Below are 56240 nucleotides of genomic sequence, written 5' to 3'. Positions count from 1 at the left end.
TGGCGCTGATCCAGCAGATCATCACACTGCGCGCCCAGCTGCATCAGCAGGAAGAAGAGCCCGCCGAAGAAGAGACGCAGGCGCGCCCGGACGCCGACGCGCTGCGCGCCCAGTTGGGCGAACTGCAGCAGCAGCTGAGCGCGCTGCAGGGCGAAGCGCCGCTGATCTTCGCCGCCGTCGACGCCAACATCGTGGCGGCGGTAGTGGCCGACTGGACCGGCATTCCGCTGGGCCGCATGGTGAAAAACGAGATTGAAGCGGTGCTGCAACTCTCCGACACCCTGAACCAGCGCGTCATCGGTCAACGCCATGCGCTGGATCTGATCGCCCGCCGAGTGCGCACCTCACGGGCGCGGCTGGACGATCCGAACAAGCCGGTCGGGGTGTTTCTGCTGGCCGGGCCGTCCGGCGTCGGCAAGACCGAAACCGCGCTGGCGCTGGCGGAAACCCTGTACGGCGGCGAGCAAAACGTCATCACCATCAACATGAGCGAATTCCAGGAGTCGCACACCGTTTCGACGCTGAAAGGTGCGCCGCCCGGCTATGTCGGCTATGGCGAAGGCGGCGTGCTGACCGAAGCGGTGCGCCGTCGCCCTTACAGCGTGGTGCTGTTGGACGAAATCGAAAAGGCACACCCGGACGTGCATGAAATCTTCTTCCAGGTGTTCGACAAGGGCTGGATGGAGGACGGCGAAGGCCGCCATATCGATTTCCGCAACACCATCATCATTCTAACCTCCAACGTCGGCACCGATCTGATCGCCGGGCTGTGCAGCGATCCGGAGCTGCTGCCGGAACCGGAGGCGCTGAGCGGCGCGCTGCGACAGCCGCTGCTGTCGGTGTTCCCGGCCGCCTTGCTCGGCCGCCTGCTGGTGGTGCCGTATTACCCGCTGACCGACGCCACGCTAGGCAACATAGTGCGGCTGCAGTTGGGCCGTATTCAGCGCCGCCTGGCGGAGAATCACGACATCGTCTGCACCTTCGACGACGCGGTCATCGAGCAGATCGTCAGCCGCTGTACCGAGGTGGAGTCCGGCGGCCGCATGGTCGACGCCATCCTGACCAACACCCTGCTGCCGCAGATCAGCCACAGGCTGCTGACCGGCAGCGCCAACGACCAGCGCTATCGCCAGCTGCATATCGCGCTGCAGAACAACGAATTCATTTGTCAATTTCAGGCATAACGCCGCGGCCTCCGAGACGGCGGCCCTTTGAACACAGAGAGTCATCACTATGTCGGGAACCGGGATAACCAAACCGAATTCGAACAGCCTGCCGAGCGGCTATCGATTCAACGAATTCGAGATCCAGGAAGCGATCGGCGAAGGCGGCTTCGGCATCGTCTACCGCGCCTACGATCACCAACTGGAACGCACCATCGCCATCAAGGAGTACATGCCAACCTCGCTGGCGAAACGTAACGACGATCTCAGCATCGGGCTGCGCGGCGAGCGCTTCGGCAAAACCTTCCAGGCCGGGCTGAACAGCTTTATTCAGGAGGCGCGTCTGCTGGCGCGCTTCTCGCACCCCGGCCTGCTGCACGTGCTGCGCTTTTGGGAAGAAAACGGCACCGCCTATATGGGCACCCAGTTCTACAGCGGCACCACGCTGAAAAACCTGCAGGCGCAGCATCCGGAGAAGATTGACGAAGCGTGGATACGCCGGCTGCTGCCGCCGCTGTTCAGCGCCATCAACACCATCCATCAGGAAGGCTACCTGCACCGCGACATTTCGCTGGATAACATCCAGATCCAGGAGAGCCAGCTGCCGGTGCTGCTGGACTTCGGGTCGGCGCGCAAAGAGATCGGCAACCTGTCGGACGAAACGGAGATCATGCTGAAACCGGGCTTTGCGCCGATCGAGCAGTACACCGAAAACAGCGACGGCGAACAGGGGCCATGGACCGATATTTACGCGCTGGGCGCCGTGCTGCACACGCTGATCGTCGGCTCGCCGCCGCCGGTCAGCGTGGTGCGCAGCATCGAAGACAGCTATCAACCGCTGGCCGATCGCCGCCCCGCCGGCTACTCGCCGGAGCTGCTGCGCACCGTCGACCGCGCGCTGGCGCTGAAGCCGGAAGACCGCCCGCAGACCATCGATGAAATGGCCGAGTTGTTGCAGCTGCCGATCGCCGATGAGAACGAAATCATCAGCACCCCGACGGCCGCGCCGGAGAACCTGCTGGTCGCCGCCAACCCGGCAGCCGCCGCTGCGGCCGCGGGCACCGTTACCGCGCGCAGCACCAAACTCACTCGCCCAGTGATGGCCGGCGCCGGCGTCGCGGTGCTGCTGGCGATCGGCGCCGTCGCCTGGCTGAGCGGCGGCAAGGACGACGCTCAGGCCGTCGCCCAAAACACCGAGGCTTCACCGGCGCAGAAGACCCTGACGCAGCAGCCGAGCGCACCGCAAACCACGCCGCCTGCGCCGGTAGAACCTGAAAAAACGGCGCCGCCGCCGCAGCCGGTGGCGCTGGTGTACTTCAAACTGCAGCCGGGTGAGCAGGTTAGCCTCGACGGCAAGCCGCAGCAGGTGACGCCGGGCGAAAATGGCTTCGCCAGCCTGAACCTGGCGCCGGGCCGTTATCAGTTGGAGATCCGCCACAACGATCGGCTCCGCCGCCAGCAGCTCAGCATCGACAACGCCGGCACCTGGCTGGTCAATCCGGCCACCGCCGGCTGATGCCGGATTTGAAGTCCGCCGCGGCGGGTTTCTCCCTATTTCATGAGACTGACGCATGCGTCAATCACAGAGGACGTTCTCATGTTGGATCGCATTATTGCGCACACGCCACTGGGCCAGGAGCAACTGCTGTTCCGCTCGCTGGACGGTATCGAAGCGCTTTCCACTCCTTTCGACTTCTCTATTGAACTGCTGAGCACCGATGCGCGCCTCGATCGCAAAGCGCTGCTCGGCCAACCGCTGACGCTGGAGATCCCAACCCAGGGCTTTCTCAGCGCTCCGCGCTACCTGAACGGCAAGATCACCGCCATCGCCGTCAGCAGCGAAGAGATCGGCGGCACGCGCTACGCGGTGTATAACCTGCACGTGCAACCGGATCTGTGGCCTATGACCAAGGACCGCAACTTCCGCATCTTCCAGGAACAGACGGTGCCGCAGATCGTCAAAACCCTGTTGGCGGAGCATAACGTGCAGCTGGAAGATCAGCTGACCGGCGACTATCGCCTGTGGGGCTACTGCGTGCAGTACAACGAAAGCAGCTTCAACTTCATCAGCCGCCTGATGGAGCTGGAGGGCATCTATTACTATTTCAAGCACGAGATGGGCAAACACACGCTGGTGCTCGGGGATGCGCCCCACCACCACCAGCCTTATCCCGGCTACGAGATGATCCCCTACCACCTGACGCCCTCCGGCGGCAGCACCAGCGAGGAAGGCATCAGCCAGTGGACGCTGTCCGATCGCGTCACGCCGGGCATCTACAGCCTGGACGACTACGATTTCCGCAAGCCGAACGCCTGGCTGTTCCAGGCGCGGCAGAACCCGGTATCGCCGACGCCGGGGCAGATCGACGTTTACGACTGGCCGGGCCGATACACCGAGCATCAGCAGGGCGAGTTCTACGCCCGCGTGCGCCAGGAAGCCTGGCAAGCCGAGCATCAGCAGATTCGGGGCACCGCCACCGCGTTGGGCATCGCCCCCGGCAGCACTTTCACGCTGTATAACGCCCCGCACGCCGACGACAACCGCGAATATCTGACGCTGCAGGCCAACTATCACCTGAAAGAGAACCGCTACGCCAGCGGCGACGATCAGAGCAGCGAACACCGTATCGACTTCATCGTGCTGCCGGCAGACGTGCCCTGGCACCCGCCGCAGCAGGCCAGCTGGCCGAAAACCCACGGGCCGCAGACCGCCCGAGTCGTCGGCCCGGCCGGCGAATCGATCTGGACCGACAAATACGGCCGCATCAAGGTGAAGTTCCACTGGGACCGCTTCGGGCCGAAGGACGACGGCAGCTCCTGCTGGGTGCGCGTTTCCAGCGCCTGGGCCGGCCAGGGTTACGGCGGCGTGCAGATCCCGCGCGTCAACGACGAAGTGGTGGTGGACTTTATCAACGGCGATCCGGATCGGCCGATCGTCACCGGACGCGTCTATAACGAAGCCAGCATGCCGCCCTGGGCGCTGCCGGCCGCCGCTACCCAGATGGGCTTTATGAGCCGCACCAAGGACGGCACCGCCGATAACGCCAACGCCCTGCGCTTCGAAGACAAGGCCGGTGCCGAACAGGTGTGGATCCAGGCGGAACGCAACATGGACACCCAGGTCAAAAACGACGAGAGCCACACCATCGCTAACGACCACACCCACCTGGTAGGCGGCAACCAGATCAATCGGGTGGTGCTCAACCAGGCCAGCGGGGTCAAAGGCGACGCCTCCACGCTGACCGGCAAGACCCGCAGCGACGCGGCGGTCAACGCCTTTACCCTCGGCTCAGGCGAATCGCTGCGGCTGGAATGCGGCGAAAGCGTGATCGAGCTGCTGGCGAACGGCCAAATCAATATCACCGGCACCAGTTTCAATATCACGGTGAAAGAGGACGGGGAGATCAATACCGGCGGCCAGCTGGATCTTAACCAGCCCGGCGGCGCCGCGCGCACCGCCGCACCGGGCGGCGGCCATCAGGCGGCGATCCAGAGCGCCGTCGATCAGCTGTTCCCGGGAGGGAAATAGACCTAAGAATAGAATCGTTCCGAACGGCACGCAAAACGCACCTAAGGGCGTTTTGCGTAGCTCACGCCTTCCTCACCACTTCTTCACCGTCTGGTAAATCTCGAGGTCGAAATAGCCGTCGGCCTCGCAGTCGTTGAGATAGTGTTCATAGCTCGCCCCCTCAACCGGCTGATGGCCGCTGGCCGGCAGCAGCTTCTGATAGAACTCGCCCCACACCCGCTCGAAGTCGCCATCGCTGATGCGTACGCGGTAGACCGCGTACTGCCCGGCGGGCAGCGTCTGTACCGCAACGCCCTCGCTACCCGCCGGCAGCGCGAAATCGTCCGCCACGGTCATCACCACGTCGGCGCGCAGCTTTTCCGGCGCCACTTCCGCCGGGTCGTCCCAATACAACACCAGCCATTTGCCGAACGGCACGCCGTGGTGCCGCCGCCAATCCAGCAGTTGCTGCGAGCCCTGCGGGATGGTCTGGGGATACGGCCCCACTACCCTCACCCCCACCACTTTTTCCGCCGCTTTATCGATAATCCTCACGCTCATCGCCCTTCCCCCTCACAATGTCTCAGGCACCGATTTCGGTACGCACGTCCAGCAACTCGGGGAAAAAGGTCAGATCCAACGCCTTTTTCAGGAAGCTGACGCCGCTGGAGCCGCCGGTGCCCGACTTAAAGCCGATGATCCGCTCCACCGTTTTCATATGGCGGAAACGCCACAGATGGAAACTCTCTTCGATATCCACCAGCTTCTCCGCCATTTCATAGGCTTCCCAGTAAGTTTGCGGGTTGTCGTAGATCACTTTAAACGCCGGCAGCAGATCCGGGTTGCGCTGGTAGGGCTGCGTCCAGTCGCGCTCGAGACACTCCTGCGGGATCGGCAAGCCGTGGCGCGCCAGGTACAGCAAGTATTCGTCGTACAGGCTCGGCGCTTCGAGGATCGCCTTCAGCGCGGCGTGCTTTTCCGCGTCGTTGCTGAACACCGCCAGCATGGCGGCGTTCTTGTTGCCGAGCAGGAATTCGATCGACCGGTACTGGTGCGACTGGAAGCCCGACGAACTGCCCAGCACGTCGCGAAACTCGACGTATTCCGACGGCGTCAGCGTTTCCAGCACCGCCCACTGTTCGAACAGCAGCCGCTGGATCTGTTTGACGCGCGCGAGGATTTTGAAACAGTGGCTGAGTTTGTCCTGCTGCACCAGCCGCAGCGCCGCCTGCAGCTCGTGCAGCATCAGCTTCATCCACAGTTCGGAGGTTTGATGCTGTATCACGAACAGCATTTCGTCATGATGCGGCGGGTTGGAGAGCGGGTGCTGGCAGTCCAGCAGTTGGTCCAGGCACAGGTAGTCGCCATAGCTCATGCGTTTGGAAAAATCGGTGACAATCGCGCTTTCTAATTCCCGTTTGTTCATCTGTGATCTCCGTTGCGCCCAGCGCCCCATCGGCCTGGAACGTGCCGCAAAGAGAAAACAATAGTACAGAACCCGCCGCCCCGAAGGGCGATAAACGAGAGATGCTTCGCAGATCTCACTCATCTGCGTTAACACAGTGCCCCCACCCCCGTTGTTGTTTAGTAAACAACACGGCTGCCGCCTGACGACTCTCACAAATGCGCGATCCCATGCACGCGGCGCCCCGGTTGCAGCTTGCCTGCGGCCGGCTTCCCTTATAGATTGCAGGCTAACGGCAGGCAGCAAGGTAGCGGCAAATGGCAAATATTCGTGATGTGGCGCGGTTGGCCGGCGTGTCCATCAGCAGCGTGTCGAACCTGCTGAATAATCGCAGTCACCAGATGAGCGCGCAGACCCGTGAGCGCATCGAACGAGCGATGGCGACCCTGGGCTACCGGCCGGCTCAATCGGCGACGGCACCCGCACCGCAGGCGAAAATTATCGGCCTGCTGCTGCCGTCGATCGTCAACCCGAGCTTTTCGGCGCTGGCGCACGCCGTCGACGGCGCGGCGCGCACTCATCGCTACCGCGTTCTGCTGGGTAACGCCTACCGCCAGGAGCAGGAAGAGGCCGCGTTTATCGACGATATGTTCCTGCACGGCGTGCGCGGCATCATCGTGGCGGCGAGCGACATCCGCCAGACCCATTTTGTCCGGGCCGCCGAGCGGGGCATGAAGATCGTCAGCTACGACAGCCCATTCGCCGAGCCGATGGCTGCCGATAGCCGGCTATTCGACAGCGTGTCGATGGACAATATCGCCGCCGGGCGCCTGGCCGCGCAGCACCTGCTTGAGCGCGGCTGCCGGCATATCGTGTTCGCCACCGAGGCGACGCTGACCGTGGGGCGCAGCCACAAAATAGACGGTTTCCTCAGCGCGCTGGGCCAGCATGCTTTGAACGAACGGCAGCGGGTGATCGAAGGCAAGGCCAGCAGTGCCTATGGTGACACGGAGATGTTCGAACTGGGATTGACGCTGGCGCCGCGCGTGCTCGCGTTGGTGCCGCGCCCGGACGGCATCGTGGCGATTAACGACGCGCTGGGCATCGGGCTGATGGTGGGCCTGCGCGCCGCCGGCGTCCAGGTGCCCGCAGACATCTCGGTGATCGGCATCGACAATATCGCGCTCGCCGGCCTGGCCGAGCCGGGGTTGACGTCCGTCAGGCCGCCGCTGGCGGAGATGGCGCAACTGATGGTCGAACGCCTGATCGGCCGCATCAACAATGATTCGCAACCGCCCGGCGAGTTTCTCTTCCCGCCGACGGTCATCAGCCGGCGCTCCGTCAAAACCGCCGGTTAATACGGTAAAAACGGCTTACCCAGACGATGCGCAGCCGGCATCGTCCGGATCGGCGCAGCCAAAATCAGAGAAATAGAATCGTCGCAATAAATAAACGGCGCGACGCTTTATGCACGCAACGTCGTTATTCAGCACTCCGCTCATGACTTTGGGCCGGGCCGCTATTATTCCGATTAACCACATGGGGAAAAACCATGATGAAAAAAACAATGCCAAAGGATATTGAACGCAGCGCCATCAGGAAATTGACGCTGCATATTGTCCCCCTCATGATCTTGTTGTATTTCCTGGCCTTTCTCGACCGCAACAATATGGCCTACGCCGCCAAAGCGTTGGAAGATAATCTGGGATTGACCGCCTCGGCCTTCGGCTTCGCCTCCGGAATTTTCTTTATCGGCTATTTTCTGTTTGAAATACCCAGCAACGCCGGCACCATAAAATTCGGCCCGCGCATCTGGTTCGCCAGAATATTAATTTCCTGGGGCATCTTCGCGACCCTGCTCGGTTTTGTGCGCACGCCGATGGAGCTGTATATTTGCCGTTTTATGCTGGGCGTGTGCGAAGCCGGTTTCTTTCCCTCGGTGGTGTATTACTTCACGGTGTTCTTCCCGGAAAAGTACCGCACTAAAATTCTCGGCATGTTCATCATCGTCCAGCCGCTGTCCAACGCGGTCGGCTCGCCGATTTCCGGCTTTATTCTCAATATTCAGCACGATTGGTTCGGGTTCGCCCCCTGGCAACTGCTGTTCATTCTCGAAGGGCTGCCGCCGATCGTCATCGGCCTGCTGATTCCGTTCCTGATCAAGAATTCGCCCAAGGATGTCGGCTATCTGAACGTGGAGGAAAAAGCCTGGCTGATGAGCAACACCGGCCGCTCCAAATCCGGCTCTAAAATCACGCTGGGCGACTTCCTCAAGGGCATTAAAAACAAGAAATACCTGCTCTACGCGCTGCTCAACTTCGGCATGGTGTGCGGCATTTACGGCTTCGGCACCTGGCTGCCGTCGATCATCAGCGCCATTTCCGGCGGCGATATCTTCCGCGTCAGCCTGCTGGCGCTCATTCCCTACGGCCTGGCCGCGCTGCTGGTCTATCCGTGGAGTCTGTGGGCCAGCAAAACCAAAAAACTCGGCGTGTTCGCCGGCCTCAGCATGGTGATCGCCGCCATCGGCCTGATGGGCGCGGTGACATTTTTTAAATACGACCCGTTCGTCGCGCTGTCATTCCTGTGCATCGCCGCCATCGGCATCTATACCGCCGTGCCGCCGTTCCTATCCATGCCCGCCAACATATCCACCGGCGCGGCCGCAGCAGCCGGGCTGGCGGTGGTGAGCTGCATCGGCAATATCGGCGGTTTCGTCGCTCCCTATGCGGTGGGCGTGCTGAACGATCTGACCGGCAGCAGCGCGCCGGGGCTGTTTTTCCTGGCTTCGTGCCTGCTGGCCACCGGGTTGATCTGCATTTTCTACTGCGCCAAACAGCGTGAAGGCGTCATCAATTCTTAACGAACCAATAAGGAGTCAATCATGGGCGATCTTGCGGGCAAAAAGGTCTTTATCACCGGGGCGGAACAGGGCATCGGCCGCGCCACCGCGGAGCGGCTGATCAAGGCCGGTTGCGACATCTATTTTCACTATCACAGCGACGAAAGCGGCCCCAAAGCGCTGGTGGCGCTGGCCCATTCATTGGGGCAAAAGGCCGCCTACGGCTACGCCGATCTCATCGATACCGACGAAACGCTGCGCTGCGTCTCGGCCGGCGCCGAGTTGCTCGGCGGCATCGATATCCTGATCAATAACGTCGGCGGCATCGTCGGGCGCAAATGGCTGGGCGAGATCGACCGCGCCTTCTGGCAAACCGTGATCGACGTGAACATGACCACCATGCTGAACGTCACCCAGAGCGCGCTGCCGCACCTGAAAGCGGCGCCGGACGGCGCCAGCATCGTTAACCTGGCCTCACAGGCGGGCCGCGCCGGCGGGCACGCCGGCTCGCTGGTCTATTCCGCCACCAAGGGCGCGGTACTCACCTGGACGCGCTCGCTGGCGGCGGAGCTCGGCGAGCACGGCATCCGGGTGAATGCGGTGGCGCCCGGCCTGATCCTCGGCACCCGTTTCCACAATCGCCACACCACCCAGGCATCGGCGGAGGAAACCGTTCGCGCCATCCCGCTGGGCCGCGCAGGCACACCGGACGACGTGGCGCGCGCCATCGCCTTCCTGGCGGCGGAATACGACGGCTTTATCTCCGGCGCGACTCTCGACATCAACGGCGGCATCTATCGCATGTAATTCAGCTGCGGGCGGCGCGCTTGCCGCCCGCCCATTCAGGAATCGCTTTATGATCAAATCCGCCATCATTCACCCGCCGCTGCTCGCCGCACTGGCGCAATGCGGGCATAAAACCCAGGTGTTGATCGCCGACGGCAACTACGCCTGCATGACGCATGCGCCGAAAGACGCCACCGTGGTCTATCTGAACCTGGCGCCCGGCACGCTCGCCGCCCCGCCGATCCTGGAAAAACTGCTGGCCTGCATCAACGTGGAAAGTGCGGCGCTGATGGCCTGCCCGCCGGACTTCACCAACACCATCGAAACCGAATACCGGCAGCTGCTGCCGGCACATTGCCCGGTCGAACACCTGCCGCGCGAGGCGTTTTACGCCGCGGTCAAATCGGATCGAACGCTGCTGGTGATCGCCTCCGGCGAACAGCGCCGTTTCGCCAATCTACTGCTGACGGTGGCGCCGGTGGTGTGAAAGAGGTAGAAGGTGTGAGGGGTAAAATGAGGGGGCCAGCCCCCTCATGCCGTTACAGGTCAGCGACCCACTTCTCCAGCTCCCCCGCACGTTCCGCATCGATATAGCTGGTGGCCCAGCCAAACAGGTAAGCGAAGGCGAAAATGCCCACCGTCGACGACACCAGCGTCGGCGCGAAAAACGCGGCGATAGCGGAAAGCGTATACCCTGCGCCGATCGACAACCCGAGCGCTTCGAGCTGGTTGCGGAACGCTTTCCAGTTGCCGGTTGAGAAACCTTCAATCGCGGCGTTTACCAGATCCGCGCCTTTGATCGCCCAATCCACCCCGGTGAAGACCTTGCCCAATACCCGCGCATTGCGGGCATACTGTTCCGCATCGATCATTTTCAGCCAGGTGACAATCGCCGCTTTGTCCTGCGCCTTAAGCTTTTTGTTCAGGCCCTTCGTCAATTGCTCGTAGGTTTTCTCCGCATCTTGCACGTTGCGGATATATTTTCCTTGTATTCCCGCCTCCAAATCCTTGGCGAGTTTGGCGTATTTCGCGCCGATCTTTTCCGCGATATCTTTATTGATACCTGCGGCCAGGCTGACGCCATCCTTGATGGCTTTTAATTCCGCATTTTGATATTCGACGAATTCCTTAACGATCGTTTTTACCGAGCCGGGCGATTTTACTGGTTTGCCGTTGGCATATTTCACCTCCATGGCATTCAGGTTATCCCCTCTCACCACGGCGATAAACGCGGGCCGGTTCTTATTGGCCTTATAGTAGAGGTTGTAGGTCGCCACTCCGTCTTGCTTTTCCACCTTCAAATGATGAAAACCGTAGTAACTCCCGGTCGTGCGGGTCGTCGAGAATTCGCCGGTTTTGCCGTTGCCATGCCAGCCGCTGACGGGCCGATCGCGATGCGAGTCTGTCACGAAACTGCCTAACGAAGAGGCGCCGATCTGCCCGGCATTCAGGCCATTGTTGCCGCCTTTGCTAGGAGTTGAGGGCTTGCGCGCATGGCCGGTTTCGATATCCCCGATCGCCACTGTCACCCCCTTGGCGTTGACCCCCATCACCAGCCCCCCCAGGCCAATGTGCTTCGCCTGCTCGGCCGTCAAACCGGTGGCGGAAAGGCTCAGCGTGCCGGATGGGCTGACGCTTTCAATATGCAATTTCGCATCCGGGTTAATTCTGCGCGCCGCCTTAATCACCGCCTCCAGCTTCATGCGCAGCGCCGGATCGTTTTGGATCGCCGCTATCTGTTGCTGTTCCGGGCTGTTGCCAACGCCGGCGCCGCCGCGATCGCGATCGCCGGAATGGCCTTTATCGCCGCCCCCCGGCTCAGGGCCCGTACCGCGTTCAGAACTCCAGTTAGTCCCATCTCCTTTACCGCCATAATTAAATCCAGGCATATGCTTTCATCCTTATTTCGTTTTATTTTTAAGATGCCGATATTCTCGTTTAACGCGGATTGACACGCGCATTATCCCTATCGGCAAACCGTTTTTAGCTGCCCGTCATTTATAAAAAACTGCAGAAATAAGGACAACGGATGGCGGCTGTCTGGTCGGTGAAACAAATAGGATCGCGTCTGCAGAACCTGAATATATCGCCGCGGGACACACCTGGATGGCTGCGACCTGTTCAGAAGTCATTGGCACACGCCATGAATTGCAATTACAATCATCGCACTTGCAACTTAAAGAGAATGCTCCGCATGTCGCCTCAACGTATAACACTGCCCGCCGCCTCGGCCAGAACCCAAACCCTGGCCGAAGCCTGTATCCGCAAGATGACCTCCGCCAGCCAAAAAGCCGGCGCTTCGCGCCCTTCTGCCAGCGCCTGGACGGCGCAAACTCTGGGCGAACTCAACGCCAGCGGCGACATCTGGCTTATCGACGGCAGAAGGCGCGCCGAGCCGCCGATTTCCCGCTACGCCACCGCCTGGCCGCTCTGGTTTGGCCATCAATCAGAGCGTTATGAGAAGCCGCTGTTTTACTTCGTCAACACGCCCTCGGTGGACATGCTCCGCGGGCTTGAGCCGGAAACCAATCGCAAGGGGATTTTCATCAGCGATGCAGATACCGGCAGTGCCGATTTGCCGAAAGGCGTTCAGGCCTGGTTCCCGCTTCAGCTCACGGCCATGCCGGGCTGGTTGCCTTTCGATCCGGCCAATGCCAGAGAAACCGGCGCGATACTCCATCACGCCCTGCGCGCGCTCTATCTGGAAGGAACGAGGAAAATGGTGTATCTCGCGACCAACGCAGACAATGGCCCCCTCTCTTCAGGGGAGCCGTTTGTCGCAGAACAGGCGTTCAAGGGAATGTATCGCGTCGCCACCGCGGCAGACTCACCGTTGCAGGTTCGTCTGTGCGGCGCCGGCCGTGCGCTCGCCCGCGTTCAGCAGGCGGCCGAGGTATTGAAAAACTGGGGGATTGCGTCTGAAATCTGGAGCTGCCCCAGCTACACGCGGTTGGCGCAGGACGCCGAACTCGCCGACATGCAGCGCCAGGACAGCGGCGGCAAATGCCATCTGAAAACGTGCCTAGGTGCCGGGAATGCCCCCGTCGTCGCCGTCACCGACTACTCGCACCTGATTGCCAATCAGCTCAAGCGATTCATTCCCGCACGCTTTGCCGCGGTGGGCTCAGATTCACGGGTGCGCGGCGAAATCCACTACCCGCAGGCGGAATGGATTGCGCTCTGCGCCCTCAAACTGCTGGCCGACGAGCAGAAAATCCCTTCGGCGCTGATCGCCGATGCGCTGCGCGTTCTGCACATCACACCCGATGCCTGATCACTCTCTGGCCAGCTGCATCGCGTTGTCCAACGCGTCGGAGAAGCGTGCGATCTCTTCTTCGCTGAACTGGTTGAGAAAATGGGTGTTGACCACCGTGCGGTAGATCTCCCACATCTTTTTCCGCAGGGCCTTGCCTTCCTCGGTGATAGTCGCGAAGGAGGCCCGGCGATCGTCATCCGATCGAAAACGCGTGACCAGCCGCTCTTTTTCCAGGCGATCCATCAGGCGGGTCAGGTTGTAACGCTCAATCACCAACACGTCCGCCAGCTCATGCATGCGGCGTGTGCCGTTTTCCCCGCTTTCCAATCCCCATAACACGTCATACCAGGCGTAAACCGGCAGCCCCGCCTCCGACAACTTCGCCTCTATCTTTCTGATCATCGCCCGATGCGCGCGCACAAAGGAGAACCACAGGTCGGGTTGTTTATCTGTCATGTCATTTTTCTCGTCAAAAGCGGTGAGTTGCAATTGCAATTGTAAAGGGATAGAGTGGCTTTCGCCATTATTGCATTTGCAACTCTTGCACTTGCAATTCAATAAATCCCTGTATCGCTCAGCGCCTTATCAGGTAAGTACATTTGGAGCTTTTATGAACCAACCCGTGGTTAAAGCAGATCTTGACCCGCAAGAGACGGCTGAATGGCTTGAGGCATTTGAAGGCGTCACCGATATCGACGGCCGTGAGCGCGCGCATTTTTTACTGGAGAAAATGGCCGAAGCCGATCAGCGAAAACACGGCGATTTCTTCAGCATGGTCACCACGCCCTACGTGAACACCATTCCGGCTTATAAGCAGCCGACGTATCCCGGCGATCTGGCCGCTGAAGCGCGCATCAATGCGTTTATTCGCTGGAACGCCATGGCGATGGTGCTGCGCGCCGGCAAACATTCCAACGTTGGCGGGCATATCGCCACCTACCAGTCGGCCGCAGTGCTTTACGATGTGGGATTCACGCACTTCTTCCGTGGGCGCACCGATGATTTCGCCGGCGACATGGTGTATATCCAGGGCCACTCCGCCCCCGGTATTTATGGCCGCGCCTATCTCGAAGGCCGCATCGACGAGGAGCTGCTCGACAACTTTCGTCGCGAATCCGCGCGCCGTGGCCTCTCCTCCTACCCGCACCCGCGGCTGATGCCGGATTTCTGGCAATATCCCACCGTTTCGATGGGGCTGGGGCCGCTGACCGCCGCCTACCAGGCGCGCTACATGCGTTATCTGGAATACCGCGAGCTGAAACCTCACCAGGGAAGAAAGGTGTGGGCGTTCCTCGGCGACGGCGAGATGGATCAACCGGAATCGCTGGCGGCGATTGCGCTGGGCGGACGAGAAAAACTCGATAACCTGATCTTCGTCGTGAACTGTAACCTGCAGCGGCTGGATGGCCCCGTGCGCGGCAACGGCAAGATCATTCAGGAACTGGAGGGCACCTTCAAAGCCGCCGGCTGGCAGGTAATCAAGGTGATCTGGGGCAGCGGCTGGGACAAACTGCTGCAAAAAGACCGCTCCGGACTGCTGATGCAGCGGATGATGGAGTGCGTCGACGGCGATTACCAGACCTTCAAATCGCAAAGCGGCGCCTATGTGCGGGAGCATTTCTTCGGCAAGTACCCGGAATTGCTCGAGCTGGTCGCCGACCTGAGCGACGATGAGATCTGGGCGCTGCACCGTGGCGGCCACGATCCGCAAAAGGTGTACGCCGCCTACCATCAGGCGGTGCATACCACGGGCAGACCGACGGTGGTGCTGGCCAAAACCGTCAAAGGGTTTGGCATGGGGGAAGCCGGTGAAGGGCAGAACATCAACCACCAGCTGAAAAAAATGAGCCAGGATGCGGTGAAAGCCTTCCGCGACCGTTTAGGGCTGACAATCTCCGACGCCCAACTGGCAGAGATCCCTTACCTGAAGCCTGAACCCGACAGCGCGGCGGCGAAGTACATCACCGCGACGCGCACTGCGCTGGGCGGCTACATCCCTGCCCGCTTCGGCCAATCCGCTCCGCTGGCGATACCGGAACTATCGCGCTTCGACGGCCTGCTGAAGGGCAGCGGCGAACGCAACATGTCGACCACCATGGCTTTCGTCAATATCCTCGGCACGCTGCTCAAAGACGCCAACATCGGCAAACTGATTGTGCCCATCGTGCCGGACGAATCGCGCACGTTCGGCATGGAAGGCCTGTTCCGCCAGATTGGCATCCATTCCTGGCTCGGCCAGCTGTATACCCCGCAAGACGCCGGGCAGCTCAGCTACTACAAAGAGGCCAAAGACGGCCAGATTTTGCAGGAAGGCATCAACGAATCCGGCGCGATATCGACCTGGATCGCCGCCGGCACCGCCTACAGCAACCACGATGTCGCGACAATCCCGTTCTATATCTTTTACTCCATGTTCGGGCTGCAGCGGGTGGGCGATCTCGCCTGGGCAGCGGCAGACGCGCGCACCAAGGGCTTCCTGCTCGGCGCCACCTCCGGCAGAACCACCCTGATGGGCGAAGGCTTGCAGCATGACGACGGCCACAGCCACGTGCTGTCTTCCGTCATTCCCAGCTGCGTCTCCTACGATCCGACCTATGCCTATGAACTCGCAGTGATCGTTCAGAGCGGCATGCGCAGGATGTTCGTTGAACAAGAGGATATTTACTACTACATCACCTTGCTCAACGAAGGATACCCGCAGCCGCCGATGCCGGCGGGCGTGGAGGACGGGATTATCCAGGGCGCCTATTTGCTCAAACAGAACGAAACGGCAAACCAAGAGAGCCCGCGCGCTCAGCTGGTCGCCAGCGGCGCCATCATGCGCGAGGCGCTGGCGGCGGCGGCGCTGTTGGCCGAGGACTTTGGCGTCGCCAGCGATATCTGGAGTGCCACCAGCCTGAGCGAACTGCGCCGTAACGGCATGGCGGCCGAACGCTGGAACCTGCTGCACCCGGAAGACCCGCCGAAAGTCCCTTATATACAGAGTCTGCTGGCGGCGCATCCTGGCCCGGTGGTGGTGGCGACGGACTATATGAAGATCGTCGGCGATCAGATCAAACCGTTCTTGCCGGACCGCGCCTTTATCACCTTGGGCACCGATGGCTTTGGCCGCTCGGACACCCGCGAGGCGCTACGTGAGTTCTTCGAGGTCAACCGCCATTTCATCGCGCTCGCCGCGTTGAAACTGCTGGCTGACGAAGGCCGTATCGCCCGCAGCGAGGTCAACCGCGCCATGGTGCTGTATGGCATCGCCCCCGATAAGCCGGATCCGGCAGCGGTGAAGTAACGCATAGCCTACCCACGCCGCCGGCTGTCACCCGCGGCGTTTTTCCGCCTTCGGCTCGGCATCACGCGGCGCCCGCTCCCCCAGCCGCACCACCGGGATATCCGCCAGCCGGGTGGTGTAGGCCGGCGACAGCATTTCGCGCTTCATTTGCCACGGCTTGACGATCCCCTGCCCGGCGAACCACACACGCCCGCGCCCCTCCTGATTCAGACGATCGATGGTCGCCATCAGCTGACTGCCGTTGCGGCGCGGCGGACAGTCGTCGAACAGGTCGATCTGCGCCATGGCGGCGGCGCTGAAATCCCCCAGCACCACGCCGCCCTTCAGGTAGCGTCGCCCTTCCTGCCAGATGCTCTCCAGCGCGCGCACCGCCATGGCGATAATGTCGCGGCTGTCGTTGCTCGGCGTTTGCAGCCGGGCGGTGCCCATATTGCTGTAATACCCTTCGCCCGCCGAATGCGGGCTGGTTTTGATAAACACCGACACATTGCGACAGTAGCGCTTTTCCTGCCGCAGCTTCTCGGCGGCGCGTTCGGCGTAGCTGCAGATCGCCTCGCGCATGTGCGGGTAATGCGTCAGGCGCTGGCCGAACGAACGGGAACAGATGATCTGCTCTTTGGCCGCCGCTTCATCCTCCCATTGCAGGCATGACTCGCCGCGCAGCTCTCGTATCGTGCGCTCCAGCACCACGCTGAAGGTTTTACGCGCCAGCCGGGTATCGCAGTCCGCCAGCTGCAGCGCGGTGTGAATGCCCATCGCCTGCAGCTGACGGGTCAGGCGGCGGCCCACGCCCCACACCTCCTCCACCGGGATTAACGCCAGCAGCTTGCGCTGGCGCGCCGGATCGGACAAGTCCACCACGCCGCCGGTCCCCCGCCATTTCTTGGAGGCAAAGTTAGCCAACTTGGCCAGCGTTTTACTCGGTGCAATGCCGACCCCGACCGTCAAATGCAGCTCGCGCCGGATGCGATCGCGCACCCGATGACCGAACGGTTCCAGCGCCTCGCAGTGCACCACGCCGTCCAGCCGCAGAAAGGCTTCGTCCAGCGAATAAATCTCCACCGCCGGCGCCATCTCCTCCAGCGTGTCCATCACCCGGCGGGACATATCGGCGTACAGCGCGTAGTTGGAGGAGAACACCGCGACGTTGCGGCGACGCATCTCCTCTTTGATCTTGAAATAAGGCGCGCCCATCGGCACGCCCAGCGCCTTCGCCTCGGCGTTGCGGGCGATCACACAGCCGTCGTTGTTGGACAGTACGATCACCGGCCGCCCTTGCAGGTCGGGTCGGAAGATGGTTTCGCAGGAAGCGTAGAAGCTGTTGACGTCTACCAGGGCGAACATGGCTACAGTGCCGCGTAGACGATAAAGGTCACCACGCCGAAGATCTCCAGCTGCGCTTCGTCGTCAAACACGATAGGCGCGTAGGCGGGATTCATCGGCAACAGCCGCACGTCGGGCCGGCGCTGCAGTTTTTTGACGGTGAATTCGCCGTCCACCGCGGCGATCACGATATTGCCGTGCTCTGGCGTCAGGGCGCTGTCGACGATCAGCAGATCGCCATCCCGAATATTGCCGTCGATCATCGATTCGCCGCTGGCGCGCACGAAATAGGTGGCGTTAGGATGGCGCACCAGCAGCTTGCCGATATCCAGCCGGCTCTCGACATAGTCCTGCGCCGGTGAAGGGAAGCCGCAGGCCACACGATCGGCAAACAGCGGTAACGTCAGGGGCTCACCTGGTGAAAAAGCATACAACCTTGAAGTGCTCAGCATATTCATAACCAAACTGTATATTTATACAGTAAAGCATAAACAAAACGCGAACGCGTGCAACCCCTAATTCCCCGGCGGATCGCACTTTGCCGTGTAATATAATAATTTTCTGAGTGATTTTTCCTGCAACTTTTGGCGTTCTTCACGTGTGTTTGCACACATGATACCCACCAAAACTGTGGATAATGCAGCACTCAGACCGTTGGCGTATCGATGGGCAGGATGAGTGAGGGATTGTCATTGCGAACGGCGCCGACGGCGGGCGATACCGGTTGCCAGACGAAATCCTCTGCCTGCAGGCTGTACACGTCAGCCTGCATTTGACCAGAGGGCGGGACTAAGCGGGTGTCGAGCCAGTCGCGCGCGGCCGTCGGTCTCTGCTGCGTACAGCGCCGCAAAGAACAGCGGCAGGCCTTGCCTCAGCAAGAGCCCACGGGAGGAACGGCGGACGGCCTTACAAAATGACGCCAATAAAATTGCGACTGGCAATGGCATCAATGGGACGGCCAGAGACGAAAGTCAGTACGTTATGCCAGGAGCTTGGGATAACCCGACAAACGCTGTACCGCCACATTTCCCCTGATGGTCCACTGCGAGCTGACGGTATAAAGCTGCTCAACCGGGGATAATTTCAGCGGACGGAAAAATCTGGGGTTCCGGCGTAGAACCCCGAATAAGGAATAATCCTTAATTCATTTCAGGATTATTAATTCCATCTAAAACCTCTTGGCAATATTCTTTTTTATAGGCTTCATCATTACTTAATGACTTAACCAAAAAATCAGCATTTTTCCAACCATTATCCCAATGTGTATCGAATCCTGACTGTTCATACTTTAATGTTCTAGTTAATGAGTCTTTTATTTGTTTTTTATATTTATCAATTTTCTCATTGGTTGCCCCACAAACATCATGTGCAACACGAGCATTTGAGCCAGAAAAACCTATTGCTGAAATTGCCATCGCTTCATTTGATTTGTCGAAATCATTCGCATATGCCACAGCATTAGATAAAGCGAATATGACAAGAGCAGGTATGGTTTTTTTGTATGAAATCATCTTTCACCTCTAACTCATTGATTGTTCATGGGGTCAGTTTGGATATAGAAAATTATTGTACATTAAGGCTGCTTTTTAATCAGTCTCAACTTCTTTATAGAAGGCCTGAATGCGACAAACTTGGGAAGTACTGTAGCCTGTCGCGTCTGCTGTTTCTCGGATGCTCAGTTTCTTAATCTGTCGGTAGTGCCTGATCCATCCTGCTCGCTCCATCTCACCGCTGGCGCGCACGAAATAAGTGGCATTAGGATGGCGCACCAGCAGCTTGCCGATATCCAGCCGGCTCTCGACATAGTCCTGCGCCGGTGAAGGAAAACCGCAGGCCACACGATCGGCAAACAGCGGTAACGTCAGGGGCTCACCTGGTGAAAAAGCATACAACCTTGAAGTGCTCAGCATATTCATAACCAAACTGTATATTTATACAGTAAAGCATAAACAAAACGCGAACGCGTGAAACCCCCTATCCCCCGTCAGAACACAGTTTGACGCGTAATATAATAATTTTCTGAGCGATTTTTTTTTACGCCTGCTAACGGTTTCACTCTGCCTTGCACACACGTTATCCACTAAAACTGTGGATAACATGCTGAGCTGCAGTGGCGTCTTCAGAACATGCGCCGTCGCCTCACCGCTCCGCCGCGGCCAGGCAAAAACGATGCACCGCTTCAACCATCTGATCGAGGCCCGGCTGCTCGAGGGGATAATGCCCGGCGTTCTCGAGCATCACGGTGGTCACCGGCACCCGCCGAATGCGCCGCAGAAACAGTTCACTCAGGTGCAACGGCGTCCAGCGATCCTGCGCCGGTTGCGTCAACAGAACCGGGCAAACGTCGAACGCTTCCGGTTCAATGGCGGGTGCATACTCCGCGTACGAGGCCAAAAACCGCATCGTCACCCAGGCTCCCGCCGAGGTGTTGTCCGCCAGGCACGCCTTGAGCGCCGCCTTGTCATTGACCAGCGCATGCATCTTGCTCGCCAGCGCCATCGGCATCGCCATACCCGCCAGCGGCGTGGCGGCCGTCAGCCGCGCCAACGGAATGCCCAGGCGGCTCATCAACAGATTCAATGCCGTCTCGTCGCGCACCTGCTGTTCACGCTGATCGAGAAACGTCATGCCGACAATGCCTTTCACCTGCCGGTTCAACGCCGCCACGTGGTAAGTCTCCATCCCGCCGGCGCTCAGGCCGTACAGCACAATCGGCCGCGCATCCTTCGCCCGTTCCGCGTCGATCAGATCGCTGCCGATCTGCACCCAGTCGTCGTAACGCACGCGCCGCCGTTGGCCGCCCATCTGCGTCATTCCGTACCCCGGCATGTCGACGGCGATCGTCTCTATCCCCCGGCGCGCCAGCGGCGCTCCCAGGATGGTCGACATCTGTCGGCCGTTGGTGCCGACCCCATGAAACAGGATCACTTTCACCGGCGCCTCCGGGCGGCGATAGCAGTCCAGATGAATACGGTGCTGCCGCCAGGGCCACCACACCTCGGTCGGTTCTTCCCCCGGCCGCAGCCGAAAATTTTCCGGCAGGAATCGTTGAATCTCCTGCCAGTGAGATTGATTGGCGTAATTCTCCATACGAAACCTCTGGTGTTATGGCGCTTGGTTGACGGGTTCAATTTCAGTATAATCCAACAAATGTCGGATTATTAAAATACAACTTATGTCGGAAAAAGCGATGCCGCAAGCAAAAAAAAATGTGCGCGTGCCGGTTCAGGAACGCGCGGCGGCGCGCATGGCCAAAGTGCTGAGCGCCGCCGAACAGATGCTCGCCACCCTCGGGCCGGAAAAAACCTCCATTCCCGCTCTGGCGGAAGCGGCCGATGTGCCGCGCGCCGCGATCTACCCGTTCTTCCCGGACAAATACGCGCTGTTTTCACACCTGGCTCAGAGCCATATGGCGCAACTGGCGCAGGCGCTGCGTGAAGCGGAGCTCGAGAGCGCCGGCACTCTGCACGACTGGGTGAATGCCGCCGTGGCGGCCACCGCCCGCTACTACAACGCGCATCCGGCGGCGAGCGTCCTGCTGCTGAGCGGCGCGTTCACTGAACCGGAGCAAGAGGCGCACGCCGCCAAGAACCTGACGATCGGCGAGATGTTCCGTGCCAAAGTGCGCGAGCTGCCCGAACTTGATGCGCTGCCGTCAGATCCCGACGTCGTCTTGATCGCCATAGAATTGGCGTTCGCCTGCATGAAATACGGCTATGCGCGGGAAGGCACCGTTTCGCCGGCCATTTGCCGCGAGGCGACGCGGGCGGTCACGAGCTATCTCGGGCAGTGGCGCGCCGCGCCGTAAGGCGGTGGCAAAGACGCCCCGTTTCGCCCTGTTCAAGCACGCCATCTATGATAAAATCGGCTATCACTCATCAGACTCTATCTGACGCCGGCGCTGTATCCGCCGGCGCCGCGAAACCATCATGAACAAGCATTTGATTCTCGACGAACCCGGCGATGCCGACTCGGCCTGCCTGTCGCGCCACGCAGTCTGGCAGCGCAACGATCTGGCTCAGGCGCAACAAGACTGGCTGGCGGAAGAAGTGCCGGTCGCCCTGGTGTACAACGGCATTTCCCACGTAGTGATGATGGCGACGCCGAAAGACCTGGCGGCCTTCGCCATCGGTTTTTCGCTGTCCGAAGGCATCATCGCCTCCCCCGACGATATCTACGACATTCGTCAACAACCGGCCTGCAACGGCATCGAAGTGCATGTGGAGCTCTCGAGCCGCCGCTTTATGCAGCTGAAAGAGAAGCGCCGCAGCCTGGCCGGCCGCACCGGCTGCGGCGTCTGCGGGGTGGAACAGCTGCAGGAGGTCGCTCAACCCATCGCGCCGCTGCCCTTCACGCAACGCTTCGATTTGGCCCTGCTCGACCGGGCGTTGGCGCAGCTGCAAGGGGTGCAAACGGTAGGGAAACTGACCGGCTGCACCCATGCGGCGGCCTGGATCCAACCGGACGGCGCGCTCAGCGGCGGATGCGAAGACGTCGGCCGCCACGTGGCGCTCGACAAGCTGCTGGGCTACCGCAGCCAACAGGCGTGGTGGCAAGGCGCAGCGCTGGTCTCGAGCCGCGCCAGCTATGAAATGGTGCAAAAATCCGCCATGTGCGGCGTCGAGATCCTGTTCGCCGTTTCCGCTGCCACCCGCCTGGCGGTGGAGGTGGCCGAACGCAGCAACCTGACGCTGGTGGGGTTCAGCAAGCCGGGACGCGCCACCGTCTATACGCATCCGCAGCGGCTCTGGCAATCGACGACGGCGGCATAACGCCGCCGGATAAGAATCGACTATTCTCAATAGCAGGACACCAGGAAGCGCCAACGTCATGATAATTCGCCCGAACCAGAACTGGTTTTTTCGCCTGTTCGCCTGGCACGGTTCCGTGCTGTCAAAGATCACCTTTCGCCTGTCGCTGAACGTGCTGATGTCGATAGTGGCGGTGATCAGCTACCAATGGTACGAGCAGCTCGGCGTGCATTTAACCATCGCACCGTTCAGCCTGCTGGGTATCGCCATCGCCATCTTTCTCGGCTTTCGCAATAACGCCGGCTATAGCCGCTTTGTCGAAGCGCGCAACCTGTGGGGTTCGCTGCTGATTACCGAGCGCTCCCTGCTGCGTCAGATCAAAAGCCTGCTGCCGGATGAACCGGCGGTGCAGCAAAAGGTCGCCAAGCTGCTGATCGCTTTCAGCTGGAGCCTGAAACATCAGCTGCGCGCCACCGACCCGACCGCCGATCTGTACCACAATCTCAGCAGCAAGGAGCTGGCCGAAGTGATCGCCAGCCCGATGCCGACCAACCGCATTCTGCTGATGCTGGGTCAGGAGATCGGCAAACTGCGCCATCAGGGCCTGCTGAGCGACATCACCTTCGAGCTGCTCGACAACAAGCTGAGCGAGCTGTCCCACGCCCTCGGCGGCTGTGAACGGCTCGCGAGCACCCCGGTGCCGTTCGCCTATACGCTAATCCTGCAGCGCACCGTTTACCTGTTCTGCAGCCTGCTGCCTTTCGCCCTGGTAACCGACCTGCATTACATGACACCATTTGTTTCGGTGTTCATTTCCTATACCTTCTTATCCTGGGACTCACTGGCCGAAGAGCTGGAAGATCCGTTCGGCGTGTCGGCCAACCATCTGCCGTTAAACGCCATCTGTAATACCATCGAGCGCAACCTGCTGGAAATGAACGACCAAAGCCCGCTGCCGCCGCCGATGAAACCCGACGAGCACTTTAATTTGATCTGATCTCTTTCACCCGAACACACTGGAGCCGAATGCAATGAATGCAAATAACACTTCGCCGCAAGCCGTATTCACGCCGGTAACGCGCCATGCCATCTTCATCGTCGCCACCCTGTCGCCGGTTCCCGCCCAGCTGGCGGCGGTGCGCGCCTGGTGCGGCGATATCGCCGCCGTAGTGCGTTCGGTCGGCAAACGCGCGCCGGCGGGCAATCTCACCTGCGTCTGCGGCTTCGGCTCCGAAGCCTGGGATACGCTGTTCGGCGCGCCGCGCCCTCGCCAGCTGCACCCGTTCAGCCCGATCGGCAGCGGGGAGCGCGTCGCGGTCGCCACGCCCGGCGACATCCTGCTGCATATCCGCGCCGATGAAATGGATCTGTGTTTCGAACTGGCCTCTCAGCTGATCGGCAAGCTCGGCGACGCCGTAACGGTAATCGAGGAGGTGCACGGCTTCCGTTACTTCGATCAGCGCGCCATGATCGGCTTCGTCGACGGCACGGAAAACCCGGAGGGGCACGAGGCCTTCGACTACACGGTGATCGGCGACGAAGACGCGGCGTTCAGCGGCGGCAGCTATGTACTGGTGCAAAAATACCTGCATGACATGCAGGGCTGGAACTCGCTCAGCGTGGAGACGCAGGAGAAGATCATCGGCCGCCACAAACAATCCAACATCGAGCTGGATGAAGCGGTCAAACCGTCGTCGTCGCACAGTTCTCTGACCACCATCACTGACGAGCAAGGCAACGAGGTGAAGATCCTGCGCGACAACATGCCGTTCGGCCGCCCCGGCCTGCGCGAATTCGGCACCTACTTTATCGGCTACGCGCGCTCTCCGCAGCCGATCGAGCAGATGCTGGAAAACATGTTCATCGGCCGCCCGGCCGGCAACTACGATCGGCTGCTCGATTTCAGCCACGCGGTGACCGGCACTCTGTTCTTCGTGCCTTCCGCCCCGCTGTTGGAAACGCTGGCCGACCGCAGCGGCGCCGAACTGCACTAATCCGCTTGCCCTACAGCAGCAGCGCCAGCTCCATCGCCGTGCGCTGCAGCTGCGGCAGCACTCGTTCGCGCAGCTCCGCCGCCGAGATCTGCGACGCATTGACGCCAACGTTCATCGCCGCAACAACCCCGCCTTTACGTGAATGCATCGGCACCGCAATGGAACGCAGGCCGATCTCCAGCTGTTGATCGTTGATGGCATACCCCTGCCTGCGTACCCTGGCCAACTGTTCCTGCAGCTGCTCCGCACTGGTGACGGTAAACTCGGTCAGCGGTTCGAAAGTGACCCGCGACAGATAATCCTCCAGTTCTCCCTCGTCCAGCGCGCTGAGCAACACCAGCCCCATCGACGTCGCATAAGCCGGCAGACGGCTGCCGCGCCCCAGATCGATAGTCATGATGCGTTTAACCGAGGCGCGGGCGATATACAAAATGTTATCGCCGTCCAGCGTCGCCACCGAGCAGGATTCATTAAGCAATTTGCTGAGATAGTCCAGCGAGTTTTGCGCCGCCTTCGCCAGCTCGGAGGAGGAAAGATAAGCGTGGCCAATAGTCAACACGCGCGGCAGCAAGCGATAGTGGCGCCCATCGGGACAATGCACGAATCCCAGCGCTCTTAGGGTATACAAACAACGGCGCACCGCCGCGCGCGGAATGCCGGTTTGTTGACTGATCTCGGACACCGACATCTGCGAATATTGCGGCTTGAAGGCCTGCAACACCTCCAGCCCTCTGGCCAGCGAGGCCATAAAATTAGGGTCGCCCTTGTACTGGTCGTTGCTTAAATCACCGATCTCCTGCAGGCGACGCAGTTCTTCAGTGCCAAATTCAGGAACTTCACTCATTCAGGCCTCCCATTAGTATCTGCACTCAATTTACACGCTCAATACGGCAGTAAAGCCCTGCGTATCGCATCCGATGCCGATTTAGCTGCCTGCATCACAAAATGCAGACCTAAACCCTCAATGTATCGATAATCGCACAATGTTCTGATATTCGCACTTGATGATGTTTTTTTCATCCTCTAGGTTAATTTCAAACCCGCTATTTGTTGGCGCAACGTCCTAACCGAGCCTTGAGGAGAACTGATGATCGATAAAAGCATGGCGTCCGCAGACGCCGCCGTCGCAGATATTCCGGATGGCGCCACCCTTATGGTTGGGGGATTCGGCCCGGCCGGGCAACCCTACGCACTGTTGGATGCTCTGATCCGTCACCGGCCACGCGCGCTTACGCTGATCAGCAACAATGCCGGCAACGGCGATTTTGGTCTGGCGGCTCTGCTGAAGGCCGGCTGTGTGCGCAAAGTAGTGTGTTCTTTTCCGCGGCAGGCTGATTCTTGGGTGTTTGACGACCTCTACCGCCGTGGCGAGTTGGAGCTGGAGCTGGTTCCGCAAGGCAATCTGGCGGCGCGCATCCAGGCCGCCGGCGCCGGGCTCGGCGGTTTCTATACCCCAACCGGCTATGGCACCCAATTGGCGGAAGGGAAGGAAACCCGCGAGATCGACGGCCGCCGATATGTTTTCGAACTGCCGCTGAAGGCCGACTTCGCGCTGATCAAGGCAGAACAAGCCGACCGTTGGGGCAACCTCCGCTATGACAAAACCGGACGCAACTTCGGGCCGATTATGGCGATGGCCGCCAACTGCACCATCGTCGAAGTCAACCATATGGTGCCGTTGGGCGAACTGGATCCGGAGAACATCATCACGCCCGGCATCTTCGTACAACGCCTGGTGCCCTCTTCTCCCCGTGCAGCACGGCTTTCGGCTTAAGGAGCGCATCATGAGCAAACTGACCCATCAACAGCTGGCTGAGCGCATCGCGCGCGATATTCCCGAAGGCGCCTACGTCAATCTGGGCATCGGCATACCTACTCAGATCGCCAACTACCTGCCCGCCGATAAAGAGATCTTCCTGCACAGCGAAAACGGCATTCTCGGCATGGGCCCGGCGCCGACGCCGGGCGAAGAGGACCCGGAATTGATCAATGCCGGCAAACAACCGGTTACGCTGCTGAAAGGCGGCTGCTTTTTCCACCACGGCGACTCTTTCGCCATGATGCGCGGCGGCCATCTGGATATTTGCGTGCTGGGCGCCTATCAGGTCTCCGAACGCGGCGATTTGGCGAACTGGAGCACTGGCGCACCGGGGGCGATTCCGGCGGTCGGCGGCGCGATGGATCTGGCGATCGGCGCACGCCAGGTATTTGTGATGACCGAACACCTGACCAAAACGGGTGAATGCAAAATCGTCCGCCAATGCAGCTATCCGTTGACCGGCGTCGGCTGCATCGACCGCATTTACAGCGATCTGGCGGTGATGGATGTCACCCCCCAGGGACTGGTGGTGCGCGAAATATTTGCCGGCCTGACTCCGCAACAGCTGCAGGACGTCACCCCGGTCGCACTGACTTTCACCCTTCAACACGGGGAACCGCGCCATGAATCCAGCTTATCTGTGTGACGCCGTCCGCACGCCCTTCGGTCGCCTCAACGGCAGCCTGGCCGGCATACGCGCCGACGATTTGGCCGCTCTGCCGCTGAAAGCCCTGCAGGCACGTCATCCGATGCTCGACTGGAGCCAGGTGGATGACGTGCTGCTCGGCTGCGCCAATCAGGCGGGGGAAGACAACCGCAACGTCGCGCGCATGGCGCTTCTGCTCGCCGGTCTGCCGGTGCAGGTGCCCGGCTGCACCATCAATCGCCTGTGCGGCTCCAGCCTGGATGCGGTGGCGGCTGCGGCGCGCGCCATCAAAACCGGCGAGAGCGGGCTGATGATCGCCGGCGGCGTGGAAAGCATGTCGCGGGCGCCGTATGTGATGGGCAAGGCGGAAAGCGCCTTCAGCCGCGCGATGAAGATTGAAGATACCACCATGGGCTGGCGTTTTATCAACCCGCAAATGCAGGCGCTGTATGGCGTGGACACGATGCCACAGACCGCCGAAAACGTGGCGTCGCAATTCGACATCAGCCGTCGCGATCAGGACGCCTTCGCCCTGCGCAGCCAGCAACGCACCGCCACCGCGCAGGAAAGCGGCTTTTACAGCGACCAACTGATCGAGGTGCTTATCCCGCAGAAGAAGGGCGAGCCGTTGACCTTCAGCCAGGACGAACATCCGCGCGCCACCACCTTAGCCGCACTGGAAAAACTCAGGCCGGTGGTCGCCCCGCAGGGCAGCATCACGGCCGGCAACGCATCCGGCCTGAACGACGGTGCCTGTGCGCTGCTGCTGGCCGGGGAGCGCAGCATGGCGCGCCATGGCCTGCAGCCCATGGCGCGCATCGTGGCCAGCGCTGTCACCGGCATCGAACCGGCGATCATGGGATTTGCCCCGGCGGCGGCGGTGCGCAAAGTGTTGCATATTGCCGGCCTGACCCTCGAACAGATGGACGTGATCGAACTGAACGAAGCCTTCGCCGCGCAAGCGCTGGCGGTGACCCGCGAGCTGGGACTGCGCGACGATGCGCCGCAGGTGAACCCGAACGGCGGCGCGATTGCGCTCGGCCATCCTTTGGGCGCCTCCGGTGGCAGGCTGGTGATGAACGCCGCCTGGCAATTGAGGAAAACGCGCGGGCGCTACGGGCTGTGCACCATGTGCATCGGCGTCGGTCAGGGCATTGCGCTGATTATCGAACGGGTATGAGGTCAATCATGGATATTGAATATCGTCTCGACGGCCCGGCCGACGCACCGCTGCTGGTGCTGTCCAACTCGCTGGGCACCACTTTCGAGATGTGGCAACCGCAGTTGGCGGCGCTGACCGAACGCTTTCGCCTATTGCGTTACAACCAGCGCGGCCACGGAGCCACCCCGTTGGCGAAAGCGCCACTGCAACTGCAGCAGTTGGCTGAAGACGTCATCACCCTGCTCGACCATTTGGATGCGCCGAACGCCCATTTTTGCGGCATTTCGATGGGAGGATTGACCGGGCTCTGGCTCAGTCGTTATCACCCCGAGCGCATCGGCCGGCTGGTGGTCGCCAATACCGCCGCCCGCATCGGCGACGCCGAAGGCTGGCGACAACGCGCGCAGCAGGTACGGGAACACGGGTTGGCGCCGATCGCCGCCGCCTCCCCCGCGCGCTGGTTCTGCGTGGCATTCGCGCAACGCCACCCCGAGCAGGTGGCGGCGCTGGTGGCGGCGCTGGCAGCCGGTAATCCACAGGGATACGCCGCCTGCTGCGAGGCGCTGGCGCGGGCCGACCTGCGCGCCGAGGTCGCCTCGATGACGCGGCCGATGCGGGTGATTGCCGGTGAGCAAGATCCGGTCACGACGGTGGCGGACGCCGAGTTTTTAGTCGCCAATGCGCCACTCGCCGACCTGCGGCGGTTGCCGGCATCGCATATTTCCAACATCGCCTGTCCGGATCTCTTCAACCGCTGCGTTGTCGAGTTTCTTACTGAAAAGGAATGAAACATGGAACTTCGCATTGAACGCATCGACAGCTGGCTGGTGGATATCCCCACTATTCGGCCACACAAATTGTCGATGGCCACTATGGGCTGCCAAACGCTGACGCTGGTGCGCATGACCTGCGCCGACGGCCTGATCGGCTGGGGGGAAGCCACCACTATCGGCGGGCTGAGCTACGGCCCGCAAAGCCCGGAGGGGATCAAGTCGGCGATCGACGGCTACCTCGCGCCGCTGCTGAGCGGCAAAAGCTTCAGCGGTCTGGCGCCGCTGGTTGCGTTGATGAATGGCCAGGTCCAGGGCAATACCTTTGCCAAGTCGGCACTGGAAACCGCCTTTCTCGATGCCCAGGGCAAACGCCTCGGCCTACCGGTCAGCACCCTGCTCGGCGGCGCGCTCAGCAACACTCTGCCGGTGCTGTGGACGCTGGCCAGCGGCGATACGCAGCAAGACATCATCGAAGGGCAACGCCTGTTGGCGGAAGACCGTCATCGCGCCTTCAAGTTGAAGATCGGCGCCCGGCCGCTGGAGGAAGATCTGCACCACACCCTGGCGATCAAGCAAGCGCTGGGACCGGAGATCAGCATTCGCGTCGATGTTAACCAGGCCTGGGATGCCGCCACCGCCGTACGCGGAATGGCGGCGCTGCAGCAGATCGGCATCGATCTGGTCGAACAGCCGGTGCCGCAATGGGATCGCACGGCGTTAATCCGCCTCAGTCAGCGCTTCACTCTGCCGATCCTGGCCGACGAGGCGGTGGCCGACGCTCACGACGGTTATGCATTGGCTGCGGGCGGCTTTACCGGCGCCTACGCGCTGAAGATAGCCAAGGCCGGCGGCCCGGCGCAGGCGCTGAAACTGGCGCAGGTCGCACAGGCCGCCGGAGTCGGCGTCTATGGCGGCACCATGCTGGAAGGCACGCTGGGCACCGTCGCCTCGCTGCACGCCTGGTCGACGCTGAAGCTGGATTGGGGCAGCGAGATGTTCGGCCCGCTGTTGCTGAAAGACGACGTGGTCACCACGCCGCTGCGTTTCGCCAACGGTCACGTCAGTCTACCGTCAGGCCCTGGCCTGGGGCTCGATATCGATGAAGACAAACTGCGCTTTTACCGCCGCAAATAACCACGAGGTACTACGCCATGCTGTTCAAAGTTGAAATGGTCGTGAAATTACCGCTCGATATGCCTAAAGCGCTCGCCGACGAAATAAAAGCGCGCGAAAAAGCGTATTCGCAAACCCTGCAGGCGAGCGGAAAATGGCGACATCTTTGGCGCGTAGCCGGTAGCTACGCCAACGTCAGCATTTTCGATGTGGAAAGCAATGCCGAGCTGCACGAGCTGTTATTCGCCCTGCCGCTTTACCCTTATATGAAAATTTGCGTAACGGCGTTATGCCGACACCCGTCATCGATCCGCGACGATGACAAATAAAACACCGGGATAATAACCCGCAAGGTTAGCTGTTAATTCCTGTTCTCTGTATAACCTACATTATAAGCAATGAGGAATTCACAATGTCTATTTCCTTCAATCAACGTCAAGACATTATCAAACTGCTGGAAATCAGCAGCGGTTTTACTAATGACAATGGTGATCCGCGTTTCAAAAAAATCATGCATCATCTGCTGGGCGATATTTGTCAGCTCATCGATCGCTATGATATTTCCCCTGAGGAATTCTGGCAGGCGATCAACTATCTGCACGTCTTGGGCGAACACCAAGAGGCGGCGCTCCTGGCCGCCGGCTTGGGGCTGGAACACTACCTCGATCTGCGCGACGACGAGCGCGAACGTCAACAAGGGCTGAGCGGCGGTACGCCACGCACCATCGAGGGGCCGCTGTATGTGGCCAATGCGCCACTGAGCGCCGGCTTCGCGCGGATGGACGACGGCGACGACGACGGCGAGGTGATGTGGCTGCACGGCCAGGTCAAAGGCGCCGACGGCAAGCCGCTGGCGGGGGCGGTGGTCGATATTTGGCACGCCAACACGTTGGGCAACTACTCTTTCTTCGATAAATCGCAGAGCGGCTTCAACCTGCGCCGGCGGATAACCACCGACGCCGATGGCCGCTACGCGGCGCGCAGCATCGTGCCGTCGGGCTACGGCTGCCCGCCCGATGGGCCCACTCAGGCTTTGCTTAATCGACTGGGGCGCCACGGCAACCGCCCTGCACATATTCATTTCTTCGTCTCCGCACCGGCGCATAAACACCTGACGACGCAAATCAACCTCAATGGCGACCGCTATCTGTGGGATGACTTTGCTTTCGCTACCCGCGATGAGCTGATCGCCACCCCGGTGAAAATCACCGATTCGGCGCTGGCGGCAAAACGCGATCTGCCCGGCCCGCATACCGAAGTGCAGTTTGATTTCACGCTTTATGCCGCTGCGGACCGCATCGAACAAAACAGAATAAACCGTCCCCGCGCGCTGCAAGATTAATCTTTTTCGCACGAGAGAATAGCGACGCCAATAACGGGCAATCGGCTATTGATTGCCCGTCAATCCCTTTTATATGAGGCCATGAATATGCACTCATTATTGAACCCGACAATATCCAAGCTGAAAGAAAAAATAAATCATGCTTTAATCATTGATAAAGAAAATGGCATATATCAGTGCAACCGCGGTATTTTTACCGATGAGGCGCTGTTTGAATTGGAAATGAAAGCCATTTTCGAAGGCAATTGGATTTATCTGGCGCATGAAAGCCAAATCGCCGACTCAGGCGATTATTACACGCTCACCGTTGGGCGTCAGCCGGTGATGATCACGCGCGACAAAGACATGCAGCTGCATGCCATGATCAATAGCTGCTCGCATCGGGGCGCAATGTTGGCCAGCCGCAAGGCCGGCAATAAAAGTACCTTCACCTGCCCCTTCCACGGCTGGACCTTCAATAACGCCGGCAACCTGCTGAAAGCCAAGGACGAGAAAACCGGCGCCTATCCCCCCTGTTTCAAGCGGGACGGCTCACACGATTTGAAACAGCTGCCGCGTTTTGAATCTTATCGCGGATTTCTGTTCGGCAGCCTGAGCGATGAGGTGCAACCGCTGGAGGACTATCTGGGTGAAACGCGACAGATCCTCGATCTCATCGTCGATCAGGCTGAGAGCGGGCTGGAAGTTCTGCGTGGCTCATCCTCCTACACCTTCGACGGCAACTGGAAGCTGCAGATGGAGAATGGTGCGGACGGTTACCACGTCAGCGTGGTGCACTGGAACTATGTCTCCACCATGGCGCATCGGGATGCCGCCAGCGGCACCCAAACCATGGACGCCAACTGCTGGTCGTCAAAAAACGACGGTGGCGCCTACGGCTTCAAGAATGGTCATCTGCTGTTGTGGACCCGGGTGCTGAACCCGGAGTCCCGCCCCATTTATCGGCACTTCACCCGTTTGAACGACGCCTTCGGCGCACACCGTGCCGACCTGATGGTGAACCAAACCCGCAACCTGTGCCTTTACCCCAATCTGTACATCATGGACCAGCTTTCCAGCCAGTTGCGCGTAGTGCGCCCGATTGCCGTCAATAAAACCGAAGTGACCGTATTCTGCTTTGCGCCGAAGGGCGAAAACGCCGACGAGCGAGCCTTGCGCATTCGCCAGTATGAGGATTTCTTCAACGTCAGCGGCATGGGTACGCCGGACGATCTGGAGGAATTCCGCGCCTGCCAGCTCGGGTTCAACGCCGGCAACATGCCCTGGAGCGATCTGAGCCGCGGCGCTACCCGCTGGCTGGAGGGCCAGGCTGACGACAATGCCAAAGCGCTGGGGATCGTACCTGACATGACCGGTCCGCGCCCGGAAGATGAGGCCCTGTATCTCAGCCAGCATCATCATTGGCAAAACATTCTGCTGCTCCAGCTGGAGCGCCAGCAACGACACGACGAGGTGGCGCAATGAGCACATTTAACCTGCAACAGCGGGTGGAACAGTTCCTGTACCGCGAAGCACGCCTGCTGGATGACCGGCAGTGGGATGACTGGCTGGCCTGTTACCATCCGCAGGTCGAATATTGGATGCCGGCCTGGGCTGACGACGATCGCCAGACGACGGACCCTCACAGCGAGATTTCGCTGATTTATTACGCCAATCGCGAAGGCCTGGAAGACCGCGTTTACCGCATAAAAACCGAACGCTCAGCCGCCAGCAGCATGCCGGAGCCGCGCACGGTGCATCTTATCAGCAACGTGGAGCTGTTATCGTCCGGTGCGGAACAGGCCGAGGTGAACTACCACTGGGCCACCTTCTATCACCGCTACAACCACACGGACACCTATTTCGGCTCAACCCGACTGTGGATAGATCTTAGCGGGGAGGCGCTACAAATTAAGCGCAAGAAAATTCGTCTGGATAATGACTATATCAATCATGTAATTGATATTTATCATCTTTAATGCAGGAGGTGAGGTATGTCTTTTACCGTTGCCCTTAATTTTGAAGACGGCGTCAGCCGCTTTATTCAATGCAACCCGAATGAAAAAGTACTCGACGCCGCCTACCGACAAAAGATCAATCTGCCGATGGACTGCTCGGACGGCGTATGCGGCACCTGTAAATGCCACTGTGAACAGGGAGAATACCAGTTGGGCGATGACTATCTGGACGAAGCGCTGTCAGAGCAGGAAGCCGCACAGCGGCGGGTGTTGACCTGTCAGATGGTGCCGCTCTCGGACTGCGTCATCGAGGTGCCGATGCCTTCGACGATGTGTAAAACCGCCAGCGAAATGTTTACCGCCACCGTCACCTCCGCCACCGCCCTGTCGGACAGCGCCATCGAGTTCTGCCTGACGCTGGATGATGAACGCGGCATCGCGTTCCTGCCGGGGCAATATGTGAATATCGACGTTCCCGGCAGTGCGGCCAGCCGCGCCTATTCGTTCAGTTCGCCGCCCGGCAGCCGGCAGCTCTCTTTTCTGCTGCGCAACGTGCCCGGCGGCATGATGAGCCGTTATCTGACCGAACGGGCGAGCCCCGGCGACGCGATCCGTCTGCGCGGCCCGCAGGGCAGTTTCTATCTGCGTGCGCCGGTGCGGCCGATGTTATTTTTGGCCGGCGGCACCGGGCTGGCGCCGTTCCTTTCCATGCTGGAATATCTGGCGCTCGGCGGCAGCGAACAGCCGGTGCATCTGATCTACGGCGTCACCCATGACCACGATCTGGTCAAGCTGGAACAGCTGGAGGCGTATCGCCAGCGTCTGGCGAATTTCAGCTATCTGACCTGCGTGGCCAGTGAAACGTCGTTTTCGACGCATAAAGGGTATGTCACCCAGCATCTCGACGAAAGCCTGCTTAATAACGGTGAGCTGGATGTGTATCTGTGCGGGCCGCCGCCGATGGTGGAAGCGGTGCTTGGCGATTTTCAGCGACGCGCCTTTATCCCGCATAGCTTCCATTATGAGAAGTTCGCCCCCAGCCAGGCCGATGGGAGGAGTTGACCATGGATAAATCACGTTTCAGCGGCCAGGTGATGGTAATAACCGGCGCCGCTCAAGGCATCGGCAAAGCGGTGGCCGAACGCGCGGCTCGGGAAGGGGCCCGTTTGGCGCTGATCGATCGCTCCCCCTATCTGGAAGAGGTCGTGGCCGTTTTACGCGAACGCGGCGCCGATATCATCGCCCTGCAGGCCGACTTGGAGCATTGGGAAGCAGCGCGCGATGCGCTGGATCAGGTGCAACAGCACTTTGGACGCGTGGATATTATGGTGAACAACGTGGGCGGCACCATCTGGGCACGACCGTTTGCCGACTATGCGCCGCAACAGATTGAGGCGGAGATTCGGCGCTCGCTGTTCCCGACGCTATGGGGTTGCCGCGCCGCGTTGCCGTATATGCTGGCGCAGGGGAGCGGAGTGATCGTCAACGTCTCTTCGGTCGCCACGCGCGGCGTCAATCGCGTTCCCTATTCCGCAGCCAAAGGCGGCGTCAACGCCCTGACCCAATCACTGGCCTTTGAATATGCCGGCGCCGGCATTCGCATCAACGCCACGGCGCCGGGCGGCACCGAAGCGCCGCCGCGGCTGACGCCACGCAATCGCGAATCCCCGACGCAACAGGAGGAAAGTTGGTATCGGCAGGTGGTTGAGCAAACGCTCGACAGCAGTCTGATGCACCGCTACGGCAGCGTTGATGAACAAGCCGCCGCTATTCTGTTCCTCGCCAGCGCCGAAGCCAGTTACATTAACGGAACGGTGCTGCCGGTCGCCGGCGGCGATTTGGGGTAAAACAGGCGCCGGGGGATCAACGTATGATCCGCCGGCCCTGCGCATCGATCACCGGCTCCCCGTCCTCTTTGCTGAAGGCGCCGCGCTGCGGATCCGGCAGAATATCCAAAACCACCTCCGATGGGCGACACAGACGCGTGCCGAGCGGCGTCACTACGATAGGGCGATTGATCAGGAGCGGCCGTTGCAGCATAAAGTCGATCAGTTGTTCATCGCTCCAGGCGCTGTCGTCCAGATGCAGCTCGGCGTAGGGCTCGACGTTTTTGCGCAGCAAGGCGCGCGGCGTCATGCCCATCTCGGCCAGCAGCGCTGTCAAACGTTCGCGGCTGGGCGGCGTTTCCAGATACAAAATCACCTCCGGCTCAGCGCCGCTGTTGCGGATCAGCGCCAGCGTGTTGCGCGACGTGCCGCAGGCGGGATTGTGATAAATTTTGATGTCGCTCATGTCAGTTGCTCCGGTTATGGCAAAACGGACAGCCGCAGCGCCAGCGCGGCCAGGGTGACGAACAGGATCGGCAGCGTCATCATCACGCCTACGCGAAAATAATAGCCCCAGGTAATGACGATGTTCTTCCTTGCCAACACATGCAGCCACAGCAGCGTAGCCAGGCTGCCGATCGGGGTGATTTTGGGGCCGAGATCGCTGCCGATAACGTTAGCGTAAATCATCGCCTGCTTGATGACGCCTTCCGCGCTGCTGCCGTCGATCGACAGCGCCCCCACCAGCACCGTCGGCATGTTATTCATGACGGAGGAGAGAAACGCGCTCAGGAAACCGGTGCCGAGCGTCGCCGCCCACAGCCCCTGCCGCGCCAACGCATCCAGTACGCCGGACAGCAAATCGGTCAAGCCGGCATTGCGCAGCCCGTAGACCACCAGATACATGCCCAGCGAGAAAATCACAATCTGCCAAGGCGCCCCGCGCAGCACTTTGCCGGTATCGATCGCCCGCCCGCGTTTCGCCACCGCCAGCAGCACCAGCGCACCGCAGGCGGCGACCAAACTCACCGGTACGCCGAGCGGCTCCAGGCCGAAGAAGCCGATCAGCAACAGCGCCAATACGGCCCAGCCGGTCCTAAACGTCGCGCGATCGCGGATCGCTTCCTGCGGTACCGGTAAGCGCGCCAACGCGTAGCGCAGGGGAATATCTTTGCGGAAGAACAGATGCAACATCACCAGCGTCGCCGCCACGGCGACGAGGTTGACCGGCACCATCACCGCCGCATACTCCGTAAAGCCCAAGTGGAAGAAATCCGCCGAAACGATATTCACCAAATTGGACACCACCAGCGGCAGGCTGGCGGTATCAGCGATAAAGCCTGCCGCCATCACGAAAGCCAGCACCGCCGCAGGGCGAAAGCCGAGCGCCGACAGCATGGCGATCACGATCGGCGTCAGGATCAGCGCGGCGCCGTCGTTCGCAAACAGCGCCGCCACCACCGCGCCCAACAACAGCATGTAGGTAAACAGCCAGCGCCCTTTACCGTTGCCCCAACGGGCGACATGCAAGGCGGTCCAGGCGAAAAAACCGCTCTCATCCAGCAACAGGCTGATAATGATGACGGCGATGAAGGTCGCGGTCGCATTCCAGACTATCTGCCACACCACGGGAATATCGCCGACGTGCACCACGCCGCTCAGCAATGCCAACCCCGCCCCGATTGACGCGCTCCAGCCAATACCCAGCCCTTTCGGTTGCCAGATAACCAAGATCAACGTCAGAATAAAGATCGTCCCCGCTACTATCATCGCTGCCTCACTGCTCTCTCAAGCTTACATATATGTTTTTTCGAATATATAACGGCAAATTTTTTTACCGTTACGAGCAGCCTTTCGCCACGCGTTGCCCCAACGCCGCCACCTGCTCTGGACGGCACAGATAAGCCTGCTCAATAATCGCCGCCGCCCAGGCCGGCATATGCGGCGACAGGCGATAATGTATCCATTTGCCGTCGCGCCGATCGAGCAACAGCCCGCTTTCGCGCAGCATCGCCAGATGCCTTGAGATTTTGGGTTGCGGCAGCGCCAGAGCACCCGACAGCTCGCACACGCACAGCTCGCCGGCGTGGCGCAGCAACAGCACCAGCGTCAGACGCGTATCGTCCGACAAGTTTTTAAACAGCTTCAGCGGCGTCAATGACGACATAATGCGCTCCTGGTATTCTTTGCCCCACTATAATCCAGCGCTGGAACATTTCAAAATCATATTCGTTTAAACGAATATAAATTCACGCGACATGTCATCGCGCACGCCCGGCTATCGGCGAGTTAAGTTTCAGCTATCGATTCCATACGCCAAAGCCGCTGTTCATTATGTGCTCTTTCGCTACAATCGTGAGCACTGACATTCACCGTATCGAGGACACCATGTACAACTTCTCCCGCTATCAGGCAAAAGAACTGGCGCTGGCTTACATGAGCGGCAAAAAACACGATCTGTCGCCACAGGAGTTTTTGCAGCAGTTGAAAAGCAGCGAAAGATCGTTTGAACACCTGCTGAAACACGGCAGCGAAATGCCGCGTGAAGTGCTGGTCAAAAGCTTCTGAACGGCCGGTTGCCGGCCCCTTTTCCTCTACATCGCCGGTGGCGAGCCTGACGGGCCCGCGCATTCCCGGCTATCCATCCCCCTCACCTCACTGCAGAATTTCGCCCCCATAGGCGAAAAGTTGATAAATTCGCACCAAAAAGCGAATTATTGACTTATTCGCATCCAGATGCGAATTTATAGTCTTCCTTCTACCAACAACGGATCACGCCATGCCGACGCCAATCAGCGTAATCAGCGGCGATCTGGTCGATTCTCGCCGGTCAGACACCGTCAACTATCTTAACGGGCTGCACAGCCTGCTCGAACGGCTGCAGCGCGATGGGCGGCTGCATCAGGTGGAGATTTTCCGTGGTGACGCCTTCCAGGCGCAGGCCGCCCCCGAGGACGGACTGTTTCTGGCGGTGTACGTTCGCCTTGCCCTGCGGGCGATGGGCGCCGTGCACTGGGATGCGCGCATCGCCGTCGGGCTGGGCAGCCAGCGGCCCGACGCCATCGGTTACGGCAGCGCCTTTATCAATTCCGGCAGCGCGCTGGACGCCATGGCGAAAAATTGCCGGCTGGCTCTGAAAACCGACAACGATCGGACAAACGCCATTGTCAGCGATCTGCTGCCGATGTTAGATCATGTGATTAGCCGCCTGTCACAGACCGAAGCGCGCATCGTCCAGGCAAGAATGTTCGCCGACAGCGGCGCGGCCGTGGCGGGCCAACTGCAAAAAGCCGCCTCCACGGTCTCCGCCGCGCTGAAACGCGCGGCCTACGAGGAAATCATGCGGTTTATTCACGCCATTAACAGGATCGTCTGACTATGGATCTGACCTATACGCCCTTGCTGGCCTGGCTGTTGCTCGCCCACTTGCTGGCGGATTTTCCGCTGCAGCCGCGGAGTTGGGTGGAAGATAAAATCCAACATCGCGCGCGCTCGCGTTTTCTGCTGTTGCACGCCTTGCTGCACGGGGTGCTGGCCGCCTGGGTGGTGGCCGGTTTCGGCCTGCTGCACGGCGGGCTCTCTTCACGCCAGGTGCTGGCCAGCCTGCTGGTCATCGCCCTCAGCCACTACCTGATCGATTGGCTGAAAGTCACCGCCATGGCCCGCCTGAGCCCGGCCCGCAGTTTCCTGCTCGATCAGGGATTGCATCTGGCGGTGATCGCCTTGCTGTGGCTAGGGCTGACGCCGAATGCCGCTGAACTGCTCGCCGCGCTGGGGCGGCAACTGGGGAGCTGGCAAACCGGTCTGGTGCTGGTGGCCTACAGCCTGATTTATCTGCCGATGAGTCTGCTGATCGGGCAACTGCTGGCGCGCTGGACGCCGCAAATGCCGCCTTCGGCCAAGGCCGACAACGACTCGCTGCTGCGCGCAGGCAAACAGATTGGCTACTTGGAGAGAACGTTGATCCTGACCTTTGTGCTGCTGGGGCAGATCCCGGCGATCGGTTTTTTGCTGGCGGCCAAATCCATCTTCCGTTTCGGCGATCTGCGCCAGAGCGACGATAAGATGCGTACCGAGTATGTGCTGCTCGGCACGCTGTTTTCCTTCACGCTGACCATCATGCTCGGCCTGTTGGTCAACAAACTGCTGTAGCGGTGAGGGGGCGAAGCATTTCGCCCCCGAAGTGAACGCCGAGGCGGCTTACAGCCACTCGCCGAAGCGGCGAATGTAGAAACGCTTCATCATCTGCGCAACCACGCAGTAACTGACCAACGTCGCGGCCAGCCACGGGAAGTATTCCCACGGCAGCGGCTGCAGGCCAACCAGGGCACCGAGCGGCGAGAACGGAATGTAGATGCCGAGCGCCATCACCAACCCGGTGGTCAGCAACACCGGCAGCGCCGCGGTGCTCTGAATGAACGGGATCTTCTGGGTGCGCAGCATATGTACCACCAGCGTTTGCGACAGCAGCCCCTCGATGAACCAACCAGACTGGAACAGCGCCTGGTGTTCCACGCTGTTGGCGGCGAACACGTACCACATCAGCGCATAGGTCGTAATATCGAAGATCGACGAGGTCGGCCCAATCCACAGCATAAAGCGCCCGATGTTTTTGGAATCCCACTTGCGCGGCTTGCGCAGGAACTCTTTGTCCATCTTGTCCCACGGCAGCGACAGCTGAGAAATGTCGTACATCAGGTTCTGAATCAACAGGTGGATCGCCAGCATCGGCAGGAACGGAATGAAGGCGCTGGCCACCAGCACCGAGAACACGTTGCCGAAGTTGGAGCTGGCAGTCATGTTCAGGTACTTGATGATATTGCCGAAGGTCTCGCGCCCCTTGATCACCCCCTCTTCCAGCACCATCAGGTTCTTTTCCAACAGAATGATGTCCGCCGACTCCTTGGCGATGTCGGTGCCGGTATCGACCGAAATGCCGACGTCGGCGTCGCGCAGCGCCGGGGCATCGTTGATGCCGTCGCCGAGGAAACCGACGGTATGGCCGTTGGCCTGCAGCATTTTCAGCACCCGCGATTTTTGCAGCGGCGTCAGCTTGGTGAACACCGTGCGCAGCTCCACTTCGCGCGCCAGCTCTTCGTCATCCATCTGTTCAATCTGCAGCCCGGAGAGCGGCTCGCCCGGCTCCAACCCGACGTCGCGGCAAATCTTGCAGGTGATCACCGGGTTGTCGCCGGTCAGCACCTTCACCGTCACGCCGTTTTCCTGCAGTGCGGCGATCGCCTGCTGCGCGCTCTCCTTCGGCGGATCGAGGAAGGTCAGCAGCCCCTGCACCACCATGTCGCGCTCATCGGCCACGCTCAGCGGTTCGGCCGAGCGTTGCGCATCCAGCTCGCGCGTCGCCAGCACCAGCACGCGGAAGCCATCTTCGTTATACTCGCGAGCCAGCGCCTGCAGCGCCGCACGACGCGTTTCATCCAGTTCCAGCGTCTTGTCGCCTTCGCGCACGTGGGTGGCGATCTCCAGCATCTCCTCCACCGCGCCCTTACAGATCAGCTGCTGTCTGCCATGCTCATCCGCCACCACGATCGACAGACGGCGGCGCACGAAATCGAACGGCAGCTCATCCACCTTGCTGAAACGTCCCAGGGCTTCGATCCCCGGTTTGCCGCGCCCGAAGCGGATCACCGCCTGGTCCATCAGGTTCTTCATGCCGCTCTGGTGGAAGCTGTTCAGCCAGGCCAGGTGCAGCACCTCGTTATCCCTGGCGCCATTGACGTCGATGTGGTGCTCGAGAATGATGCGATCCTGCGTCAGCGTACCGGTCTTGTCGGTACAGAGCACGTCCATGGCGCCGAAGTTCTGAATGGCGTTCAGGCGTTTCACCACCACCTTGCGGCGCGACATGGCGATCGCCCCTTTCGCCAGGTTGGAGCTGACGATCATCGGCAGCATTTCCGGCGTCAGACCGACCGCCACCGCCAGCGCGAACAGCGCCGCTTCGCTCCAGTCGCCTTTGGTGAAACCGTTGATCAGCAACACCACCGGCACCATCACCAGCATGAAGCGAATCAACAGCCAGCTGACGCTGTTCACCCCGCGATCGAACGCGGTTTGCGCCCGCGAACCGACGATCGACTTGGCGAGCGAGCCGAAGTAGGTGCGCCCGCCGGTCGCCACCACCACTGCCGTCGCGGTACCGCTGGCGACGTTGGTGCCCATCAGGCAGATGTTGGACAGCTCAAGCAGCGCGTTCTCGCTGGAGACCTCCCCTTCGCTCGACTTCTGCGCCACGTTGCCCATCGCATCGTATTTCTCGATAGGGATCGCTTCACCGGTCAAAATCGCCTGGCTGATGAACAGATCGCGCGAAGCGATAAGGCGCACGTCGGCCGGCACCATGTCGCCGGCGGAGAGCTGAATGATATCCCCCGGAACCAGTTCGCGGATCGGCACCTCCAGCGTCAGCGGATGCGCGCTGTAGCTGCTGCGGCGCAGCACCGTAGCGGTGGTACGCACCATCGATTTCAGCGCTTCCGCCGCCTTATTGGTGCGATATTCCTGCCAGAAACGCAACAGCCCGCTCAACGTGACCATGGTCAGGATGATGATGACGCCGGTGAGTTCAGTTTCTTCACCGCTCTGGAGCGGCAGCCAATAATCGGTAAAGAAACTGATCGCAGCCAGCACCATCAGCACGAAGATAAACGGGTTATTGAAGGCCTTGATCAGCTGGATCAGGGCGTGCGGTGCCTTGTCGTGGGCGACCTGGTTAGCGCCGAACTGTTCCAGCCGTTCATCGGCGTCGTCCTGGGTCAAGCCGTTGCGGTTGCACTTCAGGTTCGCCAGCGTCTGGGCGATGCTGTTGGTCGCCTCTTGCGCAATGGCGTAGCTCACCGCGTCTTTATCACGGCGGTGCGTTCTTTCATTAATCTGAGTCATAACGCTATTCTCTTATTTTAGTTCTGCGCACAGGGTTCTCCCGCCCGATAAACAGGTGACTATGCACAGCTTGGAATTTGTTTAATTAGCGCGACTGAATGGCGAGATCACCCGGCCAGCCACGCAAGAATTATTTCCCTTCCGGGGTCATCGTCCATAACGCCTCCTTAATGCCCAACGTTATTCACGGCGTGCCTGAATAAACCCGAACATGCAATCAAGTTAATAAATATTTATATGATTAATCAGACCGGTAATTCGGACGCAACGCGCCAGCGAACGGCGCTCACACTTTTTTCCAGGCTGATGCGGCAGACAATACCCTCAATTTCTTTTTGCGCGGCCGGCGTGGCGTTAATTTCCGCGCACACTTCCAATTGCCCAGGGCTGGCAATATCGGCGCTGCGCAAGGATTGCAACCGCAAGGCCACGCCGTTCAACGCCTGCAATATCAGGGTGCGCACCAGAATTTCATCCTGCTCGCCGCAGGTCACCTGAATGCGATAGCACAGTTCGAGATCGGTCGCCTGCTGTTGCGGCTGCAGGTTGATGCGCTGCGCGGCTTCGCGCAGCAGGATATTGGCGCACAGGATCACCAGCGTGGCGACCACCGCATCCCAATGCTGGCCCAGGCCACACAGCACGCCGATGCCCGCCGAACACCACAGCGTGGCGGCGGTGTTGAGGCCGCGAATGTTCAGCCCTTCACGCATGATTACGCCGGCGCCGAGGAAGCCGATGCCGGATACGATCTGCGCGGCCACGCGACCGGCGCTGGCCGGATCGGTGGACATAGAGCTGAGAATGAAGACCGCTGCGCCGGTCGCCACCAGCGCATTGGTGCGCAGGCCGGCCATGCGTTGGCGCCACTGGCGCTCGGCGCCAATCACCGCGCCCAGGCACATCGCCAGCAATAAATTTAAAACGAAAGGAGTCATAGCCATGACTTTCCCCTTAATTAACGACAGGAGATAAAATCATGTGCTGTTTAGCACACGCGAAAACGCGCTGAAAATAAATCAGCGAATCAGCGTGTCATGCCTGGAGGGAAAAGGCTGTGGCTGCAGAATACCATAATAACGTCCAACTCAATTCACCTGAAGCCACCTGGCATCAGGAAACGTTTTCTTATTCGGGTATGCACAGCTCAGAAATAACTGGAGAGGGGTGCTGCCCGCCGCTAGCGGCAAGCAACAAATCAGAAGAGAATTGGTCAGCTTGCCTTATTTATTTTATTACAACTGCAACTGTCCAATTGGGTTTCTCCACCGAAATTTTGGCTGAGTATAGTGACGTCGGATAATGAAGTAAAGGCTAATTTATTAAACGAAAAATAAACTGAAATACCGCACTGATATTTCGATGTCACAAATAGGGCGCGGCAACGTTGGGTAGCGGTGCGCTTATCGGTAAACTGCCCTCCTTCATCTTTCAAGGACGCCTCCGATGAAACAACGGTTTTCCCCGCTCGCGCTTGCGCTGCTCGTCAGCTTTTCCGCCGATGCCTTGCTGCTGCGGCAAGGCGACGTGCAGTTTGAACTCGATCCCGCCACGCTGCGCATCGCCGCAGGTGCGGTGCCGGTCAACTTGGCTCAGCCCACGCAACAGGTGGCGGATCTCACCGCGTCGCCACAGCGCGCCAGCTGGCGATGGCCGCAAAGCGCGGTCAGCGTGAGCGCCCGCCTGGAAGACGGCGATCTGCGCCTGAGCTTCCGCAGCGACCGGCCGCAAACCCTGAGCTGGTATCGTCTGCCTCCGCAGACGGCGGCGCTATTGCTGCCGATCGGCGAAGGCAGCCGCATTCCGCTCGACAACCCGGTCTGGCGCAACTACCTGACGACGGAAATGACGCCGCTGGATACCAACTGGGATCTGAAACTGCCGCTGTGGAGCCAGCAACATCAGGACAAGGTCTACAGCTGGCTGATGTTGACGCCGTTCAGCAACCGTCTCACCTTCGCTTCGGAACAGGAAAAGCTGGCGATGCGCGCCGAGCATCAGTTCAACCGCTTCAATCAACAACAGGCATTCGAGGTGCTGCTGCACGTGGGGAACACGCCGCTGTCCGGCGCCCGCCGTTACCGCGAGATTCTGCAACAAAGCGGCCAGTTCAGCAGCCTGCGCGAAAAGATGAAACAGGCGCCCGAAGGCGAAAAGCTGATCGGCGCAACCCATATCTACCTGTGGGGCGACCAGCTGCTGGCGGCGGAAGATGTCAAAGATTGGCCGGGCTTGCTGCACTACCTCGCCTCTCCCGCCGCCGAAACGCTGCGGCAGCAGATGGATGCCGAGAGCAGGAAGTCCTTGCGGCAATTGGCGGGTAAAACGCCGGAAGGCTGGCAACAACAGTCCCTGATAGACGGCATCAACCAGGCGCTGACGGCGCAGTTCGCGCTGGGCGCGACGCCGGATGACGCCGATTTCCTGCAGGCGCAGCAGCACCAGGCCACCGCAGTGCGTGAGCGGGCGCAGCAAGAGCTGGGGCGCTGGTTAACCCCAGCGGACGGTTGGGGGCAAGGGCTGGCCAAACCGCTGATCGATGCGCTGCGCCAGGCCGGTTTGCCGCGCCTGTGGTTGGGTACCGACAACTGGACCGCCGCCTTCCTGCACCCGCAAGCGGTGGCCGCCGCCAAAGCGGCCGGTTATCTGATCGCCAGCTACGACTCCTATGATACTGCCATTGCGCGCGGCGTGAACGACAGCTGGCTCACCGCGCAACTGCCGACGGCGCTGCGCGAAACCTGCGCCATCGTGCGCGCCGACGGCAGCAAGAAACCCGGCTTCGGCAAACAGGGTTACTACCTTAATCCGGGCTGCGTCCTGCCCTATTCTCAACAGCGCATGCGCGAGCTGGTGCAACTGGCCGGGTTGAACAGCCTGTTTCTCGACGTGGACGGCACCGGCATGGTGTCCGATGACTATCAGCCCGACCACCCGACCGGCGCAGCGCAGATGGCCGAGGCGCGCAACGCCCGGCTGGCCTGGTTCAGCGCCACCCTTAAGTTGCCGCTCGGCTCGGAGGACGGCAACGCGGTGACCGCCCGCAGCCTGATGTTCGCCCACGGCATGGAAACCTGGGGATTCGGCTGGGGCGATAAACAGATGAATCAGGATAAGTCCTCGCCCTATTATCTCGGCGCCTGGTGGCCCAACGCCCAACCGGCGTTTTTCTTCCGCCCCGCCAGAGTGAAACAGCCCTACCGCACGGTCGAATTCGATCCGCGTTATCGCCTGCCGCTCTACCAGGCCGTTTTCCACGATGCGATCGTCAGCAGCCACCATTGGAATTACGACAATCTGAAGTTCAGCGACGTTCAGACCAGCCGCAGCCTGCTCAGCCAGCTGTATAACACTGCGCCGATGTTCCATCTGAGCCGCGCCACCCTGGCGGCACGCTTGCCGGCGATCAAACGCGCCGATGCCGCTTTCCGGCCGCTGCATCAGGCTCTGTGGGACAAAGCGCTGACCGACTTCCGCTGGCTCGATCGGGAAGGCTGGGTGCAACAGACGACCTTCAGCGACGGCTCGACGCTGACCTCCAACTTTGGCGAGCGGCCTTTCGCCGGCATAGCGGCCCACAGTCTGCGTGCCAAACTGGCCGACGGCCGCACGCTCGACGTTGCCCCTTAGCAAGGTCGCCGGTGGTGGGCTACGCTAGGCTATATTTCCGACGACACGCAAGGAGCGGCCGATGACGCCTCTTATTCACACTCTGCTCGACGACATTTGGCAAAGCCTGGGGCAATGCCCCGCGCCCGTCGACCGGCTCACCGTCAGCGGCGCCGGCGCATTGCCTTCGGCGTTTCCCGTCACCGAATTGGCCACCGCCGCCTGGGGCGCCGCCGGATTGGCCTGCGGCGAATTGCTGCGCCGTGAGGCTGCCGACGCACCGCAGGCCTGGATCGATCAACGCCTGGCCTCATTCTGGTTCGCCTGGACGCTGCGTCCGTTGGGTTGGACGCTGCCTGCGGCGTGGGACGCGCTGGCCGGCGACTATGCCACGGCGGATGGCTGGATACGCCTGCATACCAATGCGCCGCACCATCGGCGAGCGGTGGAACAGGTGCTGGGCGCGGCATCGGATAAAGGCTCGCTGGCGGCGCGCGTGCTGAGCTGGAAAAAAAGCGAACTGGAACAGGCGGTCATCGAGGCCGGCGGCTGCGCGGCCCAAATGCGTTCGGCGGCCGACTGGCGCCAGCATATTCAGGGCAAGAGCGTGGCGCTCGAACCGTTGATCCACACCTCGCTGCAGCCGGAAGCGCCGCCGCCGGGTTGGGCGCTGCCCGCCGCCCGGCCGCTGCACGGCGTACGGGTGCTGGATCTGACGCGCATTCTCGCCGGGCCAATCGCCACGCGTTTTCTCGCCGGTTTGGGCGCCGACGTGCTGCGCATCGATCCTTACGGTTGGGATGAACCCGGCGTCGAGCATGAGGTGATGCTGGGCAAGCGCAGCGCGCGCCTCAACCTGGGCAATGCGCACGATCGCCATACGTTTGAACACCTGCTGAAGAACGCCGACGTGATTGTGCACGGCTACCGCGCCGGTGCGCTGGAGAAGCTGGGCTATGGCACGGAGGAAAGGCGCGCGCTGGCGCCGGGCCTGATCGACGTCTGCCTGAATGCCTACGGCTGGAGCGGGCCGTGGCGCACCCGGCGCGGTTTCGACAGTCTGGTGCAGATGAGCTGCGGGCTGGCGGAGGCAGGCATGGTTTGGCGCAGCGCCAGTATGCCGGTGCCGCTGCCGGTACAGGCTCTGGACCACGCCACCGGCTATTTGATGGCGGCAGCGGTATTGACCGGTATGGCGCAGCGCATGAAAAACGGTGCCGGCTACCACGCCCGGTTGTCGCTGGCGCGCACGGCGCAACTGCTGTTGGCGCATCCGCATCCGACGCATTATCGGCCGGAACCGCTGGCGCCTGCCGGCCCCGCCGACGAGAATCCGGAAACGGAACTGACTTACTGGGGCGCCGCGCAACGCCTGCGCGCGCCGTTAAGCCTGCAGGGCACCGCACTGCAATGGGCGCTGCCGGCGACCACGCTCGGCGCCTCGCAGCCGGAGTGGCTGCGCCGTTAAACCGCCGCCAGCTGCTGCTGCAGCCACTGCAGCAAACGTGTCACCGCCGGGGTCAGCCCGGCGGTCTGCGGCCACGCCAGATAAACGTCGTCATCGCTCAGGCGGCATGGCGCGGCCAGCGCCACCAGCCTCCCCGCGTCGATCGCGTCCTGTACCAGCAGCTTTTTCGCCAGCGCGATGCCGAATCCTTGTTCCGCTGCGCGAATCAATAATCCGGCATCGTTGAACAGCGCCTGTTGCCGCCCGCACAACGAGCGCCCCTGAGCGTTGAACCAATCGCGCCAGGGGCTGACGTCGTGCTCCAGCAACGGTATATCCCCGCCGCTCTCGAATGCCTCCCGCCACTGCCGCGCCATGTCCGGTGAAGCGACCGGCAGCACATCACCCGCCGCGATGCGCTGCGCCTGCAGCCCCGGCCAATGCCCGCCGCCGATGCGGATCGCCGCATCGAAGCCGCGCTGCGACAGATCCTGTAGCGTCAATGAGGCATCGATATCGAGCGCAATATCGGCGCAGGCCTGATTAAAGGCCGGCAAACGCGGCAACAGCCAGTAATGGGCAAAAGACGGCAACACGCTGATGCGCAGTGTCTGGCTTGCCGCCGCACGTCGGGCGCGGGCCACGCCCTGCTGCAGCGCCTGCAGCGCCGGTTCCACCGCCGCCAGCAACTCTCGCCCGGCCGCATTCAAACGCAGCCCGCGCCCGCGCCGTTCAAACAGCGGGTAGCCGACCGCCTGCTCCAGCTGCTGAATTTGCTGGCTCACCGCCCCATGCGTCAAATGCACCTGCTGCGCCGTGGCACGCAAATTTTCCAACCGGGCGGCGATCGCAAAAGTCGGCAAGACATGCAGGGGAAGACGTTCATTCATCATTGGTTAACCAGGCTATCCAAAAAGGGTATTTTTTATCGATTTTGGCCGACAGGCAAATGTTCTATGTTTACCTGACCATTCCTGACGCTTTCGGAGCCGCCATGCACCCACGTTTACAACAGGATCTCGCTCAGTTTCCGCAGATCCTCGACCACACCCGCCAGCTGGCGGAGGACTTTCTGGCTGGGCTGCAACAGCGCTCGGTCTGCCCGCCGCTCGCGCACCAGCAGCTGCAGCCGGGTGATGACCGATTAGCAGAAAACGGCGCCGGCGCCCTGGCGGCGCTGGATGACTTCTGGCAGAAGTATCAGGCCGGCATTTCCGCCAGCGCCGGCCCGCGTTATTTCGGCTTCGTCACCGGCGGCGGTACCCCGGCGGCGGTCGCCGCGGACTGGCTGGTTAGTGTGACAGACCAAAATAGCCTACTCAGCCATGATACCATCGCAGCCACGATTGAACTGGCGGCCGTGACGCAGTTGAAATCCCTGCTGGGCCTGCCGGAAGCGTTCAACGGCAGCCTGGTCAGCGGCGCCACCATGGCCAATTTCGCCGGGCTGGCCATTGGCCGACAGTGGCTGGGCCAACGACACGGTGTCGATGTCGCCCAACAGGGCCTGGCGGCACTGGGCCCCATCCGGGTATTGGCGGCAAATCCACACTCCAGCAGCGTGAAGGCGCTCAGCATGCTCGGCATCGGCCGCGAAGCGTTGACGACCGTCGCCAGCCTGCCGGAGTCTGAAGCCATGGATATGGAAGCACTGGAGCGGCAGCTCGCCGCTGGCGAAGGCCGGCCCACGTTGGTGCTCGCGAGCGCCGGCACGGTCAACACCGTGGCTTTCGACGATCTGCCGCGTCTGCTGGCGCTGCGGGAGCGTTATCCGTTTTGGCTGCATGTCGATGCGGCCTTCGGCGGCGTGGCGGCCTGCTCGCCGCTATACGCCCCAAGGCTCGAGGGCTGGCAACATGCGGATTCCATCACCGTCGATGCCCACAAATGGCTGAACGTGCCTTACGACAGCGCGATCCAATTTACCCGCCATCTGGATCTACAGATGCAGGTGTTTCAGAACCATTCGGCCTACCTGGAGGCGCCGACGCTGCGGCCGGACAACTACCTGCATCTGACGCCGGAAAACTCGCGCCGCTTTCGCGCCCTGCCGCTCTGGCTGACGCTGAAAGCCTATGGCCGCAGCGGTATCCGGGATATCGTCGAGCGCAACGTCCAACTGGCGCAGGCGCTGGGGGCGGCGTTAGCGGCAGACGAGGGGTTCCACCTGCTGGCACCGGTGAATTTGAACGTGGTGTGCTTTGCGCTCAGCCATCCGCAAGGTGAGCGCGAGGCGGCGCGCGATCGCTTTCTCGAGCGCCTTAATCGGCATGGCGTAGTACGCTGCACCCCGACCACCTATAACCATCAGCCAGGGATCCGCGCCGCGTTAGTCAACTGGATGACGCAGGAGCAGGACATCCAATTGGCGCTGGATTCGTTGCGCCATTGCCTGGCGGAGACGGCTTAGGCGCCCGGCAGGTCACCGAGGTGAAAGGTCTGCAAACGCCGCTCTTGCCGCCCGTCATCGCCGATATTGCCCGGCGACAGCCAGGCGGTAAACGCCGCGCGCAGCGGCGGCCACTCTCCGTCGATGATCGACAGCCAGTCGGTGTCGCGCGTGCGCCCTTTGACGACAATCGCCTGGCGGAAAGTGCCCTCGTAACGAAAGCCAAAACGCTCGGCGGCCTGGCGTGAAGGCAGATTGAGGTTATCGCACTTCCATTCGCAGCGCCGGTAGCCAAGATCGTCGAACAGATGCCGCAGCATCAGGAAGATCGCTTCGCTGCCGAGGGCGCTGCGTTTCATCAACGGCGACCAGTTGATGGTTCCCAGCTCTGCCACACCGTTGGCGGGATCGACGCGCAAAAAGGCGCAGGTTCCCACCGCGCTCCCGTTCTCCTGCGCGATCACCACCATCGTGTTTCTGTCGGCGCTGGTTGCCTGGGCCTGGAGATAGCGCTGGAAATCCTCGCGCGTCTGCGGCCGCTCCCAGAACAGATAGGTCCAGTCGCTATCGTCTTCGGCGGTTTGATAAGCGCGATAGAGCTCATCGCCCCAGCGATCGATGTTCAGCGGTTCCAGACGGCAAAACCGTCCTTGCAGTAACGTCTGTCCGGGCATGCCTGCCGGCTGCCAATGGGGAAGAGCGTCGCCTATCGGCTGCCCGTACGGATTCCGTCTCATCGCGGCGTCCTGTTTTTGAAAGGGAAAAAGCAAGTTAAAACCAACTCAGGCCAGAGACAACTCCGACCTGCTTTTTGGCGCAGGTTTGCCAGAAAGCGGCGCAACTGTTTAGAGAAATAACTCAATTCCCGTTTAGCATTCACGGAAATGATTTCAGCTGAAATAAATATCCATATAACTCATTGTAAAACGGTGATTTATGGCAACAATTAAGCTACACATTTCAGCAATAACGTTAACTTTTGTTTGCCGTTATGATACAAAATGAAGTGATTGTCATTCTCAAAAATACTGTCACACTAGATAATTGATTGATTTTAAACCATAAAAAACCAACTGCGCAAAGTGAGTTGTTTTTGAGCGTTCAAAAAGCCCGCTGAAAAGCTTCAAAAAAACAACACATGAATTTTTTTTAAGACTTTTCCTAGCAAACTAAAATTTTGTTTCGTGACATGATGGGCAGAATCCCGGCGAGAGATGCCGCCAGGCACGGGCGCCAAGTACAAATCAGGCCTATCATATTGAAGCGGAACCGTCAGTGGAACGCTCTGACTTAAGCTAAACTTATAGATTCATGTGATTAATAAGTTTAGTATGAAAATATCATTGAGTGCCGTCGCGTTTATTGATAGAACACTCGCTACACTGAATTATTGTTTCATTTTGCCTTTCGGCTTTTTAGGCTTTTTCTCATATTACCGCAGTAAAACGGATTTAAGTGGGGGTGCGATATGCCAACGATCATCATGGATTCATGTAGCTATACCAGATTGGGATTAACCGACTATCTGACTTCGCACGGCGTGAAGAAACGCCATATTAATGCCATTGAGGATATTGACAGCCTGCATGAAAAATGCAGTAAGTTGAATCCCAGTTTGGTGTTTATTAACGAGGACTGCTTCATCCACGAAGCAAACGCCACCGAGCGAATAAAACGGGTGATATCACTGCACCCGGATACGTTATTCTTTATCTTTATGGCCATTACCAACGTACATTTCGACGATTACTTATATGTTCGCAAGAATGTCATCATATCGTCAAAATCCATCAAACCAGAGACTATGAATCAGCTACTTAGTCACTATCTCGAGAAAAAGTCCCTTCGGGTGGAGAAGTCCTCCCTGGATCAAACGCCGGTCACGTTGAGCCAGACCGAATCGAACATGTTACGCATGTGGATGTCCGGTCAAGGTACCATCCAGATATCAGACCAGATGCAAATAAAAGCTAAAACGGTCTCTTCACACAAGGGAAACATCAAGCGGAAAATAAAAACGCACAACAAGCAAATCATATACCACGTTGTTCGTTTGACTGACACGCTGACCAGTGGAATATTTGTCAATAGCCGTTAAACATACAGAGAATGCCCCCCACTCTGTTTTGGCCGTCGTTAAATATCCGGTGATAATGTAATCCGGGTGTCAAGCGTCGGAAACGCCAAAAGAATACCTGCTGCGTTATCCCCCGCTAGCGCAACGGGTATTTTTTTACATAGATAAAATAAATCCTACCGTAACGAAATAGTCTCAAAATAGACTATTTCACAAGTTGATTAATGAGATTACCCGAAGTCACTGCCCGCGTTCGCGGTGCGGCTCCACAAAGGTGCCGTCGCGGCTATCTATTTCATTAAAGAACCACACGCCCGCCGGATAATCCTCAAGGGAAACCAGATACATGGTGCCCTCGTTGAACACCTCTACGGCCAGGATGACGCCTTCCCGCCGTGGGCCGCCGTCTGTTTTTACCGTCACGCGATCGTTAACCTGCATACCTTTCCCCATTATTTGCGATTGGCGTCAGTGTATTACAAAACGCAGGGAGAACACACCGCCCTGTCCTGCCACACTCTGCTATCAGCGTAGCAGCCATCAGGATTTTTCACTTCCTTAACATTTTGGCCGCAGAATCTTAAGCCGGCCCCGCGTAACCTGTCCGTAGGCGTTTCCCCCCCAGAGAAGCGCTCGCAAATGAAGAAGTAACAAGGAACTTTTGCCCGCTGACTTGCGGGCTTTTTTTTGCCCTGCGCCAAATTACAGGCATAAAAAAACCCGCCGCAGCGGGTTCTTTTCAATCAGCGGTAAACGCCAATTAGATAGCGGTAACGTTAGCCGCAGATGGACCTTTCGCACCGTTCTCGATAGAGAACTGTACGTTCTGGCCTTCAGCCAGGGTCTTGAAGCCTTGATCCTGGATAGCAGAGAAGTGTACGAATACGTCTTTGCTGCCGTCTGCTGGGGTGATGAAACCAAAACCTTTAGCTTCGTTGAACCACTTCACTTGACCTTTGATCATGTTGGACATGTCTAATTTCCTTCAATAATAATGTAAGCCGCCATGGGCGAGATAGCCGGTCATCAGTTACTTATGGAGGCACTGGAAAGGAAATTCGTCAGAGAAGGGCTATCCGGGATAACGCTTTAAATTTGAACTACTTTACTCAAAATGTCGTGCATAAATAGGTCTGTACCACAGGCCGACATCATTAACTCATGAGCGAGCAGCAATAGCAACCTTTTTCGCCGTGATGAGACGCTAATCGCGGCTAAGCGCACAGGATTTGACCCTGCTTGCCGATGGAATCGCCGTCTGGCGTATCCGTAACACCCTGCTCAAATGATAGTAATTCTCGTTCTGCTGTTCTATAGTTGCCTGGCGAAATCATCCAGGGAGACTCACCATGCCGAGATGGCTCACATTACCGACCGCCTGCCGCGCCGCGCTGCTGGCCTTTGCCACTTGCAGCGCCCCGCTTGGCGCGCTGGAGTTGAATTATCAGCCTCCAGAGCCCAGTGCTGCCCCTGCCCCTAAACCGGTGGCGCCGCCAGGGCCGGCCCCCAAGGCGGCGAAATCGCCGATTACCTGGGTGGAAGCGCGAGATAAAAGCGGCTTTCGCGTCGATATCGAGTGCGATCATCCGGGTTGCAGCAAGCCGCGCACCAAACCTTACCCCGCGTATGAAGGCCCGGTGAAGAAAACCGATCGCCGCCGCCAATCCGATCCTTATTCCACCAACCAGGATCCCGATTACAACATTCAGTTAGGTTATGAATGGTAATAGCGCTTTCGGAGTAATGCCTATACACCCCGCTATCACGGCCGCTTAGAATAGCGTCAGTTCACCACTCCTCCTGGTGTTGAACCTAACAAGCTGTGTTGCAAATCTTTATGCGCCTCCCTATAGGCGCTTTTTTTTTTTGCCTCTCGTCATCGCGCTTTGCCGATTACAGATTGGTCTCATTGCCCGACTAAGTGATGAATGTCACAAATACGCCTCTTTGCCATTCTTATTTCGGAGGTGATGTTCATGGCCACAGGATCCCTTGCTCTCTTGGCCGTCTTGGCCGGCATTGCGGGCTATGCGCTCTACAAGCATTTCAAATCTCAGAAGAAAAGCGCATTGGTTCGCCCGTACGATCGGTAACCGGCAACGCATTTTCACCGCAAAGGCGCGGCTCACCGCACGCCGCGCCTTCGCTGATTGTCATCCTTTCATCACAAAAATGTCACAATATGGCCATATCATGATTGGCGATTATCCGCTCTGGCTTAACACCAAGGATTTCGCCCATGACCCTAATTAAAGCTGCAAACCACCAGGAAGCAGAAAAGCTCATCCGCGCCGGCACGGCCAAGAAAATCGAACTGGCCTACGATATCGACAGCGACGATTTCTTCCAGCTTGCCAGCCTGTGGTGCGATAAAGGCGCCAAGATCTCCAAAGGAAAAGAACACTTTATCGTCTCGTTAAAAGGATTCCGCATCCCGCCTAACGATTGATCGCCTGCCGCCCATCGCGGCGGCTTCGCCCCTTCCTCGCAAAACCGCTCTATTCGACCACGCGCACCTCATTCGATTTCGCTAAGCTAACGGCAGACTTTATTGCGGGCGTTCCGCCTGATAGCCGCGTCCACCACGATGAGGAGAGTGACCATGTCAACAAATGCAGCGCTGCCCGGCAAGATGAAAGCGATTGAGATCAGCCAGCCAGGCGCCCCCGAGGTTCTGGTCGTCACCGAGCGCCCGGTACCCGTCCCGCAAGCGGGCGAACTGCTGGTGAAAATTGCCGCCGCCGGCGTTAACCGCCCCGACGTGTTGCAGCGCCAGGGAAACTATGCGCCACCGCCGGGCGCTTCGGATATCCCCGGTCTGGAAATCGCCGGCGAAGTGGTGGCCCTCGGCGAAGGCGTAACCCATTTCGCTCTTGGCGATCGGGTTTGCGCCCTCATCGCCGGCGGCGGCTATGCGGAATACTGCACCGTACATGAAAGCAATGCGCTGCCGGTGCCGGCGGGTCTGAGCCTGACCGAGGCCGCCGCACTGCCGGAAACCTTCTTTACCGTCTGGGTCAACGTGTTCCAACGCGGCCACCTCAAAGCCGGCGAAACCGTGTTGATCCACGGCGGCACTTCCGGTATCGGCACAGTCGCCACCATGCTGGCGAAAGCCTTCTGTGCACAGGTGATCACCACCGTCGGCTCCGAAGATAAACGCCAGGCCAGTCTGGCGCTGGGCGCCGACGTGGCGATTAATTACCGCAACGAAGACTTTGTCACGCGCACCAAAGAGGTCACCGGCGGCAAAGGCGCCGACGTAATCGTCGATCTGATCGCCGGCGACTATGTCGCCAAGAACTATCAGGCAGCGGCGATGGAAGGCCGCATCGTGCAAATCGGCACGCAACATGGCGTGGTGAAAGAGTTAAACCTGATGCCGCTACTGTTGAAACGCCTGACCCATACCGGTTCGACATTGCGCTCGCGCAGCGTCGCGGACAAGGCGCAGATTGCCGCCGAGCTGCAAGAGAAGGTTTGGCCGCTGCTGGAACGCGGCGTGCTGAAACCGCAGATCTTTAAAACCTTCCCGCTTGAGCAGGCCGCCGCAGCGCATACGCTGATGGAGTCCAGCGAGCATATCGGCAAAATCATGCTGACGTTCTAAGACCGTTCCCCGCCGCCTCGCGGCGGGGAAGCCAATACGCCACTCAGGGAATGATGCCGCGACGGCGGAACTCATCAAACAGCGTGATAAACATGGTTTCGGTTTCAATAAACTGATGGAAACCCAAACGCCGCGCCTTGCTGCCGTCCGCGAACATGTCATAGTCCCAGGAAAAGACGAAATCGGCGAAACGCCAGCCAGCCACCGCGCGATAATCAGCCTCGGTCAAAGAGTGCCGCTGCGCCAGCTCCCGCCACAGCGGCGCTTTGTCGGCCATCATGCTCTCCAGCGTCATCGGCAACGGTGGCGCACATTCCAGCCCGAAGTACGCGGCGATTTTCGGCCACATTTCGCTCCAGCGAAACAGATCGCCGTTGTTGATGTTAAACGCCTGATTGGCCGCCGCAGGTTCGGTCGCCGCCCACAGCGTAGCGCGCGCCAACAGCCCGGCGTCGGTCATTTCCAACAGGCTGTGGTAAGCGCCCGGCTTACCGGGAAAGCGCAGCGGCAGCCCGAGCGCTTTACTGATGGAGGCGTAAACCGCGATGCTTAACGCCAGATTCATCGGGTTGCCGAGCGAGAAGCCCCCCACCACGCTCGGGCGAATGGCGCTCCAGCGCCAGCGCTTGCCTGCCTGACGCTGCGCCAAATACTGCTGCTGCGCCATGTTAAACTCCGGCGGCATATGCCCCGCGTCGCTTTCGCGCGCCGGCGTTTTAAACGGCCCCAAATGCGCGCCATAGACCTTATAGCCCTGCATCAGGCTGATATGCTCCAACGCCGGCGCGATCGGCTCCAGTCCTTCGACAACGTGTTGCAACATCTGCAGGTTCGGCGCCACCAGTCCCGCCCAGTCCGGCGCATCCTGATAGGCGGCATAGAAAACGTGACTAATCGCGCTCAGCGGTCGCAGCGCGTCACGCGTCGCCGCCGCATCCAGCAGGTCAACCTGCAGATGGCTCACCCCTGGCGCCGGTTGCCCACCCCGCCGCGAAACGCCCACCACTGGCCAACCCAGGCCGGTCAGCTCCTCAATCAATCGGCGCCCAATCACGCCATTGGCGCCGATCACCAGCGCCTGTCGCATTGCGTTCATCTTGCCACTCCTCGGGTTATCGATGCCCAGAGTGTTATTGATTAGCAATACTTGTGGTAGAAGAGACTTTCTACTAACACTAATAAGAAAAATCTATAGGCAAGCACATCATGGATAAGCTGAACGCGATGAAAACCTTTCTGCGGGTAGCGGAGCTGGGCAGCCTGTCGGCCGCCGCTC

Annotated in this window: 56 protein-coding genes and 2 pseudogenes (2 of these 58 running past the window's edge); 37 read left to right on the top strand and 21 right to left on the bottom strand. The window is 59.9% G+C overall.

Annotated elements, in window-relative coordinates; all coding sequences use genetic code 11:
• The 3 genes from tssH to ACRAWE_RS04435 form a co-directional block, all read left to right on the top strand.
• On the top strand, window positions 1-1184 hold the 3' end of the coding sequence (tssH, locus tag ACRAWE_RS04445; protein WP_019453005.1) for a type VI secretion system ATPase TssH. Its footprint begins 1471 nt before the window's first position; the window shows 1184 of its 2655 coding nt (coding positions 1472-2655); the start codon falls outside the window, past its left edge; it ends in the stop codon at window positions 1182-1184.
• Between the two features lie 49 nt (window positions 1185-1233).
• Window positions 1234-2679 (top strand): serine/threonine protein kinase, encoded by a 1446-nt coding sequence (locus tag ACRAWE_RS04440; protein ID WP_063918566.1) that lies wholly within the window; start codon window positions 1234-1236, stop codon window positions 2677-2679.
• Window positions 2680-2760: 81 nt separating this feature from the next.
• On the top strand, window positions 2761-4692 hold the full coding sequence (locus tag ACRAWE_RS04435) for a type VI secretion system Vgr family protein (protein WP_154746413.1): 1932 nt from the start codon (window positions 2761-2763) through the stop codon (window positions 4690-4692).
• Between the two features lie 72 nt (window positions 4693-4764).
• On the opposite strand, the gene sbmC is transcribed toward ACRAWE_RS04435, so the two are convergent.
• Together sbmC and kynA are read right to left on the bottom strand one after the other, a co-directional pair.
• The gene (sbmC, locus tag ACRAWE_RS04430) at window positions 4765-5232 is read right to left on the bottom strand and encodes a DNA gyrase inhibitor SbmC (protein WP_019453008.1); all 468 of its coding nucleotides are present in this window, start codon (window positions 5230-5232) and stop codon (window positions 4765-4767) included.
• Window positions 5233-5254: 22 nt separating this feature from the next.
• Window positions 5255-6097, bottom strand: coding sequence for a tryptophan 2,3-dioxygenase (gene kynA / locus ACRAWE_RS04425; RefSeq protein ID WP_015378298.1), 843 nt, complete (start codon window positions 6095-6097; stop codon window positions 5255-5257).
• A 296-nt stretch (window positions 6098-6393) separates the two neighbouring features.
• Between kynA and ACRAWE_RS04420 the strand changes: the two genes are divergently transcribed.
• The 4 genes from ACRAWE_RS04420 to ACRAWE_RS04405 all read left to right on the top strand — a co-directional run bounded on the left by ACRAWE_RS04420 (window position 6394) and on the right by ACRAWE_RS04405 (window position 10191).
• Entirely contained in the window at window positions 6394-7434 is a 1041-nt protein-coding gene (locus tag ACRAWE_RS04420; protein ID WP_432524977.1) for a LacI family DNA-binding transcriptional regulator, read from the top strand.
• 269 nt (window positions 7435-7703) lie between these two features.
• The gene (locus ACRAWE_RS04415) at window positions 7704-8939 is read left to right on the top strand and encodes an MFS transporter (RefSeq protein WP_277495990.1); all 1236 of its coding nucleotides are present in this window, start codon (window positions 7704-7706) and stop codon (window positions 8937-8939) included.
• Window positions 8940-8960: 21 nt separating this feature from the next.
• Entirely contained in the window at window positions 8961-9725 is a 765-nt protein-coding gene (locus ACRAWE_RS04410; RefSeq protein ID WP_021505753.1) for an SDR family NAD(P)-dependent oxidoreductase, read from the top strand.
• Between the two features lie 49 nt (window positions 9726-9774).
• Window positions 9775-10191, top strand: coding sequence for an RbsD/FucU family protein (locus ACRAWE_RS04405; RefSeq protein ID WP_211129616.1), 417 nt, complete (start codon window positions 9775-9777; stop codon window positions 10189-10191).
• A gap of 52 nt (window positions 10192-10243) precedes the next feature.
• Here the strand turns inward: ACRAWE_RS04405 and ACRAWE_RS04400 are convergent, their stop codons facing one another.
• Entirely contained in the window at window positions 10244-11407 is a 1164-nt protein-coding gene (locus ACRAWE_RS04400; protein ID WP_244889092.1) for a colicin-like pore-forming protein, read from the bottom strand.
• 18 nt (window positions 11408-11425) lie between these two features.
• On the opposite strand from ACRAWE_RS04400, the gene ACRAWE_RS04395 reads away from it, so the two are divergent.
• Entirely contained in the window at window positions 11426-11656 is a 231-nt protein-coding gene (locus tag ACRAWE_RS04395; protein ID WP_282958464.1) for a hypothetical protein, read from the top strand.
• A 242-nt stretch (window positions 11657-11898) separates the two neighbouring features.
• The gene (locus ACRAWE_RS04390; protein WP_432524973.1) at window positions 11899-12978 is read left to right on the top strand and encodes a transketolase-like TK C-terminal-containing protein; all 1080 of its coding nucleotides are present in this window, start codon (window positions 11899-11901) and stop codon (window positions 12976-12978) included.
• On the opposite strand, the gene ACRAWE_RS04385 is transcribed toward ACRAWE_RS04390, so the two are convergent.
• Window positions 12979-13416 carry a MarR family winged helix-turn-helix transcriptional regulator gene (locus ACRAWE_RS04385; RefSeq protein WP_015378305.1) on the bottom strand — a complete coding sequence of 146 codons (438 nt, stop codon included), beginning with the start codon at window positions 13414-13416 and terminating at the stop codon, window positions 12979-12981. It lies immediately after the preceding gene.
• 154 nt (window positions 13417-13570) lie between these two features.
• On the opposite strand from ACRAWE_RS04385, the gene aceE reads away from it, so the two are divergent.
• Window positions 13571-16246 carry a pyruvate dehydrogenase (acetyl-transferring), homodimeric type gene (gene aceE, locus ACRAWE_RS04380; protein WP_432524971.1) on the top strand — a complete coding sequence of 892 codons (2676 nt, stop codon included), beginning with the start codon at window positions 13571-13573 and terminating at the stop codon, window positions 16244-16246.
• A gap of 27 nt (window positions 16247-16273) precedes the next feature.
• On the opposite strand, the gene umuC is transcribed toward aceE, so the two are convergent.
• The 6 genes and pseudogenes from umuC to ACRAWE_RS04350 all read right to left on the bottom strand — a co-directional run bounded on the left by umuC (window position 16274) and on the right by ACRAWE_RS04350 (window position 20659).
• A complete protein-coding gene (gene umuC / locus ACRAWE_RS04375) occupies window positions 16274-17590 on the bottom strand; it encodes a translesion error-prone DNA polymerase V subunit UmuC (RefSeq protein ID WP_432524969.1) in 1317 nt (438 codons plus the stop codon).
• A gap of 2 nt (window positions 17591-17592) precedes the next feature.
• Window positions 17593-18027, bottom strand: a complete 435-nt coding sequence (gene umuD, locus ACRAWE_RS04370) for a translesion error-prone DNA polymerase V autoproteolytic subunit (protein ID WP_050578390.1) — start codon at window positions 18025-18027, stop codon at window positions 17593-17595.
• Between the two features lie 188 nt (window positions 18028-18215).
• Window positions 18216-18395: pseudogene (locus tag ACRAWE_RS04365) on the bottom strand (SOS response-associated peptidase family protein); the annotation flags it as partial.
• Window positions 18396-18708: 313 nt separating this feature from the next.
• Window positions 18709-19080, bottom strand: coding sequence for a hypothetical protein (locus tag ACRAWE_RS04360; protein WP_126181107.1), 372 nt, complete (start codon window positions 19078-19080; stop codon window positions 18709-18711).
• A 213-nt stretch (window positions 19081-19293) separates the two neighbouring features.
• Window positions 19294-19485: pseudogene (locus ACRAWE_RS04355) on the bottom strand (DNA polymerase V); the annotation flags it as partial.
• 223 nt (window positions 19486-19708) lie between these two features.
• Window positions 19709-20659 carry an alpha/beta hydrolase gene (locus tag ACRAWE_RS04350; protein WP_019453527.1) on the bottom strand — a complete coding sequence of 317 codons (951 nt, stop codon included), beginning with the start codon at window positions 20657-20659 and terminating at the stop codon, window positions 19709-19711.
• Between the two features lie 100 nt (window positions 20660-20759).
• On the opposite strand from ACRAWE_RS04350, the gene ACRAWE_RS04345 reads away from it, so the two are divergent.
• From ACRAWE_RS04345 to ACRAWE_RS04330, 4 genes are all read left to right on the top strand, one after another.
• On the top strand, window positions 20760-21377 hold the full coding sequence (locus ACRAWE_RS04345; RefSeq protein ID WP_432524966.1) for a TetR/AcrR family transcriptional regulator: 618 nt from the start codon (window positions 20760-20762) through the stop codon (window positions 21375-21377).
• A gap of 121 nt (window positions 21378-21498) precedes the next feature.
• On the top strand, window positions 21499-22341 hold the full coding sequence (gene fdhD, locus ACRAWE_RS04340) for a formate dehydrogenase accessory sulfurtransferase FdhD (protein ID WP_432524964.1): 843 nt from the start codon (window positions 21499-21501) through the stop codon (window positions 22339-22341).
• Window positions 22342-22399: 58 nt separating this feature from the next.
• On the top strand, window positions 22400-23317 hold the full coding sequence (locus ACRAWE_RS04335) for a bestrophin family protein (protein WP_015378312.1): 918 nt from the start codon (window positions 22400-22402) through the stop codon (window positions 23315-23317).
• 34 nt (window positions 23318-23351) lie between these two features.
• Window positions 23352-24314 (top strand): Dyp-type peroxidase, encoded by a 963-nt coding sequence (locus tag ACRAWE_RS04330; protein WP_019453524.1) that lies wholly within the window; start codon window positions 23352-23354, stop codon window positions 24312-24314.
• 10 nt (window positions 24315-24324) lie between these two features.
• On the opposite strand, the gene ACRAWE_RS04325 is transcribed toward ACRAWE_RS04330, so the two are convergent.
• Complete coding sequence (locus ACRAWE_RS04325; protein ID WP_015378314.1) at window positions 24325-25158, bottom strand: IclR family transcriptional regulator domain-containing protein; 834 nt, start codon at window positions 25156-25158, stop codon at window positions 24325-24327.
• Window positions 25159-25401: 243 nt separating this feature from the next.
• On the opposite strand from ACRAWE_RS04325, the gene ACRAWE_RS04320 reads away from it, so the two are divergent.
• From ACRAWE_RS04320 to benD, 11 genes are all read left to right on the top strand, one after another.
• Window positions 25402-26088, top strand: coding sequence for a 3-oxoacid CoA-transferase subunit A (locus ACRAWE_RS04320; RefSeq protein ID WP_015378315.1), 687 nt, complete (start codon window positions 25402-25404; stop codon window positions 26086-26088).
• Between the two features lie 10 nt (window positions 26089-26098).
• Window positions 26099-26779, top strand: a complete 681-nt coding sequence (locus ACRAWE_RS04315) for a 3-oxoacid CoA-transferase subunit B (protein ID WP_063918576.1) — start codon at window positions 26099-26101, stop codon at window positions 26777-26779.
• Window positions 26757-27959 carry a 3-oxoadipyl-CoA thiolase gene (pcaF, locus tag ACRAWE_RS04310; protein ID WP_063918577.1) on the top strand — a complete coding sequence of 401 codons (1203 nt, stop codon included), beginning with the start codon at window positions 26757-26759 and terminating at the stop codon, window positions 27957-27959. Before ACRAWE_RS04315 ends, pcaF begins: the two co-directional genes overlap by 23 nt.
• An 8-nt stretch (window positions 27960-27967) precedes the next feature.
• The gene (gene pcaD / locus ACRAWE_RS04305) at window positions 27968-28729 is read left to right on the top strand and encodes a 3-oxoadipate enol-lactonase (protein ID WP_063918578.1); all 762 of its coding nucleotides are present in this window, start codon (window positions 27968-27970) and stop codon (window positions 28727-28729) included.
• Between the two features lie 3 nt (window positions 28730-28732).
• Window positions 28733-29848 carry a muconate cycloisomerase family protein gene (locus ACRAWE_RS04300; RefSeq protein ID WP_154746426.1) on the top strand — a complete coding sequence of 372 codons (1116 nt, stop codon included), beginning with the start codon at window positions 28733-28735 and terminating at the stop codon, window positions 29846-29848.
• Between the two features lie 17 nt (window positions 29849-29865).
• The gene (catC, locus tag ACRAWE_RS04295; protein WP_432524959.1) at window positions 29866-30156 is read left to right on the top strand and encodes a muconolactone Delta-isomerase; all 291 of its coding nucleotides are present in this window, start codon (window positions 29866-29868) and stop codon (window positions 30154-30156) included.
• A gap of 83 nt (window positions 30157-30239) precedes the next feature.
• Entirely contained in the window at window positions 30240-31169 is a 930-nt protein-coding gene (catA, locus tag ACRAWE_RS04290) for a catechol 1,2-dioxygenase (protein WP_063918581.1), read from the top strand.
• An 87-nt stretch (window positions 31170-31256) separates the two neighbouring features.
• Window positions 31257-32633: a Rieske 2Fe-2S domain-containing protein gene (locus ACRAWE_RS04285; protein WP_211129625.1), complete on the top strand. Its 1377-nt coding sequence runs from the start codon at window positions 31257-31259 to the stop codon at window positions 32631-32633.
• Complete coding sequence (benB, locus tag ACRAWE_RS04280) at window positions 32630-33127, top strand: benzoate 1,2-dioxygenase small subunit (protein ID WP_063918582.1); 498 nt, start codon at window positions 32630-32632, stop codon at window positions 33125-33127. Before ACRAWE_RS04285 ends, benB begins: the two co-directional genes overlap by 4 nt.
• Before the next feature lie 15 nt (window positions 33128-33142).
• Window positions 33143-34168: a benzoate 1,2-dioxygenase electron transfer component BenC gene (benC, locus tag ACRAWE_RS04275; protein WP_063918583.1), complete on the top strand. Its 1026-nt coding sequence runs from the start codon at window positions 33143-33145 to the stop codon at window positions 34166-34168.
• A 2-nt stretch (window positions 34169-34170) separates the two neighbouring features.
• Window positions 34171-34953: a benzoate diol dehydrogenase BenD gene (gene benD / locus ACRAWE_RS04270; protein WP_154746430.1), complete on the top strand. Its 783-nt coding sequence runs from the start codon at window positions 34171-34173 to the stop codon at window positions 34951-34953.
• A gap of 16 nt (window positions 34954-34969) precedes the next feature.
• Here benD and arsC read toward each other — a convergent pair whose 3' ends face one another.
• The 3 genes from arsC to ACRAWE_RS04255 all read right to left on the bottom strand — a co-directional run bounded on the left by arsC (window position 34970) and on the right by ACRAWE_RS04255 (window position 37099).
• A complete protein-coding gene (gene arsC / locus ACRAWE_RS04265; protein WP_063918585.1) occupies window positions 34970-35398 on the bottom strand; it encodes a glutaredoxin-dependent arsenate reductase in 429 nt (142 codons plus the stop codon).
• A gap of 14 nt (window positions 35399-35412) precedes the next feature.
• The gene (locus tag ACRAWE_RS04260) at window positions 35413-36702 is read right to left on the bottom strand and encodes an arsenic transporter (protein ID WP_063918586.1); all 1290 of its coding nucleotides are present in this window, start codon (window positions 36700-36702) and stop codon (window positions 35413-35415) included.
• A 70-nt stretch (window positions 36703-36772) separates the two neighbouring features.
• Complete coding sequence (locus tag ACRAWE_RS04255) at window positions 36773-37099, bottom strand: metalloregulator ArsR/SmtB family transcription factor (RefSeq protein ID WP_019453521.1); 327 nt, start codon at window positions 37097-37099, stop codon at window positions 36773-36775.
• Between the two features lie 221 nt (window positions 37100-37320).
• Between ACRAWE_RS04255 and ACRAWE_RS04250 the strand changes: the two genes are divergently transcribed.
• From ACRAWE_RS04250 to ACRAWE_RS04240, 3 genes are all read left to right on the top strand, one after another.
• Window positions 37321-37500, top strand: coding sequence for a hypothetical protein (locus ACRAWE_RS04250; protein ID WP_019453520.1), 180 nt, complete (start codon window positions 37321-37323; stop codon window positions 37498-37500).
• 211 nt (window positions 37501-37711) lie between these two features.
• Window positions 37712-38308, top strand: coding sequence for a hypothetical protein (locus ACRAWE_RS04245; protein WP_063918587.1), 597 nt, complete (start codon window positions 37712-37714; stop codon window positions 38306-38308).
• A 2-nt stretch (window positions 38309-38310) separates the two neighbouring features.
• A complete protein-coding gene (locus tag ACRAWE_RS04240; protein WP_432524954.1) occupies window positions 38311-39084 on the top strand; it encodes a DUF3307 domain-containing protein in 774 nt (257 codons plus the stop codon).
• Window positions 39085-39132: 48 nt separating this feature from the next.
• On the opposite strand, the gene mgtA is transcribed toward ACRAWE_RS04240, so the two are convergent.
• Together mgtA and ACRAWE_RS04230 are read right to left on the bottom strand one after the other, a co-directional pair.
• Window positions 39133-41832 carry a magnesium-translocating P-type ATPase gene (mgtA, locus tag ACRAWE_RS04235; protein ID WP_063918589.1) on the bottom strand — a complete coding sequence of 900 codons (2700 nt, stop codon included), beginning with the start codon at window positions 41830-41832 and terminating at the stop codon, window positions 39133-39135.
• A 245-nt stretch (window positions 41833-42077) separates the two neighbouring features.
• The gene (locus ACRAWE_RS04230; RefSeq protein ID WP_025159855.1) at window positions 42078-42776 is read right to left on the bottom strand and encodes an MgtC family protein; all 699 of its coding nucleotides are present in this window, start codon (window positions 42774-42776) and stop codon (window positions 42078-42080) included.
• Between the two features lie 113 nt (window positions 42777-42889).
• Between ACRAWE_RS04230 and ACRAWE_RS04225 the strand changes: the two genes are divergently transcribed.
• The 3 genes from ACRAWE_RS04225 (at window position 42890) to ACRAWE_RS04215 (ending at window position 46909) form a co-directional block, all read left to right on the top strand.
• Entirely contained in the window at window positions 42890-43135 is a 246-nt protein-coding gene (locus ACRAWE_RS04225; RefSeq protein ID WP_154746434.1) for a hypothetical protein, read from the top strand.
• Between the two features lie 143 nt (window positions 43136-43278).
• Complete coding sequence (locus ACRAWE_RS04220) at window positions 43279-45462, top strand: glycoside hydrolase (protein ID WP_432524951.1); 2184 nt, start codon at window positions 43279-43281, stop codon at window positions 45460-45462.
• Between the two features lie 61 nt (window positions 45463-45523).
• On the top strand, window positions 45524-46909 hold the full coding sequence (locus ACRAWE_RS04215; RefSeq protein WP_432524949.1) for a CoA transferase: 1386 nt from the start codon (window positions 45524-45526) through the stop codon (window positions 46907-46909).
• Here the strand turns inward: ACRAWE_RS04215 and ACRAWE_RS04210 are convergent.
• Window positions 46906-47781: a LysR substrate-binding domain-containing protein gene (locus tag ACRAWE_RS04210; protein WP_432524947.1), complete on the bottom strand. Its 876-nt coding sequence runs from the start codon at window positions 47779-47781 to the stop codon at window positions 46906-46908. The genes ACRAWE_RS04215 and ACRAWE_RS04210 overlap by 4 nt on opposite strands.
• A 101-nt stretch (window positions 47782-47882) precedes the next feature.
• Between ACRAWE_RS04210 and ACRAWE_RS04205 the strand changes: the two genes are divergently transcribed.
• Window positions 47883-49298 carry a pyridoxal phosphate-dependent decarboxylase family protein gene (locus ACRAWE_RS04205; RefSeq protein WP_197667813.1) on the top strand — a complete coding sequence of 472 codons (1416 nt, stop codon included), beginning with the start codon at window positions 47883-47885 and terminating at the stop codon, window positions 49296-49298.
• Here ACRAWE_RS04205 and ACRAWE_RS04200 read toward each other — a convergent pair.
• Complete coding sequence (locus ACRAWE_RS04200; protein WP_432524945.1) at window positions 49295-50014, bottom strand: GNAT family N-acetyltransferase; 720 nt, start codon at window positions 50012-50014, stop codon at window positions 49295-49297. The genes ACRAWE_RS04205 and ACRAWE_RS04200 overlap by 4 nt on opposite strands.
• A 731-nt stretch (window positions 50015-50745) precedes the next feature.
• On the opposite strand from ACRAWE_RS04200, the gene rcsA reads away from it, so the two are divergent.
• Entirely contained in the window at window positions 50746-51375 is a 630-nt protein-coding gene (rcsA, locus tag ACRAWE_RS04195; protein ID WP_019453510.1) for a transcriptional regulator RcsA, read from the top strand.
• A gap of 219 nt (window positions 51376-51594) precedes the next feature.
• On the opposite strand, the gene dsrB is transcribed toward rcsA, so the two are convergent.
• On the bottom strand, window positions 51595-51795 hold the full coding sequence (gene dsrB, locus ACRAWE_RS04190) for a protein DsrB (RefSeq protein ID WP_019453509.1): 201 nt from the start codon (window positions 51793-51795) through the stop codon (window positions 51595-51597).
• Between the two features lie 319 nt (window positions 51796-52114).
• The gene (gene cspE / locus ACRAWE_RS04185; protein ID WP_004935122.1) at window positions 52115-52327 is read right to left on the bottom strand and encodes a transcription antiterminator/RNA stability regulator CspE; all 213 of its coding nucleotides are present in this window, start codon (window positions 52325-52327) and stop codon (window positions 52115-52117) included.
• 376 nt (window positions 52328-52703) lie between these two features.
• Between cspE and ACRAWE_RS04180 the strand changes: the two genes are divergently transcribed.
• From ACRAWE_RS04180 to ACRAWE_RS04170, 3 genes are all read left to right on the top strand, one after another.
• Complete coding sequence (locus tag ACRAWE_RS04180) at window positions 52704-53081, top strand: hypothetical protein (RefSeq protein WP_063918594.1); 378 nt, start codon at window positions 52704-52706, stop codon at window positions 53079-53081.
• A 512-nt stretch (window positions 53082-53593) separates the two neighbouring features.
• A complete protein-coding gene (locus ACRAWE_RS04175) occupies window positions 53594-53803 on the top strand; it encodes a hypothetical protein (RefSeq protein WP_019453506.1) in 210 nt (69 codons plus the stop codon).
• Window positions 53804-53956: 153 nt separating this feature from the next.
• Window positions 53957-54964, top strand: a complete 1008-nt coding sequence (locus ACRAWE_RS04170; RefSeq protein WP_019453505.1) for an NAD(P)H-quinone oxidoreductase — start codon at window positions 53957-53959, stop codon at window positions 54962-54964.
• Between the two features lie 43 nt (window positions 54965-55007).
• Here ACRAWE_RS04170 and ACRAWE_RS04165 read toward each other — a convergent pair whose 3' ends face one another.
• Entirely contained in the window at window positions 55008-56060 is a 1053-nt protein-coding gene (locus tag ACRAWE_RS04165) for an SDR family oxidoreductase (RefSeq protein ID WP_432524941.1), read from the bottom strand.
• A 110-nt stretch (window positions 56061-56170) separates the two neighbouring features.
• Here ACRAWE_RS04165 and ACRAWE_RS04160 point away from each other — a divergent pair, with 110 nt between their 5' ends.
• Window positions 56171-56240, top strand: partial view of a LysR family transcriptional regulator gene (locus tag ACRAWE_RS04160; protein ID WP_154746440.1) — the 5' portion only. It continues 863 nt past the right edge of the window; only the first 70 of its 933 coding nucleotides appear in the window; it begins with the start codon at window positions 56171-56173; its stop codon lies beyond the right edge, outside the window.

Source organism: Serratia sp. BFP-2025, assembly GCF_050880365.1.
GTDB classification, from domain to species: Bacteria; Pseudomonadota; Gammaproteobacteria; order Enterobacterales; family Enterobacteriaceae; genus Serratia; species Serratia surfactantfaciens.
This window is presented reverse-complemented; position numbering and strand designations above follow the sequence as displayed.

Coding starts and splice junctions, on each gene's coding strand:
- sbmC (WP_019453008.1), bottom strand. CDS start 5,232: ATGAGCGTGAGGATTATCGATAAAGCGGCGGAAAAAGTGGTGGGGGTG.
- pcaF (WP_063918577.1), top strand. CDS start 26,757: ATGAATCCAGCTTATCTGTGTGACGCCGTCCGCACGCCCTTCGGTCGC.
- ACRAWE_RS04335 (WP_015378312.1), top strand. CDS start 22,400: ATGATAATTCGCCCGAACCAGAACTGGTTTTTTCGCCTGTTCGCCTGG.
- ACRAWE_RS04240 (WP_432524954.1), top strand. CDS start 38,311: ATGGATCTGACCTATACGCCCTTGCTGGCCTGGCTGTTGCTCGCCCAC.
- ACRAWE_RS04170 (WP_019453505.1), top strand. CDS start 53,957: ATGTCAACAAATGCAGCGCTGCCCGGCAAGATGAAAGCGATTGAGATC.
- catA (WP_063918581.1), top strand. CDS start 30,240: ATGTCTATTTCCTTCAATCAACGTCAAGACATTATCAAACTGCTGGAA.
- cspE (WP_004935122.1), bottom strand. CDS start 52,327: ATGTCCAACATGATCAAAGGTCAAGTGAAGTGGTTCAACGAAGCTAAA.
- ACRAWE_RS04320 (WP_015378315.1), top strand. CDS start 25,402: ATGATCGATAAAAGCATGGCGTCCGCAGACGCCGCCGTCGCAGATATT.
- arsC (WP_063918585.1), bottom strand. CDS start 35,398: ATGAGCGACATCAAAATTTATCACAATCCCGCCTGCGGCACGTCGCGC.
- umuD (WP_050578390.1), bottom strand. CDS start 18,027: ATGAATATGCTGAGCACTTCAAGGTTGTATGCTTTTTCACCAGGTGAG.
- ACRAWE_RS04325 (WP_015378314.1), bottom strand. CDS start 25,158: ATGAGTGAAGTTCCTGAATTTGGCACTGAAGAACTGCGTCGCCTGCAG.
- ACRAWE_RS04390 (WP_432524973.1), top strand. CDS start 11,899: ATGTCGCCTCAACGTATAACACTGCCCGCCGCCTCGGCCAGAACCCAA.
- ACRAWE_RS04255 (WP_019453521.1), bottom strand. CDS start 37,099: ATGTCGTCATTGACGCCGCTGAAGCTGTTTAAAAACTTGTCGGACGAT.
- ACRAWE_RS04210 (WP_432524947.1), bottom strand. CDS start 47,781: ATGATGAATGAACGTCTTCCCCTGCATGTCTTGCCGACTTTTGCGATC.
- umuC (WP_432524969.1), bottom strand. CDS start 17,590: ATGTTCGCCCTGGTAGACGTCAACAGCTTCTACGCTTCCTGCGAAACC.
- benD (WP_154746430.1), top strand. CDS start 34,171: ATGGATAAATCACGTTTCAGCGGCCAGGTGATGGTAATAACCGGCGCC.
- ACRAWE_RS04400 (WP_244889092.1), bottom strand. CDS start 11,407: ATGAAGCTGGAGGCGGTGATTAAGGCGGCGCGCAGAATTAACCCGGAT.
- mgtA (WP_063918589.1), bottom strand. CDS start 41,832: ATGACTCAGATTAATGAAAGAACGCACCGCCGTGATAAAGACGCGGTG.
- ACRAWE_RS04330 (WP_019453524.1), top strand. CDS start 23,352: ATGAATGCAAATAACACTTCGCCGCAAGCCGTATTCACGCCGGTAACG.
- ACRAWE_RS04415 (WP_277495990.1), top strand. CDS start 7,704: ATGATCTTGTTGTATTTCCTGGCCTTTCTCGACCGCAACAATATGGCC.
- fdhD (WP_432524964.1), top strand. CDS start 21,499: ATGAACAAGCATTTGATTCTCGACGAACCCGGCGATGCCGACTCGGCC.
- ACRAWE_RS04350 (WP_019453527.1), bottom strand. CDS start 20,659: ATGGAGAATTACGCCAATCAATCTCACTGGCAGGAGATTCAACGATTC.
- aceE (WP_432524971.1), top strand. CDS start 13,571: ATGAACCAACCCGTGGTTAAAGCAGATCTTGACCCGCAAGAGACGGCT.
- ACRAWE_RS04215 (WP_432524949.1), top strand. CDS start 45,524: ATGACGCCTCTTATTCACACTCTGCTCGACGACATTTGGCAAAGCCTG.
- ACRAWE_RS04230 (WP_025159855.1), bottom strand. CDS start 42,776: ATGGCTATGACTCCTTTCGTTTTAAATTTATTGCTGGCGATGTGCCTG.
- ACRAWE_RS04410 (WP_021505753.1), top strand. CDS start 8,961: ATGGGCGATCTTGCGGGCAAAAAGGTCTTTATCACCGGGGCGGAACAG.
- ACRAWE_RS04420 (WP_432524977.1), top strand. CDS start 6,394: ATGGCAAATATTCGTGATGTGGCGCGGTTGGCCGGCGTGTCCATCAGC.
- ACRAWE_RS04175 (WP_019453506.1), top strand. CDS start 53,594: ATGACCCTAATTAAAGCTGCAAACCACCAGGAAGCAGAAAAGCTCATC.
- benC (WP_063918583.1), top strand. CDS start 33,143: ATGTCTTTTACCGTTGCCCTTAATTTTGAAGACGGCGTCAGCCGCTTT.
- pcaD (WP_063918578.1), top strand. CDS start 27,968: ATGGATATTGAATATCGTCTCGACGGCCCGGCCGACGCACCGCTGCTG.
- ACRAWE_RS04180 (WP_063918594.1), top strand. CDS start 52,704: ATGCCGAGATGGCTCACATTACCGACCGCCTGCCGCGCCGCGCTGCTG.
- benB (WP_063918582.1), top strand. CDS start 32,630: ATGAGCACATTTAACCTGCAACAGCGGGTGGAACAGTTCCTGTACCGC.
- ACRAWE_RS04285 (WP_211129625.1), top strand. CDS start 31,257: ATGCACTCATTATTGAACCCGACAATATCCAAGCTGAAAGAAAAAATA.
- ACRAWE_RS04165 (WP_432524941.1), bottom strand. CDS start 56,060: ATGAACGCAATGCGACAGGCGCTGGTGATCGGCGCCAATGGCGTGATT.
- ACRAWE_RS04435 (WP_154746413.1), top strand. CDS start 2,761: ATGTTGGATCGCATTATTGCGCACACGCCACTGGGCCAGGAGCAACTG.
- ACRAWE_RS04245 (WP_063918587.1), top strand. CDS start 37,712: ATGCCGACGCCAATCAGCGTAATCAGCGGCGATCTGGTCGATTCTCGC.
- ACRAWE_RS04200 (WP_432524945.1), bottom strand. CDS start 50,014: ATGAGACGGAATCCGTACGGGCAGCCGATAGGCGACGCTCTTCCCCAT.
- kynA (WP_015378298.1), bottom strand. CDS start 6,097: ATGAACAAACGGGAATTAGAAAGCGCGATTGTCACCGATTTTTCCAAA.
- ACRAWE_RS04300 (WP_154746426.1), top strand. CDS start 28,733: ATGGAACTTCGCATTGAACGCATCGACAGCTGGCTGGTGGATATCCCC.
- ACRAWE_RS04345 (WP_432524966.1), top strand. CDS start 20,760: ATGCCGCAAGCAAAAAAAAATGTGCGCGTGCCGGTTCAGGAACGCGCG.
- catC (WP_432524959.1), top strand. CDS start 29,866: ATGCTGTTCAAAGTTGAAATGGTCGTGAAATTACCGCTCGATATGCCT.
- ACRAWE_RS04385 (WP_015378305.1), bottom strand. CDS start 13,416: ATGACAGATAAACAACCCGACCTGTGGTTCTCCTTTGTGCGCGCGCAT.
- rcsA (WP_019453510.1), top strand. CDS start 50,746: ATGCCAACGATCATCATGGATTCATGTAGCTATACCAGATTGGGATTA.
- ACRAWE_RS04360 (WP_126181107.1), bottom strand. CDS start 19,080: ATGATTTCATACAAAAAAACCATACCTGCTCTTGTCATATTCGCTTTA.
- ACRAWE_RS04440 (WP_063918566.1), top strand. CDS start 1,234: ATGTCGGGAACCGGGATAACCAAACCGAATTCGAACAGCCTGCCGAGC.
- ACRAWE_RS04250 (WP_019453520.1), top strand. CDS start 37,321: ATGTACAACTTCTCCCGCTATCAGGCAAAAGAACTGGCGCTGGCTTAC.
- ACRAWE_RS04220 (WP_432524951.1), top strand. CDS start 43,279: ATGAAACAACGGTTTTCCCCGCTCGCGCTTGCGCTGCTCGTCAGCTTT.
- dsrB (WP_019453509.1), bottom strand. CDS start 51,795: ATGCAGGTTAACGATCGCGTGACGGTAAAAACAGACGGCGGCCCACGG.
- ACRAWE_RS04315 (WP_063918576.1), top strand. CDS start 26,099: ATGAGCAAACTGACCCATCAACAGCTGGCTGAGCGCATCGCGCGCGAT.
- ACRAWE_RS04405 (WP_211129616.1), top strand. CDS start 9,775: ATGATCAAATCCGCCATCATTCACCCGCCGCTGCTCGCCGCACTGGCG.
- ACRAWE_RS04205 (WP_197667813.1), top strand. CDS start 47,883: ATGCACCCACGTTTACAACAGGATCTCGCTCAGTTTCCGCAGATCCTC.
- ACRAWE_RS04260 (WP_063918586.1), bottom strand. CDS start 36,702: ATGATAGTAGCGGGGACGATCTTTATTCTGACGTTGATCTTGGTTATC.